This is a genomic window from Streptococcus sp. HMSC034E03 (genome assembly GCF_001811505.1).
GTDB lineage: Bacteria > Bacillota > Bacilli > Lactobacillales > Streptococcaceae > Streptococcus.
The window spans coordinates 1-57,671 of the sequence record NZ_KV804969.1 but is presented as its reverse complement, the minus strand read 5'-3'; the positions used below and the strand labels follow the sequence as shown (position 1 = coordinate 57,671).

The 57,671-nt window shown below is 38.3% G+C and carries 50 protein-coding genes and 4 pseudogenes (1 of these 54 running past the window's edge); 26 read left to right on the top strand and 28 right to left on the bottom strand.

Going from position 1 to position 57,671, the window contains the following annotated elements:
- The 8 genes from HMPREF2805_RS03100 to HMPREF2805_RS03060 all read left to right on the top strand — a co-directional run.
- Positions 1-630: the end of a dihydroorotase gene (locus tag HMPREF2805_RS03100; RefSeq protein ID WP_075231352.1), read on the top strand. It extends 642 nt beyond the left edge of the window; 630 of the gene's 1,272 nt are visible here — the last part of the coding sequence; its start codon lies off the left edge, out of view; the stop codon is at positions 628-630.
- A 10-nt stretch (positions 631-640) separates the two neighbouring features.
- Positions 641-898 carry a hypothetical protein gene (locus tag HMPREF2805_RS03095; RefSeq protein WP_075230154.1) on the top strand — a complete coding sequence of 86 codons (258 nt, stop codon included), beginning with the start codon at positions 641-643 and terminating at the stop codon, positions 896-898.
- Between the two features lie 14 nt (positions 899-912).
- On the top strand, positions 913-2,253 hold the full coding sequence (locus tag HMPREF2805_RS03090) for an MATE family efflux transporter (protein ID WP_075231351.1): 1,341 nt from the start codon (positions 913-915) through the stop codon (positions 2,251-2,253).
- Positions 2,254-2,433: 180 nt separating this feature from the next.
- Positions 2,434-3,402: a thiamine pyrophosphate-dependent dehydrogenase E1 component subunit alpha gene (locus tag HMPREF2805_RS03085; protein WP_075231350.1), complete on the top strand. Its 969-nt coding sequence runs from the start codon at positions 2,434-2,436 to the stop codon at positions 3,400-3,402.
- A gap of 17 nt (positions 3,403-3,419) precedes the next feature.
- Entirely contained in the window at positions 3,420-4,412 is a 993-nt protein-coding gene (locus HMPREF2805_RS03080; protein WP_075231349.1) for an alpha-ketoacid dehydrogenase subunit beta, read from the top strand.
- Positions 4,413-4,708: 296 nt separating this feature from the next.
- A complete protein-coding gene (locus tag HMPREF2805_RS03070) occupies positions 4,709-5,752 on the top strand; it encodes a dihydrolipoamide acetyltransferase (protein ID WP_075231347.1) in 1,044 nt (347 codons plus the stop codon).
- Between the two features lie 39 nt (positions 5,753-5,791).
- Complete coding sequence (gene lpdA / locus HMPREF2805_RS03065) at positions 5,792-7,495, top strand: dihydrolipoyl dehydrogenase (RefSeq protein ID WP_075231346.1); 1,704 nt, start codon at positions 5,792-5,794, stop codon at positions 7,493-7,495.
- A 58-nt stretch (positions 7,496-7,553) separates the two neighbouring features.
- Entirely contained in the window at positions 7,554-8,543 is a 990-nt protein-coding gene (locus tag HMPREF2805_RS03060; RefSeq protein ID WP_075231345.1) for a lipoate--protein ligase, read from the top strand.
- A gap of 67 nt (positions 8,544-8,610) precedes the next feature.
- Here the strand turns inward: HMPREF2805_RS03060 and xerS are convergent, their stop codons facing one another.
- From xerS to HMPREF2805_RS02990, 14 genes are all read right to left on the bottom strand, one after another.
- Positions 8,611-9,681: a tyrosine recombinase XerS gene (xerS, locus tag HMPREF2805_RS03055; protein ID WP_075231344.1), complete on the bottom strand. Its 1,071-nt coding sequence runs from the start codon at positions 9,679-9,681 to the stop codon at positions 8,611-8,613.
- 349 nt (positions 9,682-10,030) lie between these two features.
- Positions 10,031-11,581, bottom strand: coding sequence for a ClC family H(+)/Cl(-) exchange transporter (locus HMPREF2805_RS03050; RefSeq protein WP_075231343.1), 1,551 nt, complete (start codon positions 11,579-11,581; stop codon positions 10,031-10,033).
- Between the two features lie 15 nt (positions 11,582-11,596).
- The gene (locus tag HMPREF2805_RS03045; RefSeq protein ID WP_075231342.1) at positions 11,597-12,376 is read right to left on the bottom strand and encodes a ribonuclease HII; all 780 of its coding nucleotides are present in this window, start codon (positions 12,374-12,376) and stop codon (positions 11,597-11,599) included.
- On the bottom strand, positions 12,363-13,214 hold the full coding sequence (ylqF, locus tag HMPREF2805_RS03040) for a ribosome biogenesis GTPase YlqF (protein ID WP_075231341.1): 852 nt from the start codon (positions 13,212-13,214) through the stop codon (positions 12,363-12,365). Before ylqF ends, HMPREF2805_RS03045 begins: the two co-directional genes overlap by 14 nt.
- Positions 13,215-13,347: 133 nt before the next feature.
- The gene (imm40, locus tag HMPREF2805_RS11660) at positions 13,348-13,650 is read right to left on the bottom strand and encodes an Imm40 family immunity protein (protein ID WP_083301272.1); all 303 of its coding nucleotides are present in this window, start codon (positions 13,648-13,650) and stop codon (positions 13,348-13,350) included.
- Positions 13,651-13,752: 102 nt separating this feature from the next.
- Entirely contained in the window at positions 13,753-15,774 is a 2,022-nt protein-coding gene (locus tag HMPREF2805_RS03030) for a glucosaminidase domain-containing protein (protein WP_075231339.1), read from the bottom strand.
- 213 nt (positions 15,775-15,987) lie between these two features.
- Positions 15,988-16,434, bottom strand: a complete 447-nt coding sequence (locus HMPREF2805_RS03025; RefSeq protein ID WP_075231338.1) for a hypothetical protein — start codon at positions 16,432-16,434, stop codon at positions 15,988-15,990.
- A complete protein-coding gene (locus HMPREF2805_RS03020; protein ID WP_075231337.1) occupies positions 16,415-17,326 on the bottom strand; it encodes a phosphodiester glycosidase family protein in 912 nt (303 codons plus the stop codon). Before HMPREF2805_RS03020 ends, HMPREF2805_RS03025 begins: the two co-directional genes overlap by 20 nt.
- Positions 17,323-18,366 (bottom strand): bifunctional glycosyltransferase family 2/GtrA family protein, encoded by a 1,044-nt coding sequence (locus HMPREF2805_RS03015; protein WP_075231336.1) that lies wholly within the window; start codon positions 18,364-18,366, stop codon positions 17,323-17,325. Before HMPREF2805_RS03015 ends, HMPREF2805_RS03020 begins: the two co-directional genes overlap by 4 nt.
- Before the next feature lie 223 nt (positions 18,367-18,589).
- Complete coding sequence (locus HMPREF2805_RS03010) at positions 18,590-19,087, bottom strand: YkgJ family cysteine cluster protein (RefSeq protein ID WP_075231335.1); 498 nt, start codon at positions 19,085-19,087, stop codon at positions 18,590-18,592.
- A 141-nt stretch (positions 19,088-19,228) separates the two neighbouring features.
- The gene (locus tag HMPREF2805_RS03005) at positions 19,229-20,407 is read right to left on the bottom strand and encodes a hypothetical protein (RefSeq protein ID WP_075231334.1); all 1,179 of its coding nucleotides are present in this window, start codon (positions 20,405-20,407) and stop codon (positions 19,229-19,231) included.
- A gap of 16 nt (positions 20,408-20,423) precedes the next feature.
- Complete coding sequence (gene addA, locus HMPREF2805_RS03000) at positions 20,424-24,068, bottom strand: helicase-exonuclease AddAB subunit AddA (RefSeq protein WP_075231333.1); 3,645 nt, start codon at positions 24,066-24,068, stop codon at positions 20,424-20,426.
- Positions 24,065-27,316 carry an ATP-dependent nuclease subunit B gene (gene rexB / locus HMPREF2805_RS02995; protein ID WP_075231332.1) on the bottom strand — a complete coding sequence of 1,084 codons (3,252 nt, stop codon included), beginning with the start codon at positions 27,314-27,316 and terminating at the stop codon, positions 24,065-24,067. Before rexB ends, addA begins: the two co-directional genes overlap by 4 nt.
- 129 nt (positions 27,317-27,445) lie before the next feature.
- Positions 27,446-28,117 carry a CPBP family intramembrane glutamic endopeptidase gene (locus tag HMPREF2805_RS02990; RefSeq protein ID WP_075231331.1) on the bottom strand — a complete coding sequence of 224 codons (672 nt, stop codon included), beginning with the start codon at positions 28,115-28,117 and terminating at the stop codon, positions 27,446-27,448.
- Between the two features lie 190 nt (positions 28,118-28,307).
- Here HMPREF2805_RS02990 and HMPREF2805_RS02985 point away from each other — a divergent pair, with 190 nt between their 5' ends.
- From HMPREF2805_RS02985 to HMPREF2805_RS02975, 3 genes are all read left to right on the top strand, one after another.
- Positions 28,308-29,117 carry a Cof-type HAD-IIB family hydrolase gene (locus HMPREF2805_RS02985; protein WP_075231330.1) on the top strand — a complete coding sequence of 270 codons (810 nt, stop codon included), beginning with the start codon at positions 28,308-28,310 and terminating at the stop codon, positions 29,115-29,117.
- Between the two features lie 269 nt (positions 29,118-29,386).
- Positions 29,387-30,295, top strand: a complete 909-nt coding sequence (locus HMPREF2805_RS02980; RefSeq protein WP_075231329.1) for an ATP-binding cassette domain-containing protein — start codon at positions 29,387-29,389, stop codon at positions 30,293-30,295.
- A gap of 10 nt (positions 30,296-30,305) precedes the next feature.
- A complete protein-coding gene (locus HMPREF2805_RS02975) occupies positions 30,306-31,064 on the top strand; it encodes an ABC transporter permease (protein WP_075231328.1) in 759 nt (252 codons plus the stop codon).
- Between the two features lie 39 nt (positions 31,065-31,103).
- Here the strand turns inward: HMPREF2805_RS02975 and HMPREF2805_RS02970 are convergent, their stop codons facing one another.
- The 9 genes from HMPREF2805_RS02970 to glmU all read right to left on the bottom strand — a co-directional run bounded on the left by HMPREF2805_RS02970 (position 31,104) and on the right by glmU (position 39,130).
- Positions 31,104-31,982 (bottom strand): sensor histidine kinase, encoded by an 879-nt coding sequence (locus tag HMPREF2805_RS02970; protein ID WP_075231327.1) that lies wholly within the window; start codon positions 31,980-31,982, stop codon positions 31,104-31,106.
- Positions 31,979-32,680, bottom strand: coding sequence for a response regulator transcription factor (locus HMPREF2805_RS02965; protein ID WP_075231326.1), 702 nt, complete (start codon positions 32,678-32,680; stop codon positions 31,979-31,981). Before HMPREF2805_RS02965 ends, HMPREF2805_RS02970 begins: the two co-directional genes overlap by 4 nt.
- Positions 32,681-32,785: 105 nt before the next feature.
- Positions 32,786-33,046, bottom strand: a complete 261-nt coding sequence (locus HMPREF2805_RS02960; protein WP_049509788.1) for a SemiSWEET family transporter — start codon at positions 33,044-33,046, stop codon at positions 32,786-32,788.
- Between the two features lie 255 nt (positions 33,047-33,301).
- Positions 33,302-33,514, bottom strand: a complete 213-nt coding sequence (locus HMPREF2805_RS02955) for a hypothetical protein (RefSeq protein ID WP_075231325.1) — start codon at positions 33,512-33,514, stop codon at positions 33,302-33,304.
- Between the two features lie 72 nt (positions 33,515-33,586).
- Positions 33,587-35,875, bottom strand: a complete 2,289-nt coding sequence (gene pcrA, locus HMPREF2805_RS02950; protein ID WP_075231324.1) for a DNA helicase PcrA — start codon at positions 35,873-35,875, stop codon at positions 33,587-33,589.
- A 292-nt stretch (positions 35,876-36,167) separates the two neighbouring features.
- Positions 36,168-36,863 carry a 5'-methylthioadenosine/adenosylhomocysteine nucleosidase gene (locus HMPREF2805_RS02945; protein ID WP_075231323.1) on the bottom strand — a complete coding sequence of 232 codons (696 nt, stop codon included), beginning with the start codon at positions 36,861-36,863 and terminating at the stop codon, positions 36,168-36,170.
- A gap of 10 nt (positions 36,864-36,873) precedes the next feature.
- On the bottom strand, positions 36,874-37,185 hold the full coding sequence (gene macP / locus HMPREF2805_RS02940; RefSeq protein WP_075231322.1) for a cell wall synthase accessory phosphoprotein MacP: 312 nt from the start codon (positions 37,183-37,185) through the stop codon (positions 36,874-36,876).
- A complete protein-coding gene (locus HMPREF2805_RS02935; protein WP_075231321.1) occupies positions 37,178-37,741 on the bottom strand; it encodes an NUDIX hydrolase in 564 nt (187 codons plus the stop codon). Before HMPREF2805_RS02935 ends, macP begins: the two co-directional genes overlap by 8 nt.
- A gap of 9 nt (positions 37,742-37,750) precedes the next feature.
- Complete coding sequence (gene glmU / locus HMPREF2805_RS02930; protein ID WP_075231320.1) at positions 37,751-39,130, bottom strand: bifunctional UDP-N-acetylglucosamine diphosphorylase/glucosamine-1-phosphate N-acetyltransferase GlmU; 1,380 nt, start codon at positions 39,128-39,130, stop codon at positions 37,751-37,753.
- 156 nt (positions 39,131-39,286) lie between these two features.
- Here glmU and HMPREF2805_RS02925 point away from each other — a divergent pair, with 156 nt between their 5' ends.
- The 5 genes from HMPREF2805_RS02925 to lysS all read left to right on the top strand — a co-directional run bounded on the left by HMPREF2805_RS02925 (position 39,287) and on the right by lysS (position 43,776).
- Positions 39,287-40,087, top strand: coding sequence for a glycoside hydrolase family 25 protein (locus tag HMPREF2805_RS02925; protein ID WP_075231319.1), 801 nt, complete (start codon positions 39,287-39,289; stop codon positions 40,085-40,087).
- A 112-nt stretch (positions 40,088-40,199) separates the two neighbouring features.
- Positions 40,200-41,042 carry a DUF368 domain-containing protein gene (locus tag HMPREF2805_RS02920; protein WP_075231318.1) on the top strand — a complete coding sequence of 281 codons (843 nt, stop codon included), beginning with the start codon at positions 40,200-40,202 and terminating at the stop codon, positions 41,040-41,042.
- Positions 41,042-41,521, top strand: coding sequence for an aminoacyl-tRNA deacylase (locus HMPREF2805_RS02915; RefSeq protein ID WP_075231317.1), 480 nt, complete (start codon positions 41,042-41,044; stop codon positions 41,519-41,521). The genes HMPREF2805_RS02920 and HMPREF2805_RS02915 overlap by 1 nt, the downstream gene beginning before the upstream one ends.
- Positions 41,522-41,524: 3 nt before the next feature.
- Positions 41,525-42,157, top strand: coding sequence for a histidine phosphatase family protein (locus HMPREF2805_RS02910; protein WP_075231316.1), 633 nt, complete (start codon positions 41,525-41,527; stop codon positions 42,155-42,157).
- A gap of 128 nt (positions 42,158-42,285) precedes the next feature.
- Positions 42,286-43,776: a lysine--tRNA ligase gene (lysS, locus tag HMPREF2805_RS02905; RefSeq protein ID WP_075231315.1), complete on the top strand. Its 1,491-nt coding sequence runs from the start codon at positions 42,286-42,288 to the stop codon at positions 43,774-43,776.
- Between the two features lie 93 nt (positions 43,777-43,869).
- Here lysS and HMPREF2805_RS02900 read toward each other — a convergent pair whose 3' ends face one another.
- Complete coding sequence (locus HMPREF2805_RS02900; RefSeq protein WP_075231314.1) at positions 43,870-45,540, bottom strand: formate--tetrahydrofolate ligase; 1,671 nt, start codon at positions 45,538-45,540, stop codon at positions 43,870-43,872.
- Positions 45,541-45,772: 232 nt separating this feature from the next.
- Here HMPREF2805_RS02900 and HMPREF2805_RS02895 point away from each other — a divergent pair, with 232 nt between their 5' ends.
- Genes HMPREF2805_RS02895 through HMPREF2805_RS02885 form a run of 3 tightly spaced genes read left to right on the top strand, consistent with a single transcriptional unit; the run spans position 45,773 to position 47,572 of the window.
- A complete protein-coding gene (locus HMPREF2805_RS02895; RefSeq protein ID WP_075231313.1) occupies positions 45,773-46,462 on the top strand; it encodes a phosphopantothenate--cysteine ligase in 690 nt (229 codons plus the stop codon).
- 11 nt (positions 46,463-46,473) lie between these two features.
- Positions 46,474-47,025, top strand: a complete 552-nt coding sequence (gene coaC, locus HMPREF2805_RS02890; protein ID WP_075231312.1) for a phosphopantothenoylcysteine decarboxylase — start codon at positions 46,474-46,476, stop codon at positions 47,023-47,025.
- The gene (locus HMPREF2805_RS02885; protein ID WP_075231311.1) at positions 47,009-47,572 is read left to right on the top strand and encodes an ECF transporter S component; all 564 of its coding nucleotides are present in this window, start codon (positions 47,009-47,011) and stop codon (positions 47,570-47,572) included. The genes coaC and HMPREF2805_RS02885 overlap by 17 nt, the downstream gene beginning before the upstream one ends.
- A 200-nt stretch (positions 47,573-47,772) precedes the next feature.
- Here HMPREF2805_RS02885 and udk read toward each other — a convergent pair whose 3' ends face one another.
- The 3 genes and pseudogenes from udk to HMPREF2805_RS02870 all read right to left on the bottom strand — a co-directional run bounded on the left by udk (position 47,773) and on the right by HMPREF2805_RS02870 (position 50,536).
- The gene (gene udk, locus HMPREF2805_RS02880; protein ID WP_007555045.1) at positions 47,773-48,411 is read right to left on the bottom strand and encodes a uridine kinase; all 639 of its coding nucleotides are present in this window, start codon (positions 48,409-48,411) and stop codon (positions 47,773-47,775) included.
- A 124-nt stretch (positions 48,412-48,535) separates the two neighbouring features.
- Positions 48,536-50,268, bottom strand: a pseudogene (ptsP, locus tag HMPREF2805_RS02875) (phosphoenolpyruvate--protein phosphotransferase).
- A gap of 4 nt (positions 50,269-50,272) precedes the next feature.
- Positions 50,273-50,536 carry a phosphocarrier protein HPr gene (locus HMPREF2805_RS02870; RefSeq protein ID WP_000146952.1) on the bottom strand — a complete coding sequence of 88 codons (264 nt, stop codon included), beginning with the start codon at positions 50,534-50,536 and terminating at the stop codon, positions 50,273-50,275.
- A 363-nt stretch (positions 50,537-50,899) separates the two neighbouring features.
- Between HMPREF2805_RS02870 and nrdH the strand changes: the two genes are divergently transcribed.
- From nrdH to HMPREF2805_RS02835, 7 genes and pseudogenes are all read left to right on the top strand, one after another.
- Positions 50,900-51,118: a glutaredoxin-like protein NrdH gene (gene nrdH / locus HMPREF2805_RS02865; protein ID WP_000259242.1), complete on the top strand. Its 219-nt coding sequence runs from the start codon at positions 50,900-50,902 to the stop codon at positions 51,116-51,118.
- A gap of 68 nt (positions 51,119-51,186) precedes the next feature.
- Complete coding sequence (gene nrdE, locus HMPREF2805_RS02860) at positions 51,187-53,346, top strand: class 1b ribonucleoside-diphosphate reductase subunit alpha (protein WP_075231310.1); 2,160 nt, start codon at positions 51,187-51,189, stop codon at positions 53,344-53,346.
- A 173-nt stretch (positions 53,347-53,519) separates the two neighbouring features.
- Positions 53,520-54,482 carry a class 1b ribonucleoside-diphosphate reductase subunit beta gene (nrdF, locus tag HMPREF2805_RS02855; protein WP_075231309.1) on the top strand — a complete coding sequence of 321 codons (963 nt, stop codon included), beginning with the start codon at positions 53,520-53,522 and terminating at the stop codon, positions 54,480-54,482.
- Between the two features lie 127 nt (positions 54,483-54,609).
- Positions 54,610-55,377 (top strand): DeoR/GlpR family DNA-binding transcription regulator, encoded by a 768-nt coding sequence (locus HMPREF2805_RS02850; protein ID WP_075231308.1) that lies wholly within the window; start codon positions 54,610-54,612, stop codon positions 55,375-55,377.
- 266 nt (positions 55,378-55,643) lie between these two features.
- Positions 55,644-56,449 (top strand): annotated as a pseudogene (locus tag HMPREF2805_RS10540) (IS5 family transposase).
- A gap of 189 nt (positions 56,450-56,638) precedes the next feature.
- Positions 56,639-56,779: pseudogene (gene tnpB / locus HMPREF2805_RS10535) on the top strand (IS66 family insertion sequence element accessory protein TnpB); the annotation flags it as partial.
- A 172-nt stretch (positions 56,780-56,951) separates the two neighbouring features.
- Positions 56,952-57,137, top strand: a pseudogene (locus HMPREF2805_RS02835) (IS66 family transposase); the annotation flags it as partial.
- A gap of 281 nt (positions 57,138-57,418) precedes the next feature.
- Here HMPREF2805_RS02835 and HMPREF2805_RS02830 read toward each other — a convergent pair.
- On the bottom strand, positions 57,419-57,671 hold a 253-nt coding region (locus HMPREF2805_RS02830; protein WP_075231304.1), incomplete at its 5' end, for an LPXTG cell wall anchor domain-containing protein.

Genomic DNA, 57,671 nt, shown 5'->3' with positions numbered 1-57,671 from the left:
GACGTTATGATTGCCTATGCAACAAAAGCTCATGTCCATATTCAGCATTTATCTAAAGAAGAAAGTGTTAAGGTTGTGGAGTTCGCTCAAGATTTGGGAGCAAACGTAACAGCAGAAGTAGCACCGCAACATTTTTCTAAGACTGAAGCTCTTCTTTTGACTAAAGGAAGTAACGCTAAGATGAATCCACCTCTTCGCCTTGAGTCTGATCGCCGTGCTGTTATCGAAGGTCTGAAATCAGGAGTCATTTCCGTGATTGCGACTGACCACGCGCCTCACCATGCTGATGAAAAGAATGTCGAAGATATTACCAAAGCTCCATCAGGTATGACAGGTTTAGAAACTTCTTTGTCACTTGGTTTAACCTACTTGGTTGAAGCTGGTCATTTGACCTTGATGGAATTGCTTGAAAAAATGACGGTTAATCCAGCTAAACTGTATAACTTTGAAGCAGGTTATTTGTCTGAAAATGGACCTGCAGACATTACCATTTTTGATGATAAGGAAAACCGTATCGTAGGATCACATTTTGCTTCTAAAGCGTCTAACTCACCATTTATCGGTGAAGAGTTAAAAGGGCAGGTCAAATACACCATCTGTAAGGGCCAAATCGTTTATCAAGCAGAGTAGGAGCTTGAGGATGAATTATTTTCGTAAACTTAGAGATAGAAAACGAAAGGCTTGTCACGGTGTGTTTTGTCCTGCTGCCAACCGTACTAAACTTCAATATGAAACCAAGGAAAAAGCCGACCACGCCGTAGACTATGATAATGGAGGCTTGGTTAGGAGCTATTTTTGCGACACTTGTAATTGTTGGCACACGACATCAAAAGCTAGTAATCCACCATTAAGCTTGAAAAAATACGGCTTAAAGCTTTTTGGCTTGGATGAAAAGTAGTAGAAAGAGAAGGTATGTACTCAACTCAACATCTCAAAGATAAAATTATCTTATTTTTAAAAATATTCTTTCCGATATTGATTTACCAATTTGCTAATTATTCGGCCTCCTTTGTTGATACAACAATGACGGGTCAGTATAATACACTGGATCTGGCAGGAGTTTCCATAGCTACAAGCTTATGGAATCCTTTTTTCACCTTTCTGACAGGGATTGTATCAGCCTTAGTACCTATTATCGGACACCATTTGGGCCAAGGACAGAAGAAGGAGGTTGCTTCAGATTTTTATCAATTTATTTATCTATCTTTAGCCTTATCCCTTCTTCTTTTTGTACTGGTCTTCTTTTTAGTACCAGTTATTTTGGGCTATATGGGATTAGAGACAGCTGTAGCAAGTGTAGCAATCCGTTATTTGTGGCTACTAGCTATCGGTATTATCCCGCTCTTACTTTTCAGTGTGATACGTTCTCTACTTGATACACTCGGATTAACAAAATTATCTATGTATCTCATGCTTCTCTTGCTTCCTTTTAATAGTGCTTTCAACTATGTATTGATTTATGGAGCATTTGGAGTACCTGAACTTGGAGGTGCAGGTGCAGGTCTTGGTACCTCACTTGCCTACTGGGTTTTGTTATTGATTTCTATCCTTGTCTTGTTAAAGCATAAAAAGCTTAAGGAATATCATCTAGAAGTACCAATGCCCTTGCGAATAGAAAAAATCAAAGAAGCTATCCGTCTTGGGTTACCAATCGGAGGAACCGTCTTTGCGGAAGTAGCCATTTTTTCAGTAGTCGGCTTGATTATGGCAAAGTTTTCATCTTTAATAATAGCAAGTCATCAGTCTGCCATGAACTTTTCGACTCTCATGTACGCCTTTCCTATGAGCATCTCAACAGCCATGGCTATTGTTGTTTCCTACGAAGTAGGGGCTAGACGCTTAAACGATGCTAAGCAATACATACTTATTGGACGTTTAACAGCTATGATTTTCGCGATTTTGACACTAAGTTTTCTTTATATTTATCGTGAAAATGTTGCTAGTCTCTATGGTCAAGATCCCGATTTCATTCAATTGACAGCTTCTTTTATGACCTATAGCTTGTTTTTCCAATTAGCTGATACCTTCGCAGCACCTCTGCAAGGAATTTTACGTGGCTACAAGGATACGGTTGTTCCCTTCTATCTTGGACTTCTCGGATACTGGGGTGTAGCCATTCCACTGGGATTAGTCTTAGATCACTGGACAGGATTAGGCGCCTATTCTTATTGGATTGGTTTAATTGTTAGTCTGGTGATTAGTGGTATACTTTATCAGTGGCGTTTACAAGTTATTATGAAAACAATCAAATAATTTGATGAAAAAAACTGGAAAAACTGTTTGTGAAATAGTTATTTTATGTAAAGAAAAGTCTTGATTTCATTGACTTTTCTTTTTTTATATTGTGAAAAAATATCAAGCATAATCTTTGACTCTAGTTAACCTATCAGTTAGAATAGAACTATAAGAAATTAAACTTAGAAAGGCAAGATTATGTCAACTTTAGATAAAAATCTTTTGCTTGAGATGTTCCGTAAGATGGAAGAAATTCGTCGTATGGATTTAAAAATTGCTCAATTAGTAAAAAAAGGTAAAGTGCCAGGTATGACGCACTTTTCTGTTGGTGAGGAAGCTGCAAACGTTGGGGCTATGTTAGCTCTAAACGAAGACGACCTCATAACATCGAACCACCGTGGTCACGGACAAGCCATTGCTAAAGGAATCGACCTCAATGGTATGATGGCTGAGATCCTTGGTAAATATACGGGAACTTGTAAAGGTAAAGGTGGATCTATGCACATCGCCGACCTTGATGCAGGTAACCTTGGTGCCAACGGTATTGTTGGTGGTGGTATGGGAATCGCAGTAGGGGCTGCCCTTACTCAACAAATGAAAAACACTGGTAAAATCGTTGTCTGCTTCTTTGGTGATGGAGCGACTAATGAAGGTGTATTCCACGAAGCTGTTAATATGGCTTCAATTTGGAATCTTCCGGTAATTTTCTACTGTATCAATAACGGTTATGGAATCTCTGCCGATATTAAGAAAATGACTAATGTCAAGCATATCCATGAGCGTAGTGCTGCTTACGGTATTCCTGGAATGTTTATCGAAGACGGTAACAATGTTATCGATGTCTACGAAGGATTTAAAAAAGCAGTTGACCATGTTCGTTCTGGTAAAGGTTCTGTCTTGATCGAAAGTGTAACCTATCGTTGGCTTGGTCACTCATCATCAGACCCTGGTAAATATCGTACACGTGAAGAAGTCGATGAGTGGAAAGAAAAAGATCCAATCGAAAATCTTCGCAAGTACCTTGTTGAGAACAAGATTGCAAGTGCAGAAGAACTTGAAGAAATTCAGGCTCAAGTCAAGGAAGCAGTGGAAGCATCTGTTAAGTTTGCAGAAGAAAGCCCATTCCCTCCACTAGAATCAGCATTCGAAGATATTTACGCAGACTAAGGAGAAGTAGAGAAAATATGGAAACTAAATTAATGTCTTTCCGCGATACCATTATCCTTGCAATGTCTGAGGAAATGCGTCGTGATGAAAATGTGCTTTTGATGGGTGAAGATGTCGGAGTTTTCGGTGGAGACTTCGGTACTTCAGTAGGTATGCTTGAAGAATTTGGTCCAGAACGTGTTCGTGACTGTCCGATTTCTGAAGCTGCAATTTCTGGTGCAGCTGCTGGTGCTGCAATGACTGGACTTCGTCCAATCGTAGATATGACTTTTATGGACTTTTCTGTAATTGCCATGGATGCTATCGTTAACCAAGCCGCTAAAACTCGTTATATGTTTGGTGGAAAAGGTCAAGTACCAATGACAATCCGCTGTGCAGCTGGTAATGGTGTAGGTTCTGCAGCACAACACTCACAATCATTAGAAACATGGTTTACGCATATCCCAGGATTGAAAGTAGTAGCTCCAGGTACACCAGCTGATATGAAAGGACTTCTTAAGTCTTCTATTCGTGATAACAACCCTGTTATCATTCTTGAATACAAATCAGAATTCAACCAAAAAGGTGAAGTGCCTGTTGATCCTGACTACACCATTCCACTTGGTGTCGGAGAAATCAAACGCGAAGGTACTGATGTCACTGTTGTAACTTACGGAAAAATGCTTCGTCGTGTTATGCAAGCAGCTGAAGAGTTAGCTGAAGAAGGTATCTCTGTAGAAGTAGTAGACCCACGTACCTTGGTTCCACTTGATAAAGACATCATCATTAACTCAGTTAAGAAAACTGGAAAAGTGGTTCTTGTCAATGACGCTCATAAGACAAGTGGATTTATCGGAGAAATCTCAGCTATCATTTCTGAATCAGAAGCATTTGATTACTTGGATGCACCTATTCGCCGTTGTGCTGGTGAAGATGTACCAATGCCTTATGCACAAAATCTTGAAAATGCAATGATTCCGACAGTTGAAAGCATCAAAGATGCAATCCGTAAAACTTATAACAAACAATAATACACAACACACATAATATAAATTATGTAAACAAAACTTATTTGAGATACGTTTTGTATCCAAGTTACTTGTAGAGTTGAACTCGGGCTAAAGTCTGTGTGAAAAAGATAAACTTTCTTTGTCAGATTTCCTATTTTCACTGTGACTTTTACGCCCTTAGTATCATGTAATTGAATTCGGACGGAGGTCTGTGAAAAAAAGATAGATTTCCTTGTGTTCATCGAACACATCGTCAATCTCCTATTTTTTCATTGCCCTCTTCGTCCTTAATATCTTAGTATAGAATAGGAGAGGTCATGGCTGATGATAAGCTAAGAGCGACTCCTGCAGCTAGAAAATTAGCGGATGATTTAGGAATTAATCTCTACGATATTTCTGGCTCAGGCGCAAACGGTCGTGTCCACAAAGAAGACGTGGAAACATTTAAAGACACTAATGTGGTTCGCATTTCACCACTCGCAAAACGAATTGCACTAGAGCATAATATTGCTTGGCAGGAAATCCAAGGAACTGGTCACCGTGGTAAGATTATGAAGAAGGATGTTTTAGCCTTCCTTCCTGAAAATATTGAAAACGAAACAATCAAGTCACCTGCTCAAATCGAGAAAGTAGAAGAAGTTCCAGATAACGTAACTCCTTATGGAGAAATCGAACGCATTCCTATGACTCCTATGCGTAAGGTTATTGCTCAACGTATGGTTGAGTCATACTTGACTGCCCCAACCTTTACGCTTAACTACGATGTTGATATGTCTGAAATGCTTGCACTTCGTAAGAAAGTTCTTGATCCAATCATGGAAGCAACTGGCAAGAAAATTACTGTTACAGACTTGCTTTCACTTGCGGTTGTTAAGACTCTTATGAAACACCCATACATCAATGCGTCATTAACTGAAGATGGTAAGACAATTATCACTCACAACTATGTCAACCTTGCGATGGCTGTTGGAATGGATAATGGTTTGATGACGCCAGTTGTTTATAATGCTGAAAAAATGAGCTTGTCTGAGTTGGTAGTTGCCTTCAAAGATGTTATCGGACGTACTTTGGATGGTAAACTGGCTCCTAGCGAATTGCAAAACTCAACCTTCACCATCAGTAACTTGGGGATGTTTGGTGTTCAATCATTCGGTCCAATCATCAATCAACCTAACTCAGCAATCCTTGGGGTTAGCTCAACAATTGAGAAACCTGTTGTAGTAAATGGTGAAATCGTGATTCGTCCAATTATGAGTCTTGGTTTAACAATTGACCACCGTGTCGTAGATGGTATGGCTGGTGCTAAGTTTATGAAAGACTTGAAAGCTTTAATTGAAAACCCAATCTCAATGTTGGTTTAGAGAATTTATTTTTAGAAATATAGATAAAGGAAGTAAGATATGGCCTTAGAAGTAATTATGCCAAAAGCCGGCGTGGATATGACAGAAGGACAAATCGTCCAATGGAATAAAAAAGTCGGAGAATTTGTAAAAGAAGGAGAAATCCTTTTGGAAATCATGACTGACAAAGTCAGCATGGAATTGGAAGCAGAAGAAGACGGTTACTTGATCGCTATCCTGAAAGGGGACGGCGAGACTGTTCCTGTTACTGAAGTTATCGGTTATCTTGGTGAAGAAGGGGAAAATATCCCAACAGCTGGAGGATCTGCACCAGAAGCTAGCCCAGCACCTGCAGCAAGTGCTTCGAACGATGATGGTAAGAGCGATGATGCTTATGATATCGTTGTTATTGGTGGTGGACCTGCTGGTTATGTTTCTGCCATTAAAGCAGCTCAATTAGGTGGTAAGGTTGCTCTTGTTGAGAAATCTGAACTTGGTGGAACTTGTTTGAACCGTGGATGTATCCCAACTAAGACTTACCTTCACAACGCCGAAATTATCGAGAATATCGGTCATGCAGCAAATCGTGGTATCGTAATTGAAAATCCTAATTTCACAGTTGATATGGAGAAACTTTTAGAAACAAAATCTAAAGTTGTCAATACCCTTGTAGGTGGTGTTGCAGGACTTCTTCGTAGCTATGGAGTTGATGTTCATAAAGGTATCGGTACTATTACTAAAGATAAGAATGTCTTGGTAAATGGTTCTGAATTGCTTGAAACTAAGAAGATTATCCTTGCTGGTGGTTCAAAAGTAAGCAAAATTAACGTTCCTGGTATGGAATCATCTCTTGTGATGACTAGTGATGACATCCTTGAAATGAACGAAGTACCAGAAAGTCTCGTTATCATTGGTGGTGGAGTTGTCGGTATCGAGCTTGGCCAAGCCTTCATGACATTTGGTTCAAAAGTTACTGTTATCGAAATGATGGATCGTATTGTTCCAGCAATGGATGCGGAAGTATCTAAGAACCTTCGCTTGATTCTTGAACGCAAAGGTATGACTATCTTGACAGGTACTAAACTTCAAGAAATCATTGAAGAAGATGGCAAACTCCGTATCAAAGTTGAAGGCAAAGATGATATCATCGCAAATAAAGCACTTCTTTCAATCGGTCGTGTTCCAGACCTTGAAGGAATCGGAGAAGTTGAGTTTGAGTTAGACCGTGGTCGTATCAAGGTTAACGAGTACATGGAAACTTCTGTTCCTGGTATTTATGCACCAGGTGATATCAACGGTACTAAGATGTTGGCACATGCTGCCTTCCGTATGGGTGAAGTTGCTGCTGAAAATGCCCTTAAAGGAAACCACGCTGTTGCCAAATTGAACTTGACTCCTGCAGCTATCTATACACTTCCAGAAGTAGCAGCAGTTGGTTTGACTGAAGAACAAGCTCGTGAGAAATACGATGTCCAAATCGGTAAATTCAACTTTGCCGCAAACGGACGTGCAATTGCATCAGATGCTGCTCAAGGATTTGTTAAAGTCATTGCCGATAAGAAATATGGTGAAATCCTCGGAGTCCACATCATTGGTCCTGCAGCTGCAGAATTGATCAATGAAGCGTCAAGCATCATCGAAATGGAAATCACTGTAGAAGAAATGCTTAAGACAATCCACGGTCACCCAACATACTCTGAAGTTATGTACGAAGCATTTGCTGATGTTCTTGGAATGGCTATCCATTCACCTAAGAAAAAATAAAAATAGATAGACTAGACTGGAATTATTTTCCAGTCTCTATCGTATTAGAAGGTATCTTATGAAATACATTATCAATCATTCAAACGACACTGCTTTTAATATCGCCTTGGAAGAATATGCCTTTAAACACCTTTTGGATGAGGATCAAATCTTCCTTCTTTGGATTAATAAACCATCTATCATTGTCGGTCGTCACCAGAACACTATCGAAGAAATCAATCGTGATTATGTACGCGATAACGGTATTGAAGTAGTCCGTCGGATCAGTGGTGGTGGAGCTGTTTACCATGATTTGAACAACCTTAACTATACCATCATTTCAAAAGAAGATGAAAACAAGGCCTTTGACTTCAAGAGCTTCTCTACTCCGGTAATCAATACCTTGGCTGAACTTGGTGTTAAAGCTGAATTTACAGGTCGTAATGACTTGGAAATCGATGGTAAGAAATTCTGTGGAAATGCGCAAGCCTATATCAACGGACGTATCATGCACCATGGTTGTCTTCTCTTTGACGTGGATTTGTCAGTCCTAGCTAACGCACTTAAAGTGTCTAAAGATAAGTTTGAATCAAAAGGGGTTAAATCAGTCCGTGCTCGAGTAACTAATATTATCGATGAGTTGCCAGAAAAGATCACTGTTGAAGAATTCCGTGATTTACTCTTGGAATACATGAAAAAAGAATACCCTGAGATGACTGAATACGTTTTTTCTGAGAAAGAATTGGCTGAAATCAATCGTATCAAAGAAACTAAGTTTGGAACTTGGGACTGGAACTATGGGAAATCACCTGAATACAATGTCCGTCGTGGAACTAAATTCCCAAGCGGTAAAGTTGAAATCTTTGCGAATGTTATTGAGTCAAAAATTCAAGACATTAAGATTTATGGTGACTTCTTCGGTATCGAAGATGTAGCAGCTGTAGAAGATGTCCTTCGTGGTGTCAAATACGAACGCGAAGACGTTCTTAAAGCCCTAGAAACCATTAACTTAGGCCGTTACTTCGCAGGAATAACTGCAGAAGAAATTGCTGAAGCTGTTGTTGAATAAAAAAAGAAGTTGGTTTTTCCCAGCTTCTTTTTTGCAAGAATTATGTACATAATTTATATTATGTATCTTATAAACTATCCAAGGCATTTTTCTGCTCATCATTAACGATATGTGTATACAAGTCAGTTACTTGTGTGCTTGCATGTCCAAGTTGATGACTTACCAAAACTTGTGATTTGGTTGCATCATATAGACGTGTTGCAAGCGTATGGCGTAGTTTGTGGGGAGTTACGCGGACTTTAAAGTCTTCCGAATACTTGGCCACCATCTTTTCAACACTAGAAGTATCGATACGGTTTGGAACACCTCGATACAAGGTCAGAAAGAGAGCTGTATCAGTCCTTTCTGTCTTATAACGTTTGTCTCGAATAGCAAGATATTGCTCCAGATAAGGCTTAGCAAAGGCGGCTACATTTACCGAATCGCGTTTCCCACCTTTTCGAGTGACGTCAATGACCATCATCTTAAGATTGAGGTCACGAAGGTCTAGGTTAACAGCTTCAGATAAACGGACACCAGATGCCAAGAGAAGGGCGATAATGGCCAAATCACGTTCCTTATTTTTTTTAAACGATGATAGAGCACGATTTGAGAGTTGTTGTGGGTACTCTTGGTCGATATAAGTCAGAAAACCTTCTGTTTCATCACCTAAAAAGAGTTTTTGCTTGATATTCTCAGCCCGTGCAGCCAAGGTTTCTTTCTTTTTCTTGGTAGCAACCTTCTTCATGACATTACGATAGAAATAAGGTTCCCCTTGCTCGTTTTCAACTTCCTCAGTTAAATACTTATAAAGACTAGAAAGAGCTGATAAAGTACGGTTAATGGTTGTTTGGGAGACACCATTTTTAGTTGTATTAGCATTAAGCAAAGGACGTTCACGTAAGTAAAGAATAAAAGATTCCATGTCTTTCTTGGTCATGTTCTCCAGAACATCCAAAGGAATATTTGCCATAGTATCAGCATCCGATATACCAGATTCCAAAACCCAGGTGAAAAATCGATCGTATTCCTTTAAGTATTCGTACAATGTCGTAAAACTGTAGGGAACGGCCAATTTTGATTGGTAGTATTCCAGAACGTACCAGGGCATAACTTGTTTGAGTTTATCAATCCGTTCTAATAAGATCTCGCGTTTCATGTTTTTCTCCAAATATTCTATACTAGTAGTATAGCATAGCTAGTTATATTTTTCAAGAAAATTATAGTTTTTCGGAAAGATGTTATAGAGAATATTTAGGAATGTTCAAATAAGCTATACAATACTAAAAAACGTCTAGATTCGCTAAGTGAATTATTGATCATTAATTTATTGACTTCAAAAATTTCTAAAGCTTCTACAGTTTAAGTTTATTAGAATAAATTATAAAAACTCGATACCATTATTTAGGAATCGAGTTTTGATTCATATGACTCGGTCTATCATTTTAATTACTAATTTTAGACCAACTATATGCGAGACATAACATAAATTATGTAAACTCGTTTTCCTACAACAACAAATCTTTCACTTTTCCAATTTCACTTTTTGGAATTACGAGATGAATCATATCACCTAGATACATCCTTGTAGATCCATTAACTGTCTTACTCTTACCATTATGTACCTGGGTTGTGATGAGCACATTGTGTGGTAAATTGAGTTCATGTACTTGCTTACCAGCTATCTTATCAGAAACTGGGATTTCAATAAGAGTAACTTCACCATCGTCACTTGCGGTTTCTGGTAACATTTTCTCCAGCATGGCTTCATAGACAGGCGCCCCTTTGAGCAGATCCATAACAATATAGGCAACTAGGGTCACCATACCTAAAGGCATGAGATTTCGGATATCACCGACCATCTCAGTTACAAGAATCATAGCTGTCAAAGGTGCTTTTGAGATAGCCCCAAAATACCCGCTCATTCCAAGAATCACAAAGATAGGGAATTGCTGCTGTGTAACGAGGCCAAGATTGACACAAATAACACCTACCAGGGCACCAAGTAAGGATCCTAAAGCTAAAATTGGCAAGAAAATACCACCTGGCAGTCCACTACCATAACTGATCATACTCCAGATAAAGCGAATGATGAAGTAAATTAAGAGAATTTGGAAGCTAAAATCCTGTTCTGTTAAGGATAAGACAACCTGATTGCCTCCACCAAGTATCTGTGGCAGGAAAATTCCTACTGGAATGATAAGAAGAAAGGCTAGAATAGGATAATAGGCCTTATCCAGATGAATCTTTTGACCAATCCAATCATATACTTTTCCAACGTTAAGAACGGCTTGCTCATATAGATATCCAGAAACTCCAAGAAAAATCCCCATAACCAGATAAATCCAATATTGGCTCAAGTTCATGAGAGGGATATTGTCCGGCATATCAAGTACAGGTGTTAAGCCAAAGATGAGAAGGGAAACAAAGTTTGCTACTAGACTAGCAGCCAAGGTAGAAACCCAAAAGAATCGTGAAAAATGGTGATAGACTTCTTCTACTACAAATAATAACCCCGCAATCGGTGCATTAAAGGCTGCAGCAAGTCCAGCAGCAGCTCCACTAGCAATCAAAGAACGCTCCTCAACAGGGCTAGACTTGAGCCATTTAGCAATTCCTTTTCCTCCAGCGGCACCTAGCTGAATACTGGGACCTTCACGACCGAGCATAAGCCCACTCGCAATGGCCAAAATACCTAGAATGTATTTCTTCCAGAGGATACTCCACCAATTGAGAGACATGAGACCTTTTAACTCCGCTTCAACTTGAGGAATACCAGAACCTTTGATATCTTTTTCTGAACGTGTTAATTTGGCGCTAAGTAAGCAAATGAGGATATAAAACAATAAAATGATCAATAGATTCCGTATCAGATTCTCTTGGTCTTGATAAAATCCTTGAACGATATGAAAGCCTTTTTCGATCAAAAATCGAAATGATCCTACAATAAGTCCTACGACTAATCCAACAATAATACCTCGCCCTACTTGAGCTAAGATCGTACTGGACGCGAAGGCAAATTCTTTCTTGGAACTAAGTATTTCCTTCTGTTCCTCCATAATTCTCTCCTTTAATTATCTTTTACTAGTTTCTGGAACGATCGTTTTAATCGGTTCAAAACTGGTGCGATGAATAGGTGTGACACCGTGCTTTTCAATTCCTTCTAGATGCTTAGCAGTTCCATAGCCAGCATTTTGAGCAAAATCATAGCCTGGAAATTCTTGGTCATAGTTAGCCATGATCTTATCTCTGGTAACTTTAGCTATAATCGATGCTGCTGCAATAGATAAGGAGTTGGCATCTCCTTTGATGATGGATGTCTGAGAAATCGGCAAGTCCAACTTCATAGCATCAATCAAGAGGTGCTCTGGTTGAGGCTCAAGCTGATAAATAGCTTCTTTCATGGCTAGTTTCGTCGCTTCGTAGATATTGACTTGATCAATGACTTGATTGTCCATAATCCCAATACCGATTGCTAGGGCATTATCTTTGACAGCCTGAAAAATCTCCTCGTGTTTTTTCTTAGGAATCTTCTTACTGTCATTTAAGCCTTTAATCTTACAATTTTGGGGAAGAATGACTGCTGCAGCAACAACAGGTCCAGCTAAAGGACCACGTCCAACTTCATCTACACCTGCAATTAAGCTAATCCCTTGTGCATAAAGCTCTTTTTCGTAAGCTAACATGCCTTCTAAGCGCAGATTTTCATCAATTTCAGCTTGAAGGGCTTTTTTCCGCTTTTGAATTTCTTTTTGGACACCTGAACGAGAATCTTTTTCGAATTCCTTAAACAAGGGACTTTCAAGTTCAGTTATCTTTGCTAATTCTTCTTTTATTTCTTTAATCGTTGCCATTGAGGTCTTCCAATGTATCTAATGTATAGTTACCTAGTTTTCCATCACGAACTTCTTTGACGAAGAGATTGTAAAAGCGATCATAATCATCACGGAAACCAAGGATACGAGTCATGTCCATGATAATTTCAGGAGCTTCATCGTCCAGATTCATTTGTTTAAAACGTTCTTGAAGCTTATCAGGGTAATGTGTTTTAAAGTAATTAAGCCCGAAGATCGTCACTTCATCCATTGGAAGCAATTGATCCTTGATCGCTCCGGTAAGAGCAAGTTTAAGGGCGACAGTTTCATCTTCAAATTTTGGCCAGAGAATCCCTGGAGTATCCAATATTTCCAAATCCTTATTTGTTTTGAGCCATTGTTGGCCTTTTGTCACACCTGGCTTGTTACCAACTACAGCAATTTTCTTACCTGCCAAACGGTTCATCAGGGTTGATTTACCAGCGTTTGGAATCCCGATTATCATGGTACGTAAGGTTTCGATTTGAATCCCACGTTCCTTTTGACGAGCGATTTTATCTGCCATGAGTTTCTTGGCGGCATCTGTAACGACTTTAACTGTAATTTGCTCTTTAGAATTGATTGCCAGTGTTTGAATGCCTTGTGATTCAAAATGCTGACGCCATTCTTTTGTTAATACTGGGTCTGCAAGATCTGCCTTGTTCAAAATCAATAGTCTTGGTTTATCTCCGATGATTTTAGTCAGCATCGGATTTTGACTTGACAAGGGTAAACGTGCATCAACTAAAACTGTCACAAAATCAACAAATTTTAAATTTTCCTGGACCTGACGACGCGCTTTAGACATATGCCCAGGAAACCATTGAATAGTTGCCATAATGTAAAATTCCTTTCTCAGTTTGGATTTTATCTATTTTTTTATTTTCTCGAGTAAGCAATAGATAGCTTTTTTTCTAAAAATAAATCACTAACCTTTATTATATCATGATTTCTCCTATTTGACTCTCTATTCAGTCTATTGGTTTTTTTATTCCTTCCTCTAAAACGATTGAAAAATAATAGTGTTCACCATGATTTTTTACATAATGCTTTATATACTTTTCTGTTTGAGGAATGGATTTGCTACAATCGCTAGTTGGATCTTGTTTCTCATAATGCCAATTGTCATAAGTATGTGTCAATTGAGCATTTTTGTAGCAAAACACATCTCCACCTAATATGGTCAGATTATTCGCTTGGACAATAGCAAGTAAGTCTGTTATAACTGAGTAGCTATAAGCGTATGCATTAATCCCTAAGTGGTTTAGATTTATTGTATATGTTCAAAATTCAATTTCATAAAAGAAATTCCTCGATTTTCTCTTGATATGCAAAATCGATAACCACTTTGCAGTCGTTATCGATTGTAATGATTTTTAATCTTTTTCACCAAGCTGACTGTTGATTCTCATCATGATACTTGCGATTTTTTCTCCCCAGTATGGATCTGATGCATAAAGAACATTCATCCCTGACGCTTTATTTCCAAGGTAAGTTTTACCTTCGTTATAATAATTCTCACGAATCCATTTAGCTGCACCTAAGATACCCTTATCGACATTGTCAAAGCTTTTAGCTGAGTCATATGGCGATGTGTCATAGGCAGCGATACCAAAGAAGTTATTCTTATCCTTGGCAATCTGACTTCGTCCCCACGAACTTTCTAAAGCACTATGGGCAATCAGATAGAGGGCATTGATTTTATATCGTTCTTCTGCTTCTTTAAAGATTGCTCCCTTTCCAGCTAAGCGACTTCCTTGAATATTCATGATAGAGAAAATTTTATCCAACTCTGCTGCTGTATAATTAGTTGGTTTGCTTAAATCTCTAAATAAGAAAGGATTTTCAACTGTAAAGTTGTCAAAGTTAATACCATCAGCTGAATAATACTTTTTACCAATGGTCATAGCCGAACTATGAGGGGCTACACGGATACTTGCGTATGGAGAAAGTTCATGATATAGGAATCTTCCGTCAGTAGTATAATGAGGAATAAATTCGCTTCCTTCATCAACTAAAGTCAAATCGCTTTGATTCATATAACCAGATAATCCTGAAATTGAAACAGCTAGGCGATTACCCTTGGTTTTAGAGCTATCATAGTTCACAATACTTCCCTGATTGACATAACTCAAAATATCTCCTGATTCGCTATAAATATAGGCTGTGATTGGTTTAACCTTAAAATATTTTGGACTTTGAATCCACTTTCCATCACTCTGGAAGAAGTACTCTTTATTTTTGATATTAAAACCACCAGTAACATAACTTCCATCTTCTTTGAGGTAATACCAAGCATCATAGTCCTTATCAAAAATCCATTCATTCTTAGCCATATAGCCACCAGATTTTAGATAGTAAGAGCCTACCCATTGGTTTTGAGCGTAGCTACCATCCGACTTGAGGTAGAACCAGCTATCGTATTTCTTATCAAATACCCATTCATTTTCAGCCATGGTTCCACTATCCTTGAGATAGTAGTTATCTTTCCAATGGTTACTTAACATGACTCCATCTTTATTAAAATAGTACCATGAACTGCTGATTTTCTCCCACTTGTCGCGAATAATTTTTCCGGATACTGTAGCATAATACCACTTATCTTCGATTTTCACCCAGGCATTTTCCGCCATAGCACCACTACTTTTAAGAAGATAATCATTATAAATAGCATTGCTTAACATTGTGCCTGATTCACCAAATCGATACCAAACCCCAGCTATCTTTTTCCAAGTATTACGAGTAATTTTCCCATCTTCATTGGCATAGTACCATTTATCACCAATTTTTACCCAAGCATTTTCTGCCATAGCACCATTACTCTTGATAAGATAATCGTTGTAAATGGTCTGACTTAACATGATACCTTTATCATCAAATCGATACCAAACCCCAGCTATCTTTTTCCAAGTATTACGAGTAACTTTCCCGTCTTCAGTGGCATAATACCATTGGTCGTCAATTTTCACCCAAGAAGATTCTGCTAAGGCACCGCTATTATTCAAAATATAATCATTAAAGAAAGTGTTACTAAGCATGATGCCTTCTTGATTGAAATAGTACCAAATACCAGCTATTTTTTTCCAATTCGAAACTGGTTGATTATTCTCATAATAACGCCATTGGTTATTTTCTTTTTTCCAACCTTCTTTGTTAACCACTTCTGTCGAAGACTGCTCCTTGGAGATAGTAGTTTCTTGCTTTTGGGAAGCTTTAGAATCCACTGTTTCTGACTTGTTTTGAGGTTGGTTCAGATTGTCATTTCCTGCTTGGCTTCCTGTAGCCTTTTCAGAAGTTTGAACTTTATTGGTAGCTTGAGATTCCTCTGCGTATACAGTCGTTTTCGCAACACATGCCATAGAGAGTGCAACCGTACTTGCTAGCAATACTTTTTTCATTCTTTTCTCCTAATAAATACCAAGTTTGGGATTTGTTTTTCTTAAATATTGTATTAAAAACGCTAATTATCCATTTTATTATACAATATTATTTTAAATACGAAAGTATTATTTAAAATTAGAAAGAAACTTGTAATATTTCTACAATATTTTAGAAATAAAAGGCGATAAAAAGTAGTCGAACATAAGCTGAACGACTACTTTTTTATAACATTATGCCTGCCCATAGACTTCTTTGCGTTTCGTTTTAGTTACTTTGCTAGTACTCTTCCAAAGGTTTGGATTGATGAAGATAGTAATGATTGCTAGTATTGCAAAACCAATCCCAACATACCAGTAGGGTGTATCCAAGGTTGTAGAGCGTCCTGAAAGATTGACAATTCCTCGGAAAAGTGTACCCGCTGTAATAATCGCTACTGCCGAATTCCATAGATTTAGACTAATACGAGAGAAATGAGGGAGAACCTTGAGAAAGATTGCTAGTAGAATTCCCCCTACAAGAGGTGCTGCAAATAAATAGTGCATATGAACAGAAGTTTCTCCAAAACTAAAAGCTTCATAAATTCTAGAAAATGCAAAGAAGAAAATAGTGATTAGTGTATAAGAAATGACTGTTTTTTTTAACCGTTTTTTGCCAAGATTAGTAACCGATGTAGACAATGTCACTCACCGCCCTTTCTGAAATTTTGTTTCCACCAGTCGTTGGTTTATTGATAACCTGACCGTTGAAGTAAAGTGTAGATGATCCACCACCATCAAGATTGTAGGCAGTCTTTGCACCATAAGATTTCATGACCTCAGCTAGCTGATAAAGAGAGAGTCCTTCACTTTCTGATGTACGTCCGTCTGAAACAACGATGATATAGTGATTTTCATCGATCATACCAATCGCTGAACGAGGATTTGATGCCATGGCCTGTCCTACTTCTGTATTGGTATCAACTGCAATTTCACCATTTTCGACCAAGGCTGGTCCAAAAGCCAAGAGATTGACGACACCGTCATTAACTAGTTGCTCAGCTGAGATCTGATCTTCGTAAATAACCTTGAAAGAGCCGTCTTTATAAATAGCTAGGTCGCCATTACTAGAATCTTCACGAACAGTATCACGATAAACTACTCCATTACGGATAACATAACCTGTTGAGTTAGCACCATAGTAGTCCCCGTTTACCGCTAAAATGGCATTGTTGTCAGCTGCGGTTACAGAGGTTTTAGCAGTTACGTTAGTTCCATAGGCATTTTGAGCAAAGGCAGTTTTCAGATAATCTGATGAGCTCAGAGTAATATCAGCAACGTAGACTTGTGTATTATTGACCGTCGTTTCAGACAAATTGACGGAAATATTGTCATCTTTATAACTAGAGTCAGTGACAGTAGCTGTCTTAGCAGCTTGACTTGCTGCTGCAGCATTGGAACTTGTGCTAGTTGTAGCGACTGTTGATATTGTCTCAGCGAGGACAAAGGTCTTTAGCATTGAGTAACTAAAGGATCCTGTCAAGAGTAGGCCAAGAACTGAGGCGTAAGCATAGCGTTTCTTTAAAAATTTCATAATACAGTTGATGTCCTTTCCTTAAAGATGAATTTCTTCTGCACTGTCCAAGAGACAGCGAAGAGAAGGATGCCGACGATAACTTTGGCAATCAGAAGGTTGATTCCGAAGACTGTAAAGAAGAGACGAATCAGTAGCGTGTCTAAGACAAAGAGTCCGACTGCTAGACCAAAGTACCCCATCCCTGTTTTTACAAGGCTATCGTCATTTTTAAATACTAGTTTTTTATTTGTAGAATAGTTAAAAATTGAGCTAGTTACACGAGCTACTCCGTTTGCTAGAAAAATTCGTAGACTCGTCGGAACTGTCGGCAAAATCAAGATTGCTAGGGCGTAAACGACATAGTCTACAACAAAGCTACTGAGAGATGATAAGGCAAATTTAAAGATATTTTTATAAATCATGAGCCCGTCTTGGATTGGGCGGAAGTGTGAAGCCTCATTATCATTGATATAGACAGTTTCAATAGGCACTTCTAGAATCTCGTATTCTTTCGTTGCTTCGAGCAACATATTCATTTCATATTCATAACGTTGGCCTTCTATTTTTAACATAAAAGGAATCAAGTTTGTCGTAAAAGCACGAAGACCTGTCTGCGTATCTGTTACTCCTACTCCTGTTTGAAGTTTAAAGAGAGCTTTGGTTAAGCTGTTACCAAAACGGCTACGAAGGGGAACTTTTCCAGAAAAGGCACGTACACCCAAGATTAGCTTGTTTGGATTTTCGGAAGCTTTATTAGCCGTGCGGAAAATATCCCATACCTTGTGCTGTCCATCCGCATCTGCTGTGACAACCGTACCATAAATGTTTTGTTCTTGGATATAAGTAAAGGCTGTTTTTAGAGCCTGCCCTTTACCTTGGTTCACTTGGTGACGAATGACAGTAGCAAATTGTTTTGCTTTATCAAAGATTTTTTGGCACTCTGATGAACTGCCGTCGTCTATGACTAAGATATGAAAATCACTCTTTTCGTGAATTTTTTCGATGAGTTTGATAAGGTTATTATCTGGTTGATAAGCTGGAATGACTATGTAGTTCATATCGATACCTCTTTCTTTGATGATGGTATAACTATACAGAAAATCGCTTAAAGATACCTTATATCAGTTTTCTTTAAGAAAAAGTTTAAAAAACTTTAAGCTTAAAAAAGGACTTATCACTCAATAAGATATTTAGTTTGAATTTTCAGATAAAAATAAATATACAAAAATCCTCAAATAGCGACTGTATTTGAGGATGATTCTTATCATACAATGAGAGTACTTAGTCTATTTTCTCTCTTAACTTTTCAACAAAGAGATAGGCTGCGGGGCAGGTTAGAGTATTTTTAATAGTAAGATTATTGATTTGGTAAATCTTCTTACGGTCAGTATGTGGAAATTCACGACAGGCTTTGGGACGAACGTCGTAGATGGAACAGAGATTATCGCCTCCTAAAAATGGACAGGGCATAGATTTGAAAACCTTATCTCCATCTTCATCTACTTGCAAAAACTCAGCTTCAAAGGCTGGCAATTTCATTTTAAAATACTTGGCAATACGTGTGATATCTGCTTCTTTAAAGTCTGGACCAAGACTCTTGCAGCAGTTAGCACAGGCTGTACAATCAATTTCAGTAAAAACTTCTTGATGGATTTCAAGCGCAATTTTATCTAAATTTTTAGGAGCTTTCTTTTTTAAATTTCCTAAAAATTTACGATGCTCTTTTTGTTTTTGTATGGCTAGTTGGTGATAATATTCGATATCGATTTCTTTTGACATAGTTTCTTTCTATTTTTTTAATGTTGATACAAATATTTTGAGATTTATACATAAAATAAATTATGTGAAATTACTTTGAGACATAATTTTAACAATAATGAGTCTCTCTTTTCAGGACGTTTTTAACGATAGCTTTCCTCGTTATACTATCATTCTTTCTAAAAAAGGTTTGATGCAGTTGGTTAAAATGCCTTCTATCCAAGATTTTTGAGCGGACGATAGGTTCTCTGCATTTAAAGACTCCTTTAAAAAATCACTTACTTTGTCGGGTGCTATTTCAAACTCAAAAGCCTTCATTTTGTAGAAAAAATCAAATAGATTATTAGATAGGTATTCTCTTGAAAATGGGATTTCTCCAGTTTTTCGATACATGGTTAAAAGCCGAGAAAAGCGAGCTTTTTCTTCTGGAATATCTTGAAAATAAGAGTTTAACAACCATACTTGCTTTTGTTTTCTTTCAAGGGGATCTTGACTAGCAATGCGTTGATCCTTTTCGAGTTCTCTTTGGTACTGTTTTGATTTTATAGAACGTTCTGTCCGATTTTTACCGAAGAGAATCTTTTCCCACTGGCGTTCTTCTAGAGTCAGCGTTTCGCTCAGTCCAAAGTAATCTTGATAGGCACGTTCAGCTGGTCCCATTGCTAGAACCAGGTTATCCGCATATTGTTTTGCAATCTTGTCTCGCTTCTTTCGTTCCTTTTCAGCTTTGATGCGAAGTTCTTGCTCATAGTCAATTTTTTCTTTTCCTAGTTTAACTAGGTAGAGTTGATCGTCAGATTTTCCAAGTAGAAAGGGTTTGATAAATTTCTCAAGGACTTCTTCCATACGAGCTTTCTTCAAAGGCTCTGCCTTAGTCCAACTTCCACCTTGAAATACCTCCAAAAAGAGGTGATAATCCTTTTCTGGTGAGAATTGATTACCTCGATTTGACTTAAAAGCTCCCTTTTTCCATAGCCAGTTGATCAGTCGCTCATCAAAATCTGTTTTATTAACTCGAATGGCTTCTTTTTTCTGGGCCTTTCTGGTTAGATTTTCAAGCTTTCTGAGAAGTTTTTCTTCCTCTTCTAGCTGTTGATCTAGGCTAATTCTTTGGAAATGACGCACACAGTCACTCCCAATGGGAAAGAGACGTTTGCCAGTAACTCCGTTAAATAGTTCATAAGCATACTTAATAGCATTACCGCAGACACAATTGCTTCGACCGATTCCATTAAAAATCAAGGAAACTTCACTCCATTCTTTGGTAGCTTGTTCCCAAGTATCGGCTTTAGATGCCTCTAAAACTGCATCATATAAGGTTTTTCTAACAGGAATGGACATGATGTCTCCTTTCTTTTTAGAGTTTAACGACTTCTACTTGGTCTTTACCAAGTAGAATCAAATATTTTTCAACGGTTTCTATCTGATAAGAGCGAGATAGAGCCTCTGCATAAAGATCTAGTTGACCACGATAACGCTCAATCAGTTGACTAGCATCATCGTATCGATCTGTCTTGTAGTCAAAGAGAATAATCTTATCTTCATAGACAAGATAACCATCTAAGATTCCACGGACAACAAAATCTTCCTGACTCTTATCGTCTCGTTTTAACATTGAAAAAGGTTGTTCTCGATAAAGTTTATCTTGGTTTGCAAGAATCTCTTGACCAAGAGTTGTATCAAAGAAGGATAAAATTTTTCCTAGATTGATTTTGGATTTGACATCCGAGCTTACTTGAACTTGCTCCAAGGCCTCTGTTAAAGTCTCTAAAGTGGGTTTCTTAGCTAGATTAATTCTCTGCATGAGTTCATGGGTAGCACTACCAATCTCAGCACCAGTAACTTTCTTAGTTTTAGAGAAATCAGGAAGCTTGAATTGAACCGTACTTTCTTTTAGTTGACTTTGACCAGCAACTACGACTCCTTCCATATCCATGACAGGCTCATAGAATTTTTTAAGCTGACTTGGGGTTTGTACACTTTTAAGATTGATTGCTGCACGGTGGATTTCGTTATATACTTCCACTTCTTTTAGCATTTCCAACGCATTTTTGATGGTTTCTGACTGGCGATTATCTGCTTGGGATTGGTCTTGGAGCTGGCTTTTATTTTCCAATTCTCCGATAGCTTCTTTGGTTAGGTCTTCTTCACCTTCAAAGCGCACAGTGAAATGCAAATCCTCCTTAGAAAATGCTTGATAAATGGCCCAAATCCAATCTTGGAAATTAGTAGCGTCTAATCTAGTTTCTCGAGTCAAAAGACCTTGCCCATTTGTCGGATATTCTTTTGCTTCTAATTTTTCACGAGATCCTTTTCCAACTAAATATAATTTTTTCTCAGCACGTGTCATGGCTACATAAAGTAAACGCATGAGTTCAGAATAACTTGCTAACTGAAGTTCTTCTTCGTTTTGCGTATAGGTCAAGCTAGGGATAGATAATTTAATCGTAGATGGAACGTATTCCTCTTTGGCATCTGTAGCAACTCTAGCAACATACTTGAGACCAAGGCCATTTCTTCGACTTAGGATGACCTCAGACATAGAATCTTGCTTGTTGAATTGCTGATCAATGTTGAGGATAAAGACATAAGGAAACTCAAGGCCCTTACTTTTATGAATACTCATAAGTTCTACAGCATCCTTAGGTGGTGCTACAGCCACATTGGCAAGATCATGTTGGGCTTCCAAGACCTGATCTATCATTCGAATAAAGCGAGATAATCCCTTGAAATTACTCTTTTCAAACTGATCTGCTCTTAAAGCAAGGGCATAGAGATTTGCCTGTCTAGCTTGACCATTTGGCAAAGCACCGACATAGTCATAGTAAAAACGGTCGCTATAGATTTTCCAAATGAGACCATAAAGTGAGTGCGTTTTAGAATACAAACGCCAAGACTGGACAGTTTCCATGAAGAAGTTTAGTTTCTTTTGTAATTCAGCTTTGATTAAATCCTTTTGAAGACCAATTTTCTTCTGAGCATTGACTAGTTTCTCATAAAAGTTTTCTTGAACCTTATCCTCGGATTTTTGGAGAGCTAGACGAGCTAATTCATCCTCATCAAAGCTAAACATTGGAGACTTCATTAGAGCAACCAAAGCAAAGTCTTGAAGAGGGTTGTGGATGACACGAAGAGTATCCAACATCACCTGGACTTCTAGGGATTGCAAATAGTTTGATTGTGCGCCATCTGTCTTAACTGGAATACCATATTCAGACAAGGCAAGTAAAACCTGATCATTGCGACTTCTGCTAGCAGTTAAGAGAGCAATATCCTTGAAAGAGACACCTTTATCATTGTGGAGATGCAGTATCTCCTTAAGCACCATGCGCATCTCACCAGTCAGTTTATTGCTTGTGAGTTCTTCGTCGTCATCAGAATCGCTATCATCCTTATCATATAAGAGAACTTCTGCCTTGTTTTCAGGATTTGCTTGAATATCAGTATTCCCAAAAACAAGTTGATGCATACCGTCATAAGATATCTCTCCTACTTCCTCGTCCATGAGATGTTTAAAGACATCATTCGTAGCATCTAGAACTTCTGAACTGCTCCGAAAATTTTCTTTAAGTAGAATTAATTGACCTTCTTTGTCATCTTGAGCAAATCTATGAAATTTTTCGTTGAAGATTTGGGGATCTGCCTGTCTAAAACGATAAATAGACTGCTTAATATCTCCTACCATAAAACGATTATGGCCGTTTGAGAGGAGTTCCAACATTCTTTCCTGGATATGGTTGGTATCTTGGTACTCATCAACCATGACTTCATGGAAGCGTTCCTGATACTCTTGACGAACCTGTGGGAAGTTTTCCAAAATCTCAATGGTATAGTGGCTAATATCAGCAAATTCGAAAGCATTTTCTTCGCGTTTTCGTTGTCGATAGGCATCAACAAAATCCCTCATGAACACTTGGAATGTCTTTGCCAAGTCCCAGGACTCTTGATGATAATCTTCTTGGAATTTTAGTAAAGTGATTTGATCATTGAGCGCAATCAATTTTTCAAATTTTGCTTTTCTCTCTTGGTTGTAGGTTTCTTTCAAGTCTTGCAGTTTGGCCTTACGACTGGCATTTGTAAGAGCACGACCTCCCTTATCCTTCGAAATACTAACAACTTGGTCTAAAACTTCTTGGTATTGATTAAAAGTTGATTCGTTGGTTAAAGCTCCGATTTCATCAAGAACTTGTTGGACAGATTCTAAATAAGCTGCTTTACCAAATTCCTTGGCATCATTATCCAAATGGTAACGGAAAAAGCTTTCTAAATCCCAGAGCTTCTCCTTTATATCGTCTACAAGGTTTTCTTTAGCAACTGTAAAATCAGCCTTTTCAAAACCTTTTAGGAAAGATTCCTCTAGCCAAGCCTGAGGATTGCTAGTGGACTGCAAAAAGTCATAAATCATATAGACCTGTTTACGCAGTCCACGCGCGTCTTTGCTTCTACCTGCAAAGTTCTTGACCAATCGACTAAAATTATCTTTATCCTTGCCTTGGTAGTGATGTTCAAAAACTTGTCGAAAAACCTCATTTTTTAAGAGAAGTTGCTCACTTTCATTCTGAAGAATACGAAAATTTGGAGAGAGGTCAAGGAGATAACCATGCTTGGTCAGGAATTTCTGGGTAAAAGAGTCCATGGTTCCAATCGCGGCGTTGGGTAAATCAGCTAATTGTCTGCCGAGGTGTTTTTTTAGTTCAAGATCTTGCGTTTCTTGAATTTGTTGGCTAATTTTCTTTTCCAAGCGTTCTTTTAACTCGGTTGCTGCCTTGACTGTAAAGGTTGAGATAAAGAGTTGGCGAATCTCAACACCACGTGCTAGTTGGTCAAGAATTCGTTCAGCCATGACAAAGGTTTTCCCTGAACCAGCTGAAGCTGAGACCAGAATATTTTGACCAGAGCTATAAATAGCTTGAATTTGTTCAGCTGTTTTCTTAGGTTTCTTGTTAGACTGAGCTTCTGCTACTTGCAAGGCTGTAATCTCTTCTTGAGATAAAAATTTCATCGCTCCAACTCCTCTCTGATTTTATTAAACCAAGCTTCCTTGGCATTGCTCTTGGCAACTTTCTCTAAAAATCTCGCTTGACCTAAATGATAATTGGCTTCGAAACCTGTAATAGCTTGATATTGTTGAACATAGGGTGCAATGCTTCTACCGTTTTCTGTATAAGGGTTGATCGCAAATTCACCAGATAAAATCTTCTCTGCCGCTTTTTTGTAGAGAAGGGCATTATAGTCTAACAATAACTGGAATTCCTCATCTGACAACTGATAAGTTTTATTTTTATTGTAAAACTCTCCAAGGTTTTTTATCTCTTTTTCAAGAAAGAGGCCTTGGTATTTCATAGTCTTATTCGTTTCTGCTAAAGCCTTTGAAAGAGTTTTAACAGATTGTAAGGACTGAACTGGCTCAGCCATCTCTAAATACATAGCACCAAAGAAATCGGTATTTCCTTCTTTCTTAAGAGCAGCTAGATAGGTTGGTAATTGTGAATTAAGGCCGTTATAGAAGAGAGGAAACTTAAACTGAGTCAAAGAAGACTTATAATCTACAATACCTATAGCTCCATCTGATTTTAGACGGTCAATGCGGTCAACCTTACCACGAATATAGACATTACGACCATTATCTAGCTGAATAAAGGCTTGTTCCTTGCCACCAAAAACGGCTTCTTCCTGAATGGTTTCAATTTCAGTATTATGACGAAGAATGTGGCCAGTTGCACGCGCTACATCCAAAAGAACTTCCTTGGTTAATTGGGCTTCTAAACTTTCTTGATAAATCGCTTGAAACTCACGTTCTTGACTGGTTTCAGAGATTGCTTGTTCTAAACGATGATCAAAGGATTCATCACTCGGAAGTTTCAATACACGTTCAAAGATCCGATGCAAGAAATTGCCATGACTTCGTGCATCAGGTCGCAGTCGCAATTCTTCCTGCAAGCCTAAGACATAACGAAGGTAATAGCTGTATTCATTACGATAAAACTCTGTTAATCCAGAAGTTGATAGATAAAAATCTTGCTCTTGAGGATACAAGGCTTCCAAAGTTTCAGTAGCTAAGGTCTTACTTTTTGGACTTGTCGGTAGGACAGGATTATCAAGACCTTGATCTTCTAATTTTCTCCCCATAACACGAGCTAGAATCTTAATAAAGGTCAAGTCCTGCTCACTTGTCTCCGACTCACCTTGCTGGTGATAAGCAACAAGACTAGACAAAAGACTGTGATAAGAACCAATATCATCCTTTGATAGGTTTCTTCGATCGATTTTCTTTTCTATCTTGGTAAAATCAAAATCCTGCAATTCTTTCAGATAAATTGACTCTTTACTCTCGTTTTCATTGAGTAAACTTGGTGCTGATAATACCAATTGCTTCTTGGCAGAATTGACCAAAGAAAGCATGGTATAGCGATTCTTCTTGAGGTTCTCTTGACTTGCAATCAGTAATTGTGAACCTTCTTGAGTTGCCTGGTTTAGTACTTCTCTTTCTTCATCGCTCAACAAACTGGTGTTTTGAGCAATTTTTGGCAAGTGATCTTGAGTTAATCCAAGTGCATAGATGTAATCAGATGTCAAGGGTGCAATCAAATCATAACTCTGCACCAGGACAGTATCGACTGTTGCTGGGATTGTACGATAATTGGACAAGGACATACCTGAATGAAGAAGTGCCATGAAATCATCTAAAGTAACCTGAGAACCGTCAAATACGGTTGCGAACTGCTCCATTACGTGGCAAAATGCTTTCCAGACCTCCTCTTGCCTTTCTTGCTCTGCTACTTCCATCGTTGCAGATAAGGTTTGTAACTGCTTGGTCAAATGAGCTTCCTTCAAAAAGTTATTCCATTTTGCAAGAATATTTTCAGCTTTTTGCTTGCGACTGGTAAGTAATTTTTCTAAAGAGCTAATGATACGAAGTCGAAGTTCATTTAATTTTTCTAGATCAAATTTCCCATGATGATTTTTTGTGAATTCTTGTTTAAAACTAGAAAGACCATCAATACCTAGATAACGAATATATTGTTCAAAGCTATCAATTTCCCCTTGGTTAAGGTCAGTATACAAGCCAGTGCGTAAGAGATTAATCAAATCTTCTTGACGGAAATTGTATCGTTTCAAACGCCCGATGGATTCTACGAATTGAGTTAGAGGATGATGAGCCATGGAATCACTCTTGCCCAGATAAAAAGGAATCTGATATTGATTAAAAATTGTCTGCAAGGATAGTTTATAGGACTCTACGTCACCAAGTAGGATTCGAAAATTTTTGTAGCTAAGTTTTGGCTCTTGGTACAATTTCTGACGAATACTACGAGCAACTAACTCCAACTCTTCTTTTTGTGTCAGACAAGACCAGATTTGCAAGTCCTTTCTATCTTCGTCATTCACATCTAAACTAATTTCAGAATAATCATAAGCACTTTCGAGAAGTTTTGAGGCTTTGGCAAAGGCATCAAGTTTCTCATGTTCTTGACAAGTATTTTCTGCCTTAGTCTGATATTTAAAGGCCAAATGTCTCAAAAACTCAACACTGGCTTGATAGAGATCCCCTTCAGTAAACGGACTTGTATAAGCTTTTTTAGTCGCATAAGCCCCGATAACAATTTCAACACCCTTACGATAAAGTAGATCCACTAGGTGTTCTTCTTCTGCAGAAAATCGGGTAAAACCATCAATGACTAGGGCAATCTGACTAAAATCACTACTTACCTTGTTTTCTTCGATAGCATCAATCAGATAGGATAATGGACTCCCCTGTGAAACTTGACCTTGATTTAAATACGCTGTTACCTTTTCAAAAATTAAGAGTAAATCAGATCGTTTATCAGCATCTGTCAAACTTTCCAAGTCCAAAAAACTCATCTTTGCAGTTGAAATTTCATGATAAATCTCAATAAGTTGCTGGATGAATTGCGGATCTTGTTTAATAGCCCCATAAACACGTAAATCCTTACCATCTATCTCAGATAGACATTTATAGAAAGCCATACCAAGACCAATATCATCGAGACTTGTTCTCTCAGGAATATCATTTAAAACCAGATAACGAGCCATTTGAGTGAAGCGCGTGACTATGATAGCAAAAGAAGCCTGCTGACTCAAGCACTCCAGCACGGCACGTTCCTTTTCAAAAGAAAGAGAGTTAGGGGCGATATAAAAGACTCGTTTGCCTTGGGCAACCAGTCCTTGAGCCTCCTTAGTTAGGATTTCTGTCAAAGAAGTCCGAATATCGGTATAAAGTAGTTTCATCTCTGCCTCGTTTGTTTTTTCATTACCTTTTATTATAACATTTTTTAGGTCAAAACAGATTGATATAAAGCCCTTATTTTAACCTGTCCCGTATTAAAAAAGTCGGAATAAAATCCGACTTTTTAATATTTACCTAGCAGAAAATACGAGCATCCATAATTCCAAAAATGCTGTAATGTTGATCATGATATGAAGCAAAATGGGATAATAGAGAGAATGAGTTTTTCGGTAGAGGAATGCACAAATTGCTCCTCCACTTGCATAGGTGAAAAAGGCGAGTGGTGTTAAACCTGAACTGACATGCACATAGCCAAAGACACAGGCTGATAGCAAAACATCTCCATACCATGGTGAATCTTTCAGAAATGTATTCATCAGAACTCCTCGATATACCAATTCTTCTGTAATTGGTCCTAGCAGACAAACAATAAGTAAAAGATAAGGTAACTCTTGTCGCCCTGTCATCTCAGTCAATTCATTTAAAGCGATTTGATTGGACGTTGCTGGGGTTAAAAAGGACAATGCAATATCTAAAAGATAATTGGCACCATAAGCAAGAAGCAAATAAACTGGATATCTCCGTTTCCACTTCAACTCAAGAATTCTTCTACCTTCGAATACTAGTAAATAAAGAATAGCTATAAAAGTAACGATGAGCTCTAAAAAAGCAAGAATCAAAAAATACTCTCGACTAGCAACTACAAATCTAGCTGTAAAATGATTAAAAATCCACCAAAACCATGTCTTCCTATAAATAATTACTAACAAGGCTAGTAAAATCTGTACTACTCTTTTTTTCATGATAAATCCTCTGCTTTTTCTTCATTATCTCTATAATCTCAACTGCATTGCAAGTTTAGTATAGCATATATTAGCCAATTATCTTCTTCAAATCTTGAATTGTCATCCAAACGTCCTAAATTGACATAGTAATCCTTATTTTCACCAAAATATGTTATAATATAGACAAAACACGTGAAAAGGAATTACTATGATTAAACTACTCGCTCTTGATATGGATGGAACTCTACTCAACGAAGCCAAAGAAATCCCTCAAGCTCATATTGATGCTATCCATAAGGCTATCGAAAAAGGTGTCAAACTGGTTCTCTGTACTGGTCGTCCCCTCTTTGGAGTTCTTCCCTACTACAAGAAACTCGGTCTTGATTTGCAAAATGAATACGTTATTGTCAATAATGGATGTTCTACCCACCAAACCAGTGACTGGAGCCTTGTTGACTGGCGGGAACTTAGCAAATCTGACATCGAATACCTGAATGAACTTGCTGAAAAGAGTGAGGTCCAATTGACTCTCTTTGACGAGGAACACTACTTCGTTCTCGGAGGCGAACCAAATCCTATCGTAAAATACGATGCGACACTTGTCTTTTCTGACCTGACTGAAATTTCACTAGAGGAAGCTACCAGTGGTAAATATCGCATGTTCCAGGGTATGTTCTTAGGTACAAAAGAACAAACAGATGATTTTGAACAACAATTTGCTGATGAACTTTGTCAGAGATTTAGCGGAGTTCGTTCACAACCAGTTATCTATGAAGCAATGCCGCTTGGTACAACAAAAGCTTCAGCTCTTTCTCGCTTGACTGAGATTTTAGATATTCAACCTTCTGAAATCATGGCCATGGGTGATGCCAATAACGATATTGAGATGTTAGAATTTGCAGGGCTTGGGATTGCCATGGGAAATGCCAGCGACCACGTCAAATCTCTCGCTGATGATGTAACTGCCAGCAACGAAGAAGACGGCGTTGCACGCGCTATTGAGAAATATATTTTGTAGAAAATAAGCCCAGTCAACTAGTATTTCTAGCCAACTGGGCTTTTATTTTTTAGAAACTTAAAAACTTTAGAAACTCTTTAGAAATGCTTGACGATTCTTTGATATCTATGCTTTATACTAGAGTTATAAAAATAAAACATCTTATACTCTTCGAAAATCAAATTCAAACCACGTCAGCTTCGCCTTGCCGTACTCAAGTACAGCCTGCGGCTCTCTTCCTAGTTTGCTCTTTGATTTTCATTGAGTATTAAAGGTTAAAGGAGAAAACTATGAAAACAGTCCTCGAAATCCATGGCTTGTCCAAACAATTTGGCAAACAACCCATTCTACAAGATCTTAATCTCTCAGTAAAAGAAGGAGATATCTATGGACTTATCGGAAAGAATGGGGCTGGTAAAACAACTTTGATTAAAATCATTACCCAATTATTATCTGCTGACCATGGAACTATTTCCCTCTTTTCTAGTCAAGGGTATAAGGAGTGCACGAAAGCCCTATCTCGAGTAGGTTCAGTCATTGAATCCCCAGTAGCTCACAATCATTTAACAGCCTATCAAAATCTAAGATACTATTGTACTATTCGACATATCCCAAATGCTGATCAAGTCATTCAGGAAACACTAAAGTATGTGGGGTTAACAGATACAGGTAGAAAAGTTTTTAGAGATTTCTCTCTTGGTATGAAACAACGCTTAGGCATTGCGATTGCCCTCCTATCAAAACCAGACTTTCTCATCCTTGATGAACCCATCAATGGACTTGACCCAATCGGTATCAAAGAGTTTCGTCAAATGATTCAACGTCTGAATCAAGAACTAGGAATAACAATTCTCATCTCTAGTCATATCTTGTCAGAACTCTATCTGGTTGCCAATCGCTTTGGAATTTTAGACCAAGGGAAAATCATTCGAGAAATCAGTAAGGCCGAATTTGAGACACTTAACGAAGACTATATTGTTCTAAAAACAAGTGACAAAGAAAAAGCTAGTCAAATCTTAAAAGACAAAGTACATCTTGAATTTAAAGTTGTTAATTCAGACAATGAGATTCATATTTTTAGTCATGAACAAGATGTCAAACGCATTCTCAAAGAACTTACTCTAGCAGATGTTGCCGTGGATGAGATTTACTATGCTCGTCAAAATCTTGAAGAATACTTCACACAATTAGTAAAATAGGAGGAACACCATGATACACACAATTCAAGCAGACTTTTACCGTCTTTTCCGTTCCAAAGGCTTTTGGATTACAGAGATTGTTCTCTTTGCACTCATGTTGATGGGAGCCACTATTGGGGCTACAGGACATCTAATGTCAGTTGATACAACACCTCCAGAAACTGAACTTCCAAGTAAAGGCTGGGATGGTATTCAAGCCCTTATTAACGCATCGAGTCAAGGTTCAAACCTAGTTTTCCTCTGCATTATCCTTGCTTGCTTAGTTCTAGGAGTTGATCTTATCGGAAAACTCTATAAAAATAGTTTGACAGTGGGTGTTTCTCGTACAGAATTCTTCTTTGCCAAATCTGTTGTATTAGCAAGTATCGCTCTAATGCAAATTTTTGTTAGCCTAGTTATTGCTTTTGTACCAGCAACTATCCTAAACGGGGTTGGTACGATGCCAGAAGGATTTATTGGCAATCTACTTCTAACAATTGGTCTTCAATTCCTATGTCTTCTTGCTTGGCTTTCCATTGTTTCCTTCATTCTCTATGTGACTCATTCTTATTTGGCTGTTTTCATAGGCTATTTAATCAGTTCTATCTTGCTTTCAACACCGATGCTTATCTTTCCAGATATCGAGATTTTACGCTATTTATCCTTGAATTTTGCCTATGCCATGACTGTCTATAGTCAAGCTGTTCTATACACCATTGTCGTTACAGTGACTGTTATTCTATTCTTTACCATAAGTGGACTTGCTGTTTTCAAAAAGAAAAGCTTATAAAAATGACCTCCTCTGTTCAAAAAGAGGAGGTTACTTGTTTTAAAAGAGTATCTTAACTGTAAACCAAGCACCATCTGTACTTAGTTGTAGTTCTGCCCCTAGTAGGTGAGATAATTCTTCTGTAATATAAAGACCTAAACCAGAGGATTCTTCTGTATCGGATAGGTTTTCAGAGTAAAATCGTTGACTGAGATTTTCAATTTTACGAATCGGTTGTTTAACCAGATTAGCAATTTCCAAACAGATGTGATTGTCCACTTCTTTCAAAGAAAATATCGCTTCATCCTTACCATGTTTCAGAACATTGCCAATAAGATTTTGTAACATACGGTCTAATAAATCTGGATCTGTTAATAAATAGAGACCAGGTTCTACTTGCAAATCAAGGTCAATCTTTGCCGTCTGAAAAGAATCATAATAGGTTAGTAATTTTTGTGTCATAAATGTCGAGACTTCTAACTCAGATAAGTCAGGTTTAACTGCTCCTTCCATTAATCGACGATAGTCCAAAAGAGCCTCTAGCCGTTTTGAAACTTGATTGAGATGATGGGAAATTTTTTTCAAACTCTCAGACTCAGGATTTTCTGTTTTAAGCAATTGCTGAGTATAACCTGACGCAATCGTTAAAGGTGTCCGAATATCGTGGGCAATATTGCTAATAGCCATGTCTAAAGTCTGTTTTTCACGCTTCATAATCAACCGTGACTGCTCAACTTCTTGAAAAAGATGATTAATTTGCTGGTAAAGATGTAAAAAATCCTTGGAGAAAGTTGACACTCCGATTCTCTTCATACTTCCAGTATGAATCTTGTCTTCAATTTGTTGGCTCAAGTTTACGAGTGCTAGATGATAGCGAATCAATCCTATCGTCAATAGGATAATAACCAGCAGTAACAAAGAAAGTAAAATATAAATCATTGCTCATCTCCTTTTAACCGAACACCAACTCCCCAGATAGTCTCAATATACTCTTGCTCTGGATCTAGTTGACCTAATTTTTTTCGGAGATTACTTAAATGAGTGTTGAGAGTATTGTCGCCTGGTAAATAAGTATCCTCCCAGACTAATTCATAGAGTTCTTCTTTCGTAAAAATTTTCTTAGAATGTCTCAACAAGGTTTGGAGAATTAAGCATTCTTTCTTAGCTAGGCGAATAGTTTCCTGGCAATTTTTGATTTCAAAACTATCTGCATCAAATTGAATATTTTTTAACTGTTGAATCAACTTGTCAGGATGTTCGATCTCAGCTGCTTGCTTATCACTATTTTGACGTAATTGTACCGTAACCCTGGCAAAAACTTCATCCAAATCAAAAGGCTTTACGATATAATCATTAGCACCATCTAAGAGATATTGGCTGATGAGCTTTTTATCGCTTAGTGCAGTTAGCATGATGACAGGAATTGAACTATCTTGTCTAATGGATTTTAAAACCTGATCGCCATTTTTTCCTGGAAGCATAATATCTAACAAGATTAGATCAATGTCACCTTGTTCAAATCGTATCATTCCTTCAGTACCAGAAAAAGCCTGAATCACCTCATGCTCCTCAGAAAGAAGAGTTCTCAAAATTTCTTGAATCTCATTATTATCCTCAACGATAAGTATTCTAGCCATAAACACCAACCTTTCTAATAGTATTATATCATGTTTTTTTAGGAATTTCGGATAAAGAAAAACTCTCCTTCATGCTTAAATACGAAGAAGAGTTCATTAGCTATATTAAATTAAAGCTGTCAATGCGGTAATAAGTCCAAAAACGATACCTGGTGCATTAGCTGCTGCCAAAGGAATATCACGTTCTTTTTTAAAGAGACCGTAGTAAACCCAAAGACTGCAGTTAAGTGCAGCTACTGCTGGTTGGATAAAATTCCCTTTTTGACCAGCAAGGTTATTCATAATTTGAGGAATATAAGAGACATACATCATTACAGACATAAAGGTTGCAATCCAACCCAAAGTTTTCATTTGTTTTTCAGACATTTTCTTCTCCTTTCAAAAACAGTTTCAATTATACACTATTTGTTTTAATTGTATAAGCAAAAAACTTTTTTGTTAAGAGAATGTAAAATATCACAAGATTGTGACCAGAGGTAACTTTTTGTTCTTATCTTTAGAAAAGGTATGGTGGCTAACAGTTTTATCATACTATTATTATTTAAAAAATCTTGGATGACCATTTACATCCAAATAAAAAACTACCTTCGCCTCCTTATCTGAAATTACTAATGTATAGTCTTAGAATAAAAAATTATTTGGCAGATACTTAACTAACATAAACCATAATGTTGAACCTTTGTAATCCATCTTTTCAAACTCATATGGATAAGAGTGCTCTAATCTTAAAAGGTTAGGATCTAAAACACATTCACCCTCAAGTTTATTATTAGAATGAAAGTTTTTACCAATTTCAATAACCTGTAAAGGTGTTAAATTCGTCTTCTTTGTCATAGTTATATACCACTAAACTCTGTGGAATCAAATGAATCTGTTATCATTAACTTCAAAAACTGAAACTATCTACTACTTCTTCTCAATCGGTGCTACACTGGCTAAAAGTTTTTTGAGGCCGACATCTGGGAAATTGATTTTCAATTCCTGAGTAGCTCCACTTCCTGAAACTTCTAGAACAGTTCCTTGACCCCACTTCTTATGAAGGGCAATATCACCAATTGACCAGCTGGTTTCACTTGAAATTGATTTTGATCCAGCAGCAAATTGTCCAAAAGGTAGTCCTTTTGATTCAATGGATCTTGGTGCTGCATTGCGTTTACGATCTTGTAGAGCTTGAGCTAGACTCATGCCTTGGCCAAAGGCGACACCACCACTACTATAGGATGCTTTGAAGCTACTATTGGCTGGACGAGCCAAACCTTGATAGGTCAATAAATCTGAACTAATCTCATTGATAAAACGTGTTGGGCGATTATAGTTCGTTCGACCAAACAGCAAGCGTGAGTTAGCATTAGTCAAATAGAGAATTTTTTCTGCGCGCGTGATACCGACATAGGCTAGACGGCGTTCTTCTTCTAGTTCATCCATGTCTTCTGCTGCGCGACTAAGTGGAAAGACATTTTCTTCCATCCCAATCAAGAATACAACTGGAAACTCCAGTCCCTTGGCAGCATGGAGCGTCATCAAGGTTACTTCTGATGTCTCTTGACTGCCAGAGTCAGTATCAGCAATCAAGGCCAAGTCATTGAGGAAGCGACTGAGTTTATCCAGTCCCGTTTCTTCTTCCTGATTATCTGAATTATCATCGAAATTCTTTGTAACAGAAAGAAACTCTTCGATATTTTCGACGCGAGCCTTACTTTCCAAAGTCGCCTGGGCATTGAGAATATCCACGTAGCCTGTCTTTTCCAAGACTGCTTCTACTAACTCAGTAATGCTTAATTGGCCCAGTTGCTCCCGTAAATCAAGAATCATATTGGCAAAATCCCAGATAGACTGGGCTGCCTTACCTTTACTCCCTGATAACATGATGTTAGCTGAAGCATCAAGCATCGACATGTTTTGCATATTAGCAAAATCACGGATTTTCTCTACTGTTCCTGGTCCAATACCACGTTTAGGTTCATTGATAATGCGCTCAAAACTGATATTATCACTCAAGTTGGCAATGAGATTCAGATAGGCGATGATATCACGAATTTCTTTACGGCTGTAGAACTTAGTTCCACCGACCATGGTATAAGGAATATTGGACTTGAGCAGAGCCTCTTCAATCGTACGAGATTGGGCATTGGTACGGTAAAGCACTGCAAAGTCCTTGTGGAGGAAGTTTTGGCTTCGACCAAGTTCATCAATGGTTTTGGCTACAAAGACTGCCTCGTCTTGTTCATCATTAGCACGATAGTAGACAATCTGTTCCCCATCAGTATTTTGAGTCCAGAGATTCTTAGGACGACGATTTTTATTGTTTTTTATGACATCATTAGCTGCTTGGAGGATGGTTTTGGTTGAGCGGTAATTTTCCTCCAACAAAACAACCTTGGCTTGAGGATAATCCTTCTCAAAGTCCAAGATATTCTGCATATCAGCACCACGCCAACCATAGATAGACTGGTCTGCATCCCCAACTACACAGATATTTTGAAAGCGTGAAGCCAGGAGTTTAACTAATTGATACTGGGCATGGTTGGTATCTTGATACTCATCAACGTGGATGTACTGGAACTTCTGCTGATAATAAGTCAAAACATCAGGATTTTGGTCAAAGAGACGCAAGGTCAACATGATTAAGTCATCAAAGTCCACCGACTCTGACTGACGAAGTTCTTTCTGATAGGCCGTATAACACTTAGCTACAATTTGAGTGTACATATCTCCTGCCTGGGTAGCATAAGCCACATCGTCAATCAGATCATTCTTAGCATTGGAAATTGTTCCCAAAATGGTGCGTTCATTCCATTTTTTTGGATCCAAGTTCAACTGCTTGAGAATGCGTTTCATGAGCGTCCGCTGCTCCCCAGGATCCACAATCGTGAAATTGCGATTGTAGCCAATGTGGTCCGCATCGCGCCGTAGGATACGCACGCACATAGAGTGGAAGGTCGCGATCAAACAATCCTGAGTAGCTGGATTGAGTCCATAAGCACGCTCCTTCATTTCACGCGCTGCCTTATTGGTAAAGGTAATGGCCAAGATATTCCATGGATTTACCATCTTTTCATCAATTAAGTAGGCAATACGGTGGGTTAAAACACGAGTCTTACCAGATCCCGCCCCCGCCATGATAAGTAGTGGACCTTCTGTTGTTTGGACGGCCTCAGCTTGACGGTCATTCATTCCCTTTAATAATTCGTTCATTTTCTCTTCCTTATTCTTCAAGTCAATGTTTCTATTATATCAAAAAAGTTTGAAAATAACTTTTCTCAGAAGCCTTCTGATTATTTTAGTTGACAAGATAAGAAGAGGCTGGGACAAAAGTCCTAGCCTCTCAATTGTCTTTGGATTGTCGAGCAAGACGCAGTGGTTGAGTGGGCTCTACTACGCTGATTTCATCAGCTTTTACAACCCTACTCAACTGTGCGGAGGTGGGACGACGAAATCGAATTCTAACGAATTACCGATTTCTGTCCCACTCTCAGTAATTATTCTATTAATCCTTTATAGACTGCAAAAGCGTCATTAGGGCTTGGGCAGAACGACGTCCTGCTTCTACGATAAATTCATCAAAGGAAACGGATGCTTCATGGTTGGCATTGTCACTCATGGCACGAACGACTAAGAAAGGTAGGTTCAAAGCGTGAGCTGCTTGAGCAATAGCTGCCCCTTCCATCTCTACAGCAAGAACTTGAGGGAAGTGCTCTTTTATCGATTTGATTTTATCTTCTCCAGCAACAAAACTGTCTCCTGTCGCAATCAAACCTAAATGCCAAGTTTGTTCCAGTTTAGACAAACTCTCTTGAATCAAATTGATAAACTTTTTGTCTGATTCAAAATAGAGAGGCTGTTGAGCCATTTGACCGTAATCATAGCCAAAGGCAGTCACATCAACATCGTGATAGGTAAGCTTGTCTGCAATCACTACATCGCCTACTGCAATCCCAGTTGCCACTGCACCAGCAGATCCAGTATTAATCACTGCATCCACCTGAAAGTGATCTGCTAAGATAGCGACACTCATAGCAGACATGACTTTTCCGATTCCACTCTCTACAAGTACAAGCTCGACAGAACCAACTTTTCCTGTGTGATAGCTATTTCCCAGAACCTTTTCTTCGCTGGCATCGTCCAAGTGTTGAATCAAGTAAACTAGCTCTTCTGGCATAGCTGCTATAATTCCAATTTTCATGATAGACCCCTTAAAAAAATCTCATTGCTAAAATTAACAAAATCAAGAGAAGAATAACTGCAAATAGAATCTTATTCAATTTAGAATTAAAGACATTTCTCTTAGTATTTTCAATCCGACGACTTTTGTGAATAGAGGGTTCAACTTCGACAGTCAGTGTATCTTGGCTAAATCCATGATCTCTGGTTCGTGAATAGCCAAAATTTTGAGAAGCAGTCGGTAAAATCTTAGTTTCCTCATCATCTAGCAAGGGAGGACCTGAGATGTCCTCTCCTCGATTGGCACGTTCAATCATTTCATCTGTTAATAAAGGTTTACCCATGGGCTCCTCCACTATTTATTTGTAATTCCCAGTACTGGATAGCCATAATGGTCTTAGCATCACAAATATGACCAGACTGGATCAGTTCTTTAGCTTGGTCAAGACTGACCTCGAGTAGCTCTAAAGTCTCATCTTCATCCTGAGGACGAGGATTTTCAACTTTTGTCAAATCGCTTGCCAAGTAAAGTTTTAAGCGCTCGTTACAAAATCCAATCGCAGAATAAAAATCATAGAGAAGATTTAATTTGCCCGTATAGGCTGCCTCTTCCTCTAATTCACGAAGGGCTGCTGCTTCTGGATCTGCATTTTCACCCACTTCAAGCTTACCTGCAGGAATTTCATAAGAAACTTTCTCAATTGCCTTACGATATTGTTTAACTAAGACAATCTTATTTTCTGGAGTAACTGCAAGGACACAAACTGCTCCATTGTGGAAAATCAAATCACGTTGTGCTCTACCTTTGCCAGAAGGGAGTTCAACCTGGTCTTGAACCAATTGGAAGATCGGTCCTTTATAGATTTCTTTACGACTTATAGTCTTTTCTTCGAATTCCATCGTTAGCTCCTATTTATTGTTAGGATGATGAGGGAGGCGAGTTGCATATTCATCCTTATTGACTTGACGACCTCGTCCAATAGCAATGGCATCAGCTGGGACATCTTTAGTAATGGTTGAACCTGCTCCAACAAGAGAGTTATCTCCAAGTTCTACTGGTGCAATAATGGTTGAATTAGAACCGACAAAGACATTGTTTCCAATCACTGTCTTGTATTTGTTCTGCCCATCGTAATTTACAGTGATCGTTCCTGCACCGAAGTTGACATCACTACCAACCTCACAGTTACCGATATAGGTTAGATGTCCTGCTTTGGTATTTTCCCCTATGCTAGAACCTTTGACTTCAACAAAGTTCCCAATGTGCACATCTTTTGCAAGCCTTGATCCTGGACGGATATGAGCATATGGTCCAACTGTAACACCATCAGCAACCGTGCTTTCTTCAATCATTGAATTGGTAATCACTGCTCCTGCTCCGATACTACTATCAACGATATAAGTTCCGTTGGTCAAAACAGTTTCTGCACCAATCTTACTAGAACCTTTGAGGGTTACATTTGCTTCGATTTGAACTTCTGGAGCAATTTCAACATCAATGTCAATGTAAGTAGCTTCAGGATTCACAAAACTAACTCCATTAACCATGTGGGCTTGGTTAATGCGACGACTCATGATACCTTCGGCTGTGGCAAGGGCAACACGGTCATTTACTCCAAGACTTTCGTCAAAGTCTTTCAGAGTATAAGCTCCAACTTTTTCTCCTGCTTCACGGAAAATACCAATCACATCTGTGATATAGTATTCACCTTGAGCGTTGTTGGTATTGATATTCTTAAGAGCTTCAAAGAGACGAGCGTTATCAAAGACATAGGTTCCTGTATTGATTTCCTTGATTTGTTTTTCAAAATCTGTAGCGTCCTTCTGCTCCACGATGCGAAGCACTTCAGCATTCTCGTTACGAACAATACGCCCATAACCAAATGGATCTTCAGCTTCTGCAGTTAGGATTGTAGCTACGTTCTTGTGATTAACGTGGAAATCAATCAAGTTCTTTAGACTTTCACCAGTAATGAGTGGTGTATCTCCAGCAATGACCAATGTTTGTCCAGAAAGACCTTCAAGAATTGGCTCAGCCATCATAACCGCATGACCAGTTCCTAATTGCTCTGACTGTCTTACAAAATCAGTTTGACCAGCTAAAACTTGCTCCACAAGTTCTGCCTTATGTCCTACAACCGTTACTGTTTTTTCAGGATTGATGGCCCCTACACTACGAAAAACATGCTCAAGCATAGAAATTCCTGCAACCTTGTGCATGACTTTTGGTAGATCTGACTTCATACGAGTACCTTTACCCGCTGCTAAAATAACTGCATAATTTGCCATATTTTTCTCTTTTCTATAGAAATTCCTTTTCATTATATCATATTTTTGCTCTTTCAAACACAAAAGAGGGCAAGTGCTATAAAACATCGCATTCTCTAGATGATTTTGAGTATTTTTTTTTGATTTTTTTCACCATTTACGATACACTATAAAAGTATGAGAAAGAAAATAAATCCTGTTTTTATTTTTACTGTATTAGCTACTCTTGTGGGTATTTTAATCATCAATAGACCCAAGTTCGAAGACCATCCAGTCAAAACAAAGCAAAATCCAGTTCAAGTAGAAACTCAAGCTTTACATAATATCAACAAGCCGATTATTGATGTTTCTGGCTGGCAAAGACCATCAGAGATCAATTATGACACCTTAGCTCAAAATATTTCAGGTGCAATCGTTCGGGTTCATAGTGGAGCTCAAGCTTCTGTTGAAAACGATGCTTCATTTAAAAATGGGGTTGATAAGGCTTATAAAGAACACATCACAGAATTTCAAAAACGGAATATTCCAGTCGCTGTTTATGCCTATGTAGCTGGTAAGAATGTCGAAGAAATGGAAAAAGCTGCTGAAGTATTCTATAATGCTGCTTCTCCCTATAATCCTAGCTACTATTGGTTGGATGTTGAAGACAAGACTATGTCTGACATGAACAAGGGTGTTGAGGCCTTTCGTGCTAAATTAGCTTCATTGGGAGCTAAAAATATTGGCATCTATGTTGGTGTCTACTTTATGGAGGAGCATAGTATCAGTACGGAGAATTTCTCAGCAATCTGGATACCGTCCTATGGAACCAACTCGGGTTACTACGAGAGTGCTCCCAATACAGATCTTAACTATGATCTTCACCAATATACTTCTCATGGAAGCCTTGGAGGCTTTGAAAATCATCTGGATTTGAACCTTATTTCTTCCACAAAAAACAAGGAAGAAACCTTTAGAAAATTGTTTTTAAATCCTTAATTACTATCACCATAAGCAAGTCAGACATTGCTTTCTGCTTGCTTTTCTTTATTTTTCAATATTAAACCACTGTTTTATCTTTATAATATACACTGAATTTTGGAGGACTTCTATGTTATCATGGCTATCAAAAATTATAAAGGGAATTGTAATCGCCCTAGGTTTTATTCTACCAGGTATTTCTGGTGGTGTTCTTGCCGCTATCTTGGGAATTTATGAGAGAATGATTCGTTTCCTTGCCCATCCTTTTAAGAATTTAAAAGAAGATCTACTCTTTTTCCTACCTGTCGGTATTGGAATGCTCCTAGGTATCGGCCTTTTCTCATATCCTATTGAGTACCTTCTCGAAAATTATCAAGTATATGTGTTATGGAGTTTTGCTGGTGCCATCATCGGTACCATTCCAAGTCTTGTCAAAGAATCTACCCGTGATTCCGAGAGAGATAAGATTGATCTCATTTGGTTTTGGGCAACTTTTATCCTTTCAGGTATTGCCCTCTACGCCTTAAATTTTGTCGTCGGATCGTTGTCAGCTAGTTTCCTTAACTTTACTCTTGCTGGATGCTTACTGGCACTTGGAATTTTAGTGCCAGGACTCAGCCCTTCTAATCTACTTTTAATCCTTGGTCTTTATAGTCCAATGCTAACTGGATTTAAGACTTTTGATTTATTCGGAACCTTCCTTCCAATAGGAATTGGAGCACTTGCTACTCTTGTCATTTTTTCAAAATTTATGGACTACGCTCTCCGTGTCTATCAATCTCGTGTTTACCACTTTATCATCGGAATTGTTCTTTCAAGTACAATCTTAATCCTCATTCCAAATGCTGGTAATGCTGAAAGCATCAGCTATAGTGGATTATCTCTTGTGTCTTATGTCATCATTGCCTTTTTCTTCGCTCTAGGTATTTGGTTAGGTATTTGGATGAGTCAATTGGAGGATAAATACAAATAATGGCTAAAAAAGTAAAAGTCAAAAAAACCTTGGTCCAACAAATTTTAACCAAGGCAAGGATTAATCATAAAGGAATTCAAATTAATGCTTTGGAAGGTGAGTTACCTCAAGGTTACGATAAAAGCCAGATTTTCAAGACTTTAGCCCTTCTGGGAGATAAGACTGGTCCCCTTATCGGTATCCTTCCTATCACTGAACACCTTTCTGAAAAGAAGCTTGCAAAGATTTCTGGTAATAAGAAAGTCAGCATGATTCCACAAAAAGACCTCGAAAAGACAACAGGCTATATCCATGGCGCCAATAATCCAGTTGGAATTCGTCAAAAACATAACTACCCTATCTTTATCGATCAAAGTGCACTTGAGCTTGAAGAAATGATCGTTTCGGCAGGTGAAGTTGGGCATAGTATTATTATCAACCCCCAAGACCTTGCAAGCTTTGTTAAAGCAGAATTTGCAGATATTATAGAAGGACAATAATCAATGAAACTATACTTTGTTCGCCACGGTAAAACTCTTTGGAATCTTGAAGGACGTTTTCAAGGGGCAAGTGGGGATTCTCCACTCTTAGATGAATCTATTGAAATCTTAAAAAAACTAGGTCGGTATCTCCAGGAAACTCCATTTGATGTGATTTATTCTAGTGATCTTCCTCGGGCTAAAACTTCTGCTCAAATTATCCAAAGTCAACTGAAAGACAGCTGTCCATTAGAAGAAATCCCCTCACTAAGAGAATGGCAACTTGGAAAACTTGAAGGTGCAAAATTTGCGACCTTGGAAGCCATCTATCCCGAGCAATTAAAAGCTTTTCGTACCAATCTAGCAAAATTCGATTCGACTATGTTTGGAGCAGAGTCTGTCTATCAAACAACTCAACGAACCATTCAATTTATCAAATCATTAGAGTCCAAACCTTTTGAACATGTTATGATTGTTGGTCACGGGGCCAATCTCACAGCCAGTATTCGAACTCTTCTAGGCTATGATACTCCACTACTTAGAAAAAATGGCGGTCTAGCAAATGCTAGTGTTACTATTGTCGAAACAGAAGACTTTAAAAACTTCAACCTTTTGCAATGGAACGACACTTCTTATCAAAATCTAAAAAGAACTTAACAATCGCTGTTAAGTTCTTTTTAGATTTTGTAGAATATCCGTGAATTTATTTGACTTTTATGATAAAATGGGAGTATCGCAAAAAAGACTCATCGTATCAAGAATTGAGTAAAAACTAGGAGGAAACCATGTCAACAGAACATATGGAAGAACTAAATGACCAGCAGATCGTTCGCCGTGAAAAAATGGCTGCGCTCCGCGAACAAGGAATCGATCCATTCGGTAAACGATTTGAACGCACTGCTAACTCACAAGAATTAAAAGATAAATATGCTGACCTCGATAAGGAACAACTACATGAATTGAACGAAACTGCTACTATTGCAGGTCGTCTTGTTACCAAACGTGGTAAGGGTAAGGTTGGATTTGCTCACCTTCAAGACCGCGAAGGTCAAATCCAAATCTATGTTCGTAAAGATGCTGTCGGTGAAGAAAACTACGAAATCTTTAAAAAGGCTGACTTAGGAGACTTCCTTGGTGTCGAAGGTGAAGTTATGCGTACAGATATGGGAGAACTCTCTATCAAGGCTACACATATTACTCACTTGTCCAAAGCCCTTCGTCCGCTTCCAGAGAAATTCCACGGTTTGACTGACGTTGAAACCATCTACCGCAAACGTTACCTTGACTTGATTTCTAATCGTGAAAGCTTTGAACGCTTTGTTACTCGTTCAAAAATTATCTCTGAAATCCGTCGTTACCTTGACCAAAAAGGCTTTCTTGAAGTGGAAACACCTGTTCTTCATAACGAAGCTGGTGGTGCTGCTGCTCGTCCATTCATCACTCACCACAACGCTCAAAACATTGACATGGTGCTTCGTATCGCCACTGAACTTCACTTGAAACGTCTTATCGTCGGTGGTATGGAACGTGTTTATGAGATTGGCCGCATCTTCCGTAACGAAGGAATGGATGCTACCCACAACCCTGAGTTCACTTCTATCGAAGTTTACCAAGCTTATGCAGACTTCCAAGACATTATGGACTTAACTGAAGGCATTATCCAACACGCTGCTAAATCAGTTAAAGGTGATGGTCCAGTCAACTATCAAGGAACTGAGATCAAGATCAATGAACCATTTAAACGTGTACACATGGTTGATGCTATCAAAGAAATTACAGGTGTTGATTTCTGGCAAGACATGACCTTGGAAGAAGCTAAGGCAATCGCTGCTGAGAAGAAAGTTCCAGTTGAAAAACACTACACTGAAGTTGGTCACATTATCAATGCCTTCTTTGAAGAGTTTGTTGAAGAAACCTTGATCCAACCAACCTTTGTCTATGGACATCCAGTAGCTGTATCTCCACTCGCTAAGAAAAATCCTGAAGACGAACGCTTTACTGATCGTTTCGAGCTCTTCATCATGACTAAGGAGTACGGTAATGCCTTTACTGAGCTCAACGACCCAATCGATCAGCTTAGCCGTTTCGAAGCCCAAGCTAAAGCCAAAGAACTTGGTGACGATGAAGCGACAGGCATCGACTACGACTACATCGAAGCTCTTGAATACGGTATGCCACCAACAGGTGGTTTGGGAATCGGTATCGACCGTCTCTGCATGCTCCTCACTGATACAACTACTATCCGTGATGTATTACTCTTCCCAACAATGAAATAGAATACAAATCTCCTAGTTACTTTCTAGGAGATTTTTTGATTAATAATAACAAAAAGACAAACTCGATTTTGAGCTTGTCTTTTTGTTATTCAATTAGAATAATCCAAGAACAGTTCCATCACTTTCAACATCCATGTTGAGAGCTGCTGGTCGTTTTGGAAGTCCTGGCATGGTCATGACATCACCAGTTAAGGCAACGATGAAGCCTGCACCAAGTTTTGGTACCAATTCACGAATAGTAATTTCAAAGTTTTCAGGTGCTCCAAGTGCGTTTGGATTATCTGAGAAACTGTACTGAGTCTTAGCCATACAGATTGGTAGTTTATCCCAACCATTTTGAACGATTTGTGCAATTTGGGTTTTAGCTTTCTTCTCAAAGTTTACTTTGCTTCCGCGATAGATTTCAGTGACAATCTTTTCAATCTTTTCTTGAACAGAAAGGTCGTTGTCATAGAGACGTGTGTAGTTTGCCGGATTTTCAGCGATAGTATTGACAACCGTTTCAGCAAGCGCTACTCCACCTTCAGCTCCATCAGCCCATACGCTAGCTAATTCAACTGGAACATCAATTGAAGCACATAGTTCTTTCAAAGCTGCAATTTCAGCTTCTGTATCAGAAACAAATTCATTGATAGCAACAACCGCTGGAATACCGAATTTACGAATATTTTCAACGTGGCGTTTCAAGTTAGCAAAACCTGCACGAACTGCTTCTACGTTTTCTTCTGTTAGAGCATCCTTAGCTACTCCACCGTTCATCTTAAGAGCACGAAGTGTTGCGACAATGACTACTGCGCTTGGAGCTGTTGGTAGGTTTGGAGTCTTGATATCCAGGAACTTCTCTGCACCAAGGTCTGCACCAAAGCCAGCTTCTGTCACTGTGTAATCTGCTAAACGTAGAGCAGTTTTTGTTGCCAAAACTGAGTTGCAGCCATGGGCGATATTAGCAAATGGGCCACCGTGTACGAATGCAGGTGTACCATAGATTGTTTGAACCAAGTTGGGTTTAATAGCATCTTTCAAAATCAATGCCAAGGCACCCTCAACCTGTAAATCACCAACTGAAACTGGTGTGCGGTCATAACGGTAGCCGATGACGATATTGGCTAAACGACGTTTCAAATCTTCAATATCAGTTGCCAAACAAAGGATAGCCATGATTTCTGAAGCAACAGTGATATCAAATCCATCTTCGCGAGGAATTCCATTAAGAGGACCACCGAGTCCAACAGTTACATGACGAAGAGCACGGTCGTTTAAGTCAACAACACGTTTCCAAAGAATACGACGTTGGTCAATTCCTAGCTCATTTCCTTGGTGCAAGTGATTGTCAATCAAGGCAGAAAGAGCATTGTTGGCAGTTGTGATAGCATGCATATCACCAGTAAAGTGAAGGTTGATATCTTCCATTGGTAGTACTTGAGCATAACCACCACCAGCTGCACCACCTTTAATCCCCATTACAGGACCAAGAGAAGGTTCGCGAATAGCAATCATGGTTTTCTTGCCAATCTTATTCAAAGCATCAGCAAGTCCGATGGTAATGGTTGACTTTCCTTCACCAGCAGGTGTTGGATTGATAGCTGTAACCAGGATCAATTTACCGACTGGATTTGCCTCAACTTCACGAATTTTATCAAAGCTAAGTTTAGCCTTGTACTTTCCATACAACTCCAAATCGTCTGCAGAAATCCCAAATTGATCAACGACCTCAACGATTGGTTTTAGATCAATACTCTGTGCAATTTCAATATCTGTTTTCATAACAAACTCCTCTACCTCAAATGTGTTAATTCATTATAACACAAAACAAGATTTTTAACAGACATAAAGCTTTATAACGTTCGTAAATATAGCGCCCTCAAAGGATTTATTGGCTACTATTTAAAATTTTATATGCCTTTATAAGTTTTAACTATAGTTTAAAGTTAGGATTTCACATAATATTTTATCGCTTTCATTTTACTTACTGCTCATTTTTTTGTACAATAGTTCTATGAAAATTTTAGTTACATCTGGTGGTACAAGCGAAGCCATTGATAGAGTTCGCTCCATTACCAACCACTCTACTGGTAGACTTGGTAAAGTTATAACTGAGACTTTACTGAAGGCTGGGCATCAGGTTTGTCTGATTACTACGCAACAAGCACTAAAACCAGCACCACACTCAAATTTATCCATCATTGAAATCAAAAACACTTCCGATTTACTTCGAAAGATGAAACGGATTGTTCCTGATTATCAAGTTTTGATTCATTCCATGGCAGTCTCTGACTATAGTCCTGTTTACATGACTGGTCTTGACCAAGTCCAAGCAAGCCAAGATTTAAGTGAGTTTTTGCATAAGAAAAATATGGAAACAAAGATCTCCTCTAAGGCTGAGGTGCAAGTCCTATTTCTCAAGAAAAATCCAAAAATTATTGCTCTTGTCAAAGAATGGAACCCCAATATTCATCTCATCGGCTTTAAACTGCTTGTCGATGTTACCAAGGAGCATCTGATTCAAATCGCTAGAGAAAGTCTTGAAAAGAATCAAGCTGACTTGATTGTCGCTAATGACCTCACTCAGATTAATGAAAATCAGCACCTGGCTTATCTAGTAGAAGAAAAAGATTATCAGCTTTCTACTAGCAAGCAAGAAATTGCTGACTTGTTAACCAAGAGAATTCAAGAACTTGATCGTTAGAAAGGAAAATTATGGCTCGTATTACACTCGCTGTGACAGGCTCTATCGCCTCTTACAAGGCTGCTGATTTGGTAAGTGGCTTGAATAAACAAGGGCATTCTGTTACTGTACTCATGACCCAGGCTGCGACTGCCTTTATTCAACCTTTAACCCTTCAAGTCTTATCTCAAAATACCGTACATCTCGATCTTATGCAGGAACCTTATCCTGATAAAGTCAATCATATCGAGCTTGGCAAAAAAACAGACTTGTTTATCCTTGCCCCTGCGACCGCTAATACGATTGCGAAAGTCGCGCACGGTTTTGCCGACAATATGGTTACTGCTACTGCTCTTGCCTTGCCACACTATATTCCAAAACTAGTAGCACCTGCTATGAATACCAAAATGTATGACCATCCAGCAACTCAAACAAACCTAAAAACTTTAGAAACTTATGGTTATACAATTATTGCTCCAAAAGAGTCCCTACTGGCCTGTGGCGATGTAGGACGTGGTGCTCTTGCTGATCTTGATACTATTTTACAACAGATAAAGGAAAAACTTCATGAACAAACGCTCTAATATTGCTCCAATTGCTATCTTTTTTGCCAGCATGATCGTCATTCATCTGCTGAGCTCTATTGTCTTTAATGTCTTGCCCTTTCCAATTAAACCGACCATAGTCCATATCCCAGTCATCATTGCTAGTATCATCTACGGACCACGGATTGGGGCTATCTTAGGTTTCTTGATGGGAATGATTAGCTTGACAGTCAATACAATCACGATTCTCCCAACTAGCTACCTCTTCTCTCCTTTTGTACCAAATGGGAATCTAGCTTCACTTGCTATTGCTATTATTCCTCGTATCTTAATCGGTTTGACACCATACTTTGTCTATAAACTCCTCAAAAACAAGGTAGGGCTTATCTTTGCGGGAGCTCTCGGTTCACTTACTAATACTGTATTTGTACTAGGCGGTATCTTCTTCCTTTTTGGAAATGTTTTTGATGGAAATATCCAGAAACTATTAGCTACTGTTATCTCAACAAACTCTATCGCAGAACTGATTATCTCAGCAATACTCACCTTAGTTATTGTTCCGAGACTTGAAAAAATCAAAAAATAAGAGGTCGGGAAAATCCCGACCTCGACTTTTATTTGCACCGAAACTATGCTCTAGCATCTAGTTGATCTTAAAGACTCAAAAAATCCTTTGAAACAATATTTTTCTCTATCTAAAAGCATGATTGTAAAGATTCACGGATATAAGAAAAAGGTTCAATCTTGATAAAATCATTACTTTCCCACAGCCTTTTTATCTGCTTATTATTGGGCAAGACGTGCTTCTTCTAAAATCTTTTCAATCTTTGTTGTTAGCAAATCAATAGCTACTGTATTGGTCACTCCTTCTGGAATAACGATATCTGCATAACGCTTTGTTGGTTCAATAAATTGATGATACATGGGTTTCACCACACCAAGATATTGATCAATAACACTATCTAGACTACGACCACGCTCTTCCATATCACGCTTAATACGGCGAATAATACGAACATCATCATCTGTATCTACGAAAATCTTGATATCCATCAAATCACGAAGTCGTTTGTCCTCCAAAACCAAGATTCCTTCTACGATAAAAACATCTTGAGGTTCTTGACGATAAGTTTTAGAACTTCTGGTGTGGGCAGCATAATCATAGGTAGGAATGTCTACAGGACGACCTGCCAACAATTCTTTGATTTGCTCAATCATCAAATCAGTATCAAAAGCAAAAGGATGGTCATAGTTGGTCTTAATACGCTCTTCAAAGGTTAGATGAGATTGATCTTTATAGTAGGAATCATGCTCAATCATAGAGATTTTTTCATTTGGAAAATGCGACAAGATTGCTTTAGATACGCTTGTCTTTCCTCCTCCAGATCCACCTGTTACTCCGATAATGATTGGTCTATTTTGCATTGTAGCCTCCTTGTTTTTTCCCTTGTCTATTTTACCATATTTTTGATAAATTTTACAGATGGAGTTTTCTACAAAATAGAAGAAAAAATCCTCATAGCCAGAAGCTACAAGGATTTGTAGTTGATTAATCGAAGTTAACGTATTCTTTAGAAAGTTCAAGAACTTCTTCCATTGTTGAACATTCAGTAAGAGCACGGTTAGCGTATTCTTGCATTTTAGCAGTGTCGAGTTTCTTCATCAAGCTACGTGTACGAAGTACAGATGTTGCTGACATAGAGAACTCATCCAAGCCCATTCCGACAAGAAGTGGAACAGCTGTTTGGTCACCAGCCATTTCACCACACATACCAGCCCATTTACCTTCAGCGTGAGCTGCTTTGATAACGTTGTTGATCAAACGAAGGATTGATGGGTTGTATGGTTGATAAAGGTATGAAACTTGTTCGTTCATACGGTCTGCCGCCATTGTGTATTGGATCAAGTCGTTTGTACCAATTGAGAAGAAGTCAACTTCTTTTGCAAATTGGTCTGCAAGCATAGCTGCTGCAGGAATTTCGATCATGATACCAACTTGGATGTCATCCGCAACTGCAACACCTTCAGCAAGAAGGTTAGCTTTTTCTTCATCGAAGACTGCTTTAGCTGCACGGAATTCTTTCAAAAGCGCAACCATCGGGAACATGATACGCAATTGACCGTGTACAGAAGCACGAAGAAGAGCACGGATTTGAGTGCGGAACATTGCATCTCCTGTTTCAGAGATAGAGATACGAAGAGCACGGAATCCAAGGAATGGGTTCATTTCATGTGGCATATCGAAGTAAGGAAGTTCCTTGTCACCACCGATATCCATTGTACGGACAACAACTGGTTTACCGTTCATTCCTTCAAGAACAGTCTTGTATGCTTCGTACTGCTCGTCTTCAGTTGGGAAGTCTTGAGAATCCATGTACAAGAACTCTGTACGGTAAAGACCGACAGCTTCTGCACCGTTGTCATTAACACCTTCAACGTCTTTTGGAGTACCAATGTTTGCTGCCAATTCGAAGTGTTTACCATCAGCAGTAACAGTTTGAGCATCCTTCAAAAGTGCCCATTCAGCTTTTTGTTGAGCGTAAGCTTCACCAGCTGCTTTAAATTCAGCCGCTTGTTCTTCAGTCGGGTTGATAATCACTTCACCTGTAATACCATTAACGGCAAGTAGGTCACCATCTTTAACGATTTCAGTGATATTGTTTGTACCCAAAACTGCAGCGATTTCAAGTGTACGAGCCATGATAGCTGAGTGACTTGTACGACCACCAATGTTTGTTACAAAAGCTTTAACAAAGTTTTGTCCAATTGAGCTGTATCAGATGGAGTCAAGTCGTGAGCAATCACGATCACTTCTTCATTGATAGAAGCTGGGTTTGGCAATTTTTTACCAAGGAGGTTAGCTAATACACGTTTTGTTACGTCGCGGATATCCGCTGCACGTTCTTGCATGTATGGGTTGTCTTCCATGCCTTCAAAGATTGTGATAAACATGTCTGTAACTTCTTTCAGACCCGCTTCTGCATTCACTTTCTTAGCACGGATAGTTTCTTTGATTTGACCAATCAATTCAGGGTCAGCAAGAACCATCAAGTGGGCGTCAAATACTTGTGCCGCTTCTTCACCAAGCGTACCTACAGCCTTCTCGCGGATAAGAGAAAGCTCGTTTTGAGAAGCTTCAAGAGCAACATCCAAACGAGCCTCTTCTGCATTTGTATCTTCGACTGTAACAGTCTCGAATGATAAATCCGGTTGAACGAGTAGATATGCTTTTGCAACTGCAACACCGTCAGATGCTGCGATTCCTTTAAGCATTTCTGTCATTTCCTTATGCCAATCCTTCTTTTTCCATTGTTTCTGAGATTGCAGCGATAGCGTCATCAGCGTCTGCACCTTCAGCAGTGATTGTAACGTCAGCACCTTGACCAACACCAAGGCTCATTACACCCATGATAGATTTAAGGTTAACTGATTTACCTTTGTACTCAAGAGTGATATCTGAAGCAAATTTGCTAGCTGTTTGTACCAACAATGTTGCTGGACGTGCGTGAATACCTGTTTCTGCCACTACGTGGAAATCTTTAGAAGCCATAGTTTGACTCTCCTTTAATAGTTTTCTTGTTGAGTTACATATCTGATAACCCTTACAATTTAGTATTATATCACCTTCATTGATATTTTTCAAGTATTTTATGGACTTTCTTCAATTTCCTTTCAGATAACTTGCTGAAAATCTTCTATTAAATTTAGCAAAACACAGTATGTAGTTTTTGTCGAGACACCTATAATGAAATCATTGCTTTTTCTGTAATTATTTTTCAATACTACACTATATATTGTGTTTGTTAGTAAAATCAGTAAAATAAGTACACAAGATTTAGTTTTAGAAAGTTGACAAAGTTTTTTTTTCTGATATACTAAGAAAGTAATAATTTTTTAAAGAGGAGTTACAGAAATGGTAACCGTATATTCTAAAAACAACTGTGTCCAATGTAAAATGACGAAACGTTTTTTAGACAGTAATAATGTTGAATATAAAGAAATCAATCTTGATGAACAGCCTGAATACATTGATCAAGTAAAAGAGCTTGGCTTTAGTGCCGCTCCTATCATTCAGACACCAACAGAGGTTTTCTCTGGTTTCCAACCAGGTAAACTCAAACAACTTGCTTAAGAATCGAGACAAAAGCTTCTATGTCTATCTTAGAAGCCTTTCTTTTGTAATTAGATAAAGGATTTTTTATGGGATTAAAACAACTTGAAGATGTGACTTACTTCCGTCTTAATAACGAAATTAACCGTCCTGTGAATGGACAAATCATGCTTCACAAAGACAAGGAAGCTCTTGAAGCCTTCTTTAAAGAAAATGTTGTACCAAATACAATGGTTTTCAACTCAATTACGGATAAAATCAACTTCCTCATTGAGCATAACTACATTGAGACAGCATTTATCAAGAAATACTGTCCAGAATTTTTGGAAGAACTGCATCAATTTATCAAGGATCAAAACTTCCAATTTAAGTCTTTCATGGCTGCCTATAAATTCTATAATCAGTATGCTTTGAAAACTAATGATGGGGAATACTATCTTGAAAGCATGGAAGACCGCGTCTTCTTTAACGCCCTTTACTTTGCTGATGGTGATGAAGCGATTGCTATTGATATCGCCAATGAAATCATCCACCAACGTTATCAACCTGCTACTCCTTCTTTCTTGAATGCAGGCCGTGCGCGTCGTGGTGAGTTGGTATCTTGCTTCTTGATCCAGGTAACCGATGATATGAACTCTATCGGACGTTCTATCAACTCAGCTCTTCAACTTTCACGTATCGGTGGTGGCGTGGGAATTTCCCTCAGCAACCTTCGTGAAGCTGGAGCTCCTATTAAAGGATACGAGGGTGCCGCTTCTGGTGTCGTACCTGTTATGAAGCTTTTTGAAGATAGCTTCTCTTACTCAAACCAATTGGGTCAACGTCAAGGTGCCGGTGTTGTTTACCTCAATGTCTTTCACCCAGATATTATCGCCTTCCTTTCAACTAAGAAAGAAAACGCAGATGAAAAAGTTCGTGTTAAGACCCTTTCACTTGGTGTTGTGGTACCAGATAAATTCTACGAATTAGCACGTAAGAATGAGGAAATGTACCTATTCAGCCCTTACTCTGTAGAGCTTGAATACGGCGTGCCATTTAACTACATCGACATTACAGAAAAATACGATGAATTGGTTGCAAATCCAAATATCCGTAAGACAAAAATCAAGGCGCGTGATTTGGAAACTGAAATCTCTAAATTGCAACAAGAATCTGGTTATCCTTATGTGGTCAACATTGATACAGCTAACCGTGCAAATCCTGTCGATGGTAAGATCATCATGAGTAACTTGTGTTCAGAGATTCTTCAAGTCCAAGAACCAAGTCTTATCAATGATGCTCAGGAATTCCTAAAAATGGGTACTGATGTCTCATGTAACCTTGGTTCAACAAACGTGGTCAACATGATGACTTCACCGGACTTTGGTCGCTCTATCCGTGCAATGGTACGTGCCTTGACCTTCGTTACAGATAGTTCACACATCGTCGCTGTTCCTACTATCAACCACGGAAACAGCCAAGCTCATACATTTGGACTTGGAGCTATGGGACTTCACAGCTATCTTGCTCAACAATTGATCGAATACGGATCACCTGAGTCTGTTGAATTCACAAGCATCTACTTCATGCTTATGAACTACTGGACCTTGGTTGAGTCAAACAATATCGCACGTGAACGTGGTGTTACCTTCCACAACTTTGACAAATCAGACTATGCTAACGGAAGCTATTTTGATAAGTATTTGACTGACGAATTTCTTCCGAAATCAGAACATGTTAAAGAACTCTTCAAAGATATCTTTATCCCTACTGCTGTTGACTGGGCTGAACTTCGTGATAAAGTTAAAGCAGATGGGCTTTACCACCAAAACCGCCTTGCTGTAGCGCCAAATGGTTCTATCAGCTACATCAACGATGTTTCTGCTTCTATTCACCCAATTACGCAACGTATCGAAGAACGCCAAGAGAAGAAAATTGGTAAGATCTACTATCCCGCTGCTGGTTTGTCAACAGAAACAATTCCTTACTACACTTCTGCTTATGACATGGATATGCGTAAGGTCATTGATGTTTATGCTGCTGCGACTGAGCACGTGGACCAAGGACTTTCACTCACACTCTTCATGCGTAGTGATATTCCAACAGGCCTTTACGAATGGAAGAAAGAAAACAAACAAACAACACGTGACTTGTCTATCCTTCGTAACTATGCCTTCAACAAAGGTATCAAGTCTATCTACTACGTCCGTACCTTTACCGATGATGGTGGAGAAGTCGGTGCTAACCAATGCGAGAGCTGTGTGATTTAAGTCATCTCTCAAAAGTATTACATTCACTCAATCCATTAAACGTATTTTGCTGATAAAATCATGTAAGAACATAAAAGTCGGGCATCCGACTTTTTGTTCGATTATAGCATAGAATTATGATAAAATAAGAATGATTATGTTATCGCATTACTACATACAGAAAGAGATTTCAAATGAAAACTTACTACAAAGCCATTAACTGGAATGCCATCGAAGATGTCATCGACAAATCAACCTGGGAAAAACTGACGGAGCAATTCTGGCTCGATACGCGTATCCCTTTGTCAAATGACCTAGACGACTGGAGAAAGCTTTCTAACAAGGAAAAAGACCTTGTTGGTAAAGTTTTTGGAGGTTTGACCCTTCTTGATACCATGCAATCAGAAACTGGTGTTCAAGCCCTTCGTGCTGATATTCGTACGCCTCACGAGGAAGCTGTTTTTAACAATATCCAATTTATGGAATCTGTTCATGCAAAGTCTTACTCTTCTATCTTTTCTACCTTGAATACTAAGTCAGAAATAGAAGAGATTTTCGAATGGACCAACACCAATCCATATCTTCAGAAAAAAGCTGAAATTATCAATGAAATCTACCTAAACGGAACTCCTCTTGAGAAGAAAGTAGCTAGTGTTTTCCTTGAAACCTTCCTTTTCTACTCTGGTTTCTTTACACCACTCTACTATCTTGGAAACAACAAGTTGGCCAACGTGGCAGAAATTATAAAGTTGATTATTCGTGATGAGTCAGTCCATGGAACCTACATTGGTTATAAATTCCAACTCGGTTTCAATGAATTGCCTGAAGAAGAGCAAGAAAAACTCAAAGAATGGATGTACGACCTTCTCTATACTCTTTATGAGAATGAAGAAGGCTACACAGAGAGTCTCTATGACGAAGTCGGATGGACAGAAGAGGTTAAAACCTTCCTTCGCTACAATGCAAATAAGGCTCTTATGAATTTGGGGCAAGATCCTCTCTTCCCTGACTCAGCGGACGATGTCAACCCAATCGTTATGAACGGGATTTCAACTGGTACTTCAAACCACGACTTCTTCTCTCAAGTTGGTAATGGTTATCTACTTGGTGAAGTTGAAGCTATGCAGGATGATGACTATAACTATGGACTAAATTAATACCTAACCTAAAAAACATCTAAGTTTATTTATAAACTAGATGTTTTTTTTTGTTTATTTTTGTTTTCTTTAAGTTGCTTAGCTGTTTAAAATATGATAAAATAATATTAGATTTGGGGGTGGTTCAATGCTGAAGCAAGAAAAATTAGATACTATTTTAGAAATTGTAAATACAAAAGGAACTATCACTGTTAAAGAGATTATGAGTCGCCTTGATATTTCCGATATGACAGCTAGACGATATTTACAAGAGTTAGCAGATAAGGATTTGCTGGTTCGAGTTCATGGCGGTGCTGAAAAACTTCGAACAGGTTCCTTATTAAATAATGAGCGTTCTAACGTTGAAAAACAAGGACTACAAACAGCAGAAAAACAAGAAATTGCTCGCTTTGCAGGTCACTTAGTTGAAGAAAGAGAAACTATTTTCATTGGTCCAGGTACCACATTAGAATTCTTTGCGCGTGAACTTCCTATCGATAACATTCGTGTTGTTACCAATAGTTTGCCTGTATTTCTCATTCTAAACGAGCGTAAGCTAACTGATCTCATTCTAATCGGTGGTAATTATCGTTCAATTACTGGAGCATTTGTAGGTACTTTAACCCTTCAAGATATCGCTAGTTTGCAATTTTCAAAAGCCTTCGTTAGTTGTAATGGTATCAAGAATCATGCTATCGCTACTTTTAGTGAAGACGAAGGTGAAGCACAGAAATTAGCACTAGAAAACGCCAATAAAAAATATCTCCTAGCTGACCATAGCAAATTTGATAAATTTGATTTCTTCACATTTTACAATATCTCAGATATCGACACCATTATCACTGATTCAAAATTAAGTGACCAAACACTCCTATCGCTGTCTAAACAAACTAAAATTATAAAGTCAAAACCTTAAACTCTACAACTAGTCATAGAATCTAGTAGCTACTACTAATTCCGTGGCTAGTTTTTTATTTTATATTAAGCGTGCAATCTAAAATATTTCAATTATTTTTCAAATCTATGATTTCTGTATTTTTAATTTAATAGATTCCTCGAATCTGTCTTTTTATATTCCATTTTATAGTCATTTAGTTTTAAAAAAGCACTCTAATGATTCAAAGATATTGGGGACTTCCCTTAATAGACTTCCTGCAAAACAAAATATGATACAATAAAACTATGAATTATGAATCAAGTAAACCATTAACTGATGCACGATTTAAACGCCTTGTTGGTGTTCAGCTCACTACTTTTGAAGAGATGTTAGCTGTGTTAAAAACAGCTTATCAACGTAAACACGCAAAAGGTGGACGAACCTCTAAGTTAAGCTTAGAAGATCTCCTCATGGCTACTCTTCAATACATGCGAGAATACCGTACTTATGAACAAATTGCGGCTGATTTTGGCATTCACGAAAGCAACTTAATCCGTCGGAGTCAATGGGTTGAAGCAACTCTTATTCAAAGTGGTTTTACGATTTCAAAAACTCATCTTAGTGCTGAGGATACGGTGATTGTGGATGCAACATAGGTAAAAATCAATCGTCCTAAAAAAATCAACTAGCTAATTATTCTGGTAAAAAGAAATATCATGCTATGAAGGCTCAAGCGATTGTCACAAGCCAAGGGAGAATTGTTTCATTGGATATCGCTGTGAACTATTGCCACGATATGAAATTGTTCAAAATGAGTCGCAGAAATATCGAACAAACTGGTAAAATCTTGGCTGACAGTGGTTATCAAGGACTCATGAAGATGTATTCACAAACTCAAACTCCGAGAAAATCAAGTAAACTGAAGCCACTAACTCTTGAAGATAAAGCCTATAACCATGCGCTATCTAAAGAGAGAATCAAGGTTGAAAATATTTTTGCCAAAGTAAAAATGTTTAAAATGTTTTCAACAACCTATCGAAATCGACGCAAACGGTTTGGATTACGAATGAATTTGATTGCTGGCATTATCAACCGTGAACTAGGATTTTAGTTTCGCAGGAAGTCTACTACTATTATAAGATGTTTTTTGATTTTAGGATAGTATAAGGTAAGCGCGTCATAACAAGGTATCTATCCTATTTCCCCAACTTCCGGTATACTAGATAAAAATAGTTATCGGAGGAAAGGTATTGTACTATAATAATTCAACTAAACAAACGATTTAGGTCAAGTTCACCTTGTTTGTGGCAAGACAGATATGAGGCAGGGAATAGACTCCTTAGCCTATGTAGTTAAAAGTCAATTGGAATTAAATCCCTTTTCAGGTCAAGTCTTTCTCTTTTGTGGTGGACGTAAAGACCGCTTTAAAGCCCTTTACTAGGATGGTCAAGGATTTTGGTTACTTTATAAACGCTTTGAGAACTGAAAACTGACTTGGCCAAGTACAGAAAAGGATGTTAAAGCTCTAACACCTGAACGCGCCATTAAATCATTGGTTATGGGACGGAGTAAAAGAGTCCAGGGGACTCTTTTAGCCTGAGCTCAGTTTTAAACAGCGAGGGTGGTTGTTTTCTCAAAGTTTTGAAGGAGCTAAAGCAACAGCTATTATTATGAGGTTGTTGGAAACAGCTAAACGTCACCAATTAAATAGCGAGAAATATCTATCCTATCTTCTAGAATATCTTCCAAACGAGGAAACTCTCGTAAACAAAGAGGTTTTAGAGGCTTATTTACCATAGACTAAAGTTGTACAAGAAAAGTGCAAATAAGAAATCTCCGGATTAGGAACTATCAGTGAGTTCTCTAGTCTGGAGATTTTTCAATATACTTCGTTATTGGGCGGTTACGTTACTTACTATTGAACGGAGCAAGACGGACCGAAAATCATATAATTAAAAAGCTAGAGTTCCACAATTGGGAATCTCTAGCTTTTTTGTACTGAGAACTATTTTCTTTGATATTCTTTTCTAGAAAATTTATAGAATTAAGATTCTCAGCTTTTCTTTATTAGAGTATTGGTTTACTCTTCTTCCTCACGTTTTTTAGCGAAGAGGAGTCCGCCTGTTGCTGCTGCAAGAAGTGCTAAAGCAAGTGAAGCGCTAGATTGTTCTGTACCAGTATTTGGCAATTCTTTCGCTCCTGCTTTCTTAGCTGGTGCTTGAGCAGGTGAATCTTGGTTAGCAGCTGGACTAACTGCTACTAAACCATCTGATTTCTTAACAGACTTATCCGCTGGGATTACTGCTGTTGATCCGTCTGGGAAGGTTACAGTT

Excerpts from the sequence above, each read along its gene's own strand:
- HMPREF2805_RS03095 (WP_075230154.1), top strand. The coding sequence starts at position 641 with ATGAATTATTTTCGTAAACTTAGAGATAGAAAACGAAAGGCTTGTCAC.
- HMPREF2805_RS03090 (WP_075231351.1), top strand. The coding sequence starts at position 913 with ATGTACTCAACTCAACATCTCAAAGATAAAATTATCTTATTTTTAAAA.
- HMPREF2805_RS03085 (WP_075231350.1), top strand. The coding sequence starts at position 2,434 with ATGTCAACTTTAGATAAAAATCTTTTGCTTGAGATGTTCCGTAAGATG.
- HMPREF2805_RS03080 (WP_075231349.1), top strand. The coding sequence starts at position 3,420 with ATGGAAACTAAATTAATGTCTTTCCGCGATACCATTATCCTTGCAATG.
- HMPREF2805_RS03070 (WP_075231347.1), top strand. The coding sequence starts at position 4,709 with ATGGCTGATGATAAGCTAAGAGCGACTCCTGCAGCTAGAAAATTAGCG.
- lpdA (WP_075231346.1), top strand. The coding sequence starts at position 5,792 with ATGGCCTTAGAAGTAATTATGCCAAAAGCCGGCGTGGATATGACAGAA.
- HMPREF2805_RS03060 (WP_075231345.1), top strand. The coding sequence starts at position 7,554 with ATGAAATACATTATCAATCATTCAAACGACACTGCTTTTAATATCGCC.
- xerS (WP_075231344.1), bottom strand. The coding sequence starts at position 9,681 with ATGAAACGCGAGATCTTATTAGAACGGATTGATAAACTCAAACAAGTT.
- HMPREF2805_RS03050 (WP_075231343.1), bottom strand. The coding sequence starts at position 11,581 with ATGGAGGAACAGAAGGAAATACTTAGTTCCAAGAAAGAATTTGCCTTC.
- HMPREF2805_RS03045 (WP_075231342.1), bottom strand. The coding sequence starts at position 12,376 with ATGGCAACGATTAAAGAAATAAAAGAAGAATTAGCAAAGATAACTGAA.
- ylqF (WP_075231341.1), bottom strand. The coding sequence starts at position 13,214 with ATGGCAACTATTCAATGGTTTCCTGGGCATATGTCTAAAGCGCGTCGT.
- HMPREF2805_RS03030 (WP_075231339.1), bottom strand. The coding sequence starts at position 15,774 with ATGAAAAAAGTATTGCTAGCAAGTACGGTTGCACTCTCTATGGCATGT.
- HMPREF2805_RS03020 (WP_075231337.1), bottom strand. The coding sequence starts at position 17,326 with ATGAAATTTTTAAAGAAACGCTATGCTTACGCCTCAGTTCTTGGCCTA.
- HMPREF2805_RS03015 (WP_075231336.1), bottom strand. The coding sequence starts at position 18,366 with ATGAACTACATAGTCATTCCAGCTTATCAACCAGATAATAACCTTATC.
- HMPREF2805_RS03010 (WP_075231335.1), bottom strand. The coding sequence starts at position 19,087 with ATGTCAAAAGAAATCGATATCGAATATTATCACCAACTAGCCATACAA.
- HMPREF2805_RS03005 (WP_075231334.1), bottom strand. The coding sequence starts at position 20,407 with ATGTCCATTCCTGTTAGAAAAACCTTATATGATGCAGTTTTAGAGGCA.
- addA (WP_075231333.1), bottom strand. The coding sequence starts at position 24,068 with ATGAAATTTTTATCTCAAGAAGAGATTACAGCCTTGCAAGTAGCAGAA.
- rexB (WP_075231332.1), bottom strand. The coding sequence starts at position 27,316 with ATGAAACTACTTTATACCGATATTCGGACTTCTTTGACAGAAATCCTA.
- HMPREF2805_RS02990 (WP_075231331.1), bottom strand. The coding sequence starts at position 28,117 with ATGAAAAAAAGAGTAGTACAGATTTTACTAGCCTTGTTAGTAATTATT.
- HMPREF2805_RS02985 (WP_075231330.1), top strand. The coding sequence starts at position 28,308 with ATGATTAAACTACTCGCTCTTGATATGGATGGAACTCTACTCAACGAA.
- HMPREF2805_RS02980 (WP_075231329.1), top strand. The coding sequence starts at position 29,387 with ATGAAAACAGTCCTCGAAATCCATGGCTTGTCCAAACAATTTGGCAAA.
- HMPREF2805_RS02975 (WP_075231328.1), top strand. The coding sequence starts at position 30,306 with ATGATACACACAATTCAAGCAGACTTTTACCGTCTTTTCCGTTCCAAA.
- HMPREF2805_RS02970 (WP_075231327.1), bottom strand. The coding sequence starts at position 31,982 with ATGATTTATATTTTACTTTCTTTGTTACTGCTGGTTATTATCCTATTG.
- HMPREF2805_RS02965 (WP_075231326.1), bottom strand. The coding sequence starts at position 32,680 with ATGGCTAGAATACTTATCGTTGAGGATAATAATGAGATTCAAGAAATT.
- HMPREF2805_RS02960 (WP_049509788.1), bottom strand. The coding sequence starts at position 33,046 with ATGTCTGAAAAACAAATGAAAACTTTGGGTTGGATTGCAACCTTTATG.
- HMPREF2805_RS02955 (WP_075231325.1), bottom strand. The coding sequence starts at position 33,514 with ATGACAAAGAAGACGAATTTAACACCTTTACAGGTTATTGAAATTGGT.
- pcrA (WP_075231324.1), bottom strand. The coding sequence starts at position 35,875 with ATGAACGAATTATTAAAGGGAATGAATGACCGTCAAGCTGAGGCCGTC.
- HMPREF2805_RS02945 (WP_075231323.1), bottom strand. The coding sequence starts at position 36,863 with ATGAAAATTGGAATTATAGCAGCTATGCCAGAAGAGCTAGTTTACTTG.
- macP (WP_075231322.1), bottom strand. The coding sequence starts at position 37,185 with ATGGGTAAACCTTTATTAACAGATGAAATGATTGAACGTGCCAATCGA.
- HMPREF2805_RS02935 (WP_075231321.1), bottom strand. The coding sequence starts at position 37,741 with ATGGAATTCGAAGAAAAGACTATAAGTCGTAAAGAAATCTATAAAGGA.
- glmU (WP_075231320.1), bottom strand. The coding sequence starts at position 39,130 with ATGGCAAATTATGCAGTTATTTTAGCAGCGGGTAAAGGTACTCGTATG.
- HMPREF2805_RS02925 (WP_075231319.1), top strand. The coding sequence starts at position 39,287 with ATGAGAAAGAAAATAAATCCTGTTTTTATTTTTACTGTATTAGCTACT.
- HMPREF2805_RS02920 (WP_075231318.1), top strand. The coding sequence starts at position 40,200 with ATGTTATCATGGCTATCAAAAATTATAAAGGGAATTGTAATCGCCCTA.
- HMPREF2805_RS02915 (WP_075231317.1), top strand. The coding sequence starts at position 41,042 with ATGGCTAAAAAAGTAAAAGTCAAAAAAACCTTGGTCCAACAAATTTTA.
- HMPREF2805_RS02910 (WP_075231316.1), top strand. The coding sequence starts at position 41,525 with ATGAAACTATACTTTGTTCGCCACGGTAAAACTCTTTGGAATCTTGAA.
- lysS (WP_075231315.1), top strand. The coding sequence starts at position 42,286 with ATGTCAACAGAACATATGGAAGAACTAAATGACCAGCAGATCGTTCGC.
- HMPREF2805_RS02900 (WP_075231314.1), bottom strand. The coding sequence starts at position 45,540 with ATGAAAACAGATATTGAAATTGCACAGAGTATTGATCTAAAACCAATC.
- HMPREF2805_RS02895 (WP_075231313.1), top strand. The coding sequence starts at position 45,773 with ATGAAAATTTTAGTTACATCTGGTGGTACAAGCGAAGCCATTGATAGA.
- coaC (WP_075231312.1), top strand. The coding sequence starts at position 46,474 with ATGGCTCGTATTACACTCGCTGTGACAGGCTCTATCGCCTCTTACAAG.
- HMPREF2805_RS02885 (WP_075231311.1), top strand. The coding sequence starts at position 47,009 with ATGAACAAACGCTCTAATATTGCTCCAATTGCTATCTTTTTTGCCAGC.
- udk (WP_007555045.1), bottom strand. The coding sequence starts at position 48,411 with ATGCAAAATAGACCAATCATTATCGGAGTAACAGGTGGATCTGGAGGA.
- HMPREF2805_RS02870 (WP_000146952.1), bottom strand. The coding sequence starts at position 50,536 with ATGGCTTCTAAAGATTTCCACGTAGTGGCAGAAACAGGTATTCACGCA.
- nrdH (WP_000259242.1), top strand. The coding sequence starts at position 50,900 with ATGGTAACCGTATATTCTAAAAACAACTGTGTCCAATGTAAAATGACG.
- nrdE (WP_075231310.1), top strand. The coding sequence starts at position 51,187 with ATGGGATTAAAACAACTTGAAGATGTGACTTACTTCCGTCTTAATAAC.
- nrdF (WP_075231309.1), top strand. The coding sequence starts at position 53,520 with ATGAAAACTTACTACAAAGCCATTAACTGGAATGCCATCGAAGATGTC.
- HMPREF2805_RS02850 (WP_075231308.1), top strand. The coding sequence starts at position 54,610 with ATGCTGAAGCAAGAAAAATTAGATACTATTTTAGAAATTGTAAATACA.